The organism is Flavobacterium psychraquaticum (assembly GCF_034497725.1).
Lineage (GTDB): Bacteria > Bacteroidota > Bacteroidia > Flavobacteriales > Flavobacteriaceae > Flavobacterium > Flavobacterium psychraquaticum.
In genome coordinates, this window is record NZ_JAXKVR010000030.1 from 115344 (window position 1) to 173014 (window position 57671).

The following is a 57671-nucleotide window of genomic DNA, read 5'->3' on the forward strand; positions in this document are numbered from 1 at the left end:
AAAATTAGTCTTCTAAATTTCAATAAATAGTATTACTTTTGATAAAAATATTATAATTATGACCTATTTGAAGTTAATTCAGTATATGTATTTAATTTTTGCTGCATTTTTTTTCTATAATGCTGCAACGCAATACACAAATAATGAATCTTATTGGCTTAGCTTGCTAATTGGAGCAGTTGCGATAGGTATGTTCTTTTTCAGAAGACATTTCTATAACAAATACCAAAATAAGAACTAGCTCTAAATGGAAATTGCCATAATTGTAATTTGCTTACTACTCTCTGCTTTTTTTTCGGGAATGGAAATTGCCTATGTTTCTTCAAACAAAGTGTTTCTTTCTATTGAAAAAAGACAACAAACTTTCTCCGCTTCAATTTTAAATAAACTTACTGAAAAACCATCCCAATTCATCACAGCGATGTTGGTGGGAAATAACATTGTCTTAGTGATTTATGGTATTTATTCTGGCGATTTGATAATGAAGTGGCTAGAGAATTATTTTGTTTTATCTGCATTTGTAAATTTATTATTGCAAACCTTATTGTCAACAGCAATAATCGTTTTAACAGCAGAATTTCTCCCGAAAGTATTCTTTCAGATTTACGCTAATTCAGCCATCAAACTATTTGCACTACCTGCTTACATTTTTCAACAATTACTATTTTGGCCAACCAAATTCATCATTTGGATTTCGGATATCATCTTAAAAAAATTCTTTAAAACAGAGGGCGATCAAGTACAAGAATACTTCAGCAAAATTGAACTTGGCAACTATATTACGGAACAAATGAATAATGTTTCTAATGATAATGAAATCGACACTGAAATTCAGTTTTTTCAAAACGCATTAGAATTTTCAGACTTGAAAGCAAGAGACATTATGACCCCGCGAACGGAACTAAGTGGTGTTGAAATTTCAGATAGCGTAACAGAATTAAAAGAGCTTTTTATTAAAACCGGGTATTCAAAGTTAATGGTTTACCAAGATTCAATTGATGATGTTTTAGGATATGTTCATTCCTTCGAATTATTTAAAAAACCACAAGACGTTAAAAGCATAATGATTCAGGTCGAATATATTCCTGAAACCATTTACATTAAAGATGCATTAGATTTATTAACAAAAAAGAGAAAAAGCATTGCTGTTGTATTGGATGAATATGGTGGAACTTCAGGAATTATAACAATTGAAGATATTATTGAGGAACTTTTTGGCGAAATCGAAGACGAACACGATTTAGGAGAAAAATTAATCGATGAAAAAATTGATGAAAACAGTTATTTATTTTCTGGTAGATTAGATGTGGAGTTTTTAAATGAAAAGTATAATTTCCAAATTCCCGAATCCGATTCTTATTCTACATTGGGTGGCTATATCGTAAATCACACCAAAGAAATTCCGCATAATGACGAGAAAATAAGTATTGATAATTTCGAAATAAAGGTGCATTCTGCTAGTAATAAAAAGGTAGAATTGGTCCGTTTCTCAATAAATGAAGAAAAAAGATAAATTTCTTTCAAAATTACTCTAAAATAATACCCTTACTGTTTTATTATTAAATAGATAATTGTATTTTCGCCTTCTGAATAAAAAAATTAAAAACAAATAAAATGGCAGTTTTATCTAAAATTAGACAACGCACTGGATTACTTATAGTTGTTATCGGGTTTTGTTTATTAGCATTCCTAGTTGGAGACGCTTTTCAAAGTGGGACATTTGATTCTGGATCAAATGATATTGGATCTGTAAATGGAACTGATATTCAAACGCAGGAATTTCTTCAAAAAGTTTCAATGTCTGAAAAACAAGGACAAGGAATTAGCAATACACAAGCAATTAACAACACTTGGGAACAAGAAGTTAGAAGCATTATTCTTTCTGAAGAGTTTAAAAAATTAGGTTTACAAATTGGCGATGAGCAATTCATTAACATTGTAAAACAAAACCCTAACCTAGCTCAAAATCCACAATTTTTAAATGCAGCGGGTCAGTTTGACGAAAACAAATTCAAAGAATCTTTGAAATCAATAAAAAATGCACCAAACCAAGAACAGTGGATGCAATGGAAAGCTTTTGAAAAGAGTTTAGAAACATATACTTTAGAACAAATGTATAACACTATGATTAAAGCAGGTGTTTATACAACAAAAGCTGAAGGGAAAACTGCTTACAAACTTGAAAATGATAAAGTAGATTTTGACTATGTAATGGTTCCTTTTTCTTCTATTAACGACGATTTAGTTAAAGTAACAGACGCTGAAATGATTGATTTCATGAAGAAAAGTCCAAAAAAATACAAATCAGAAAACACTACATCTGTGGACTTTGTAATTTTTGAAAACAAGCCTTCAAAAGAGGATGAAGCAGCAATGTCTTCAAAAATAAATGAACTTAGAACCAAAATTGATTCAGTTTCTAATGCATCAATTGCAAAATTTGTGAACGATAATTCGGACATCAAATTTGATTCAATTTATTTAGCTAAAAAAGATCTTCCTTTAGAATTCCAAGAACAATTATTCAATCTTCCTACAGGAGGTGTTTTTGGACCTTACGTTTCTAATGGATCACAAAATATTTCTAAAATGATGGGCAGAAAAGCAAATGCAAGTGCAAAAGCAAGTCACATATTAATTGCCTATGCCGGCGCACCTCAATCTGCTGCTACAAGAACTAAAGAAGAAGCGCAAGCTTTAGCAAATACATTATTAGCACAAGCAAAAGCTAATCCGGAAGGATTCCCAATGTTAGCAATGGCCAATTCTGATGATCCAGGTTCTAAAAGTAATGGCGGCGAATATGACAACATTACACCAGGTCAAATGGTACCAACATTTAATGACTTCGTATTCAACAACGGAGTTGGATCTATTGGCGTAGTTGAAACAGATTTTGGTTTCCACGTAATTAAAGTGACTGGTAAATATGATGCAGTGCTTTTAGGTACAGTAGTACAAAAAATTCAACCATCAGACGTAACTGTAGATGCTACTTATAGCAAAGCAAGTCAATTTGAATCAAATGCTTTAGAAAATAAAGACTTTGATGCTTTGGCTAAAAAAGAAGGCTTAGAAGTTGCTAATGCACCAAGTTTAAAAGCAACTGATGAATTTGTTCCTGGTATTGGCGCTCAACGAGAAATAGTGAGATGGGCATTCAGTAAAGGCACAGATGTAAATGCAATTAAACGTTTTGAAACTTCTCAAGGCTTTATTATTGCTAAATTAAAAAGCAGAAACGAAACAGGTTTGTTGCCAATTGAAGCTGCAAAACAAGCTGTTGAACCTATCTTAAAAAACAAAAAGAAAGCTGAATTAATTAAGAAGAAAATGAGTGGCACTACTTTAGAAGCAGTTGCAAAAGCTTCAGGTGCTTCGGTGATTCCTGCAATAGGCATATCTTTAAAAGCTCCATTAATTGCAAACGTAGGTAATGAACCGAAAGTAGTAGGAAAAGCATTTAATTTAGCAGCTGGAAAATCTTCTGATATTATTGAAGGAAATTCTGGAATGTTTGTTATCAAACCTAAATCAGTAACTAAAGCAATAGACTTACCGAGTTACGCAACTTACGTTGGGCAAGAAACCGCTCAAAATCAAGGATATTCAGTTTCTAAAGCATACAGCGCATTGAAAGACAAAGCAGAAATTAAAGATAATAGAGGAAGTTTCTAATATCATTTATATAATTCGCAAAAAAAGGGATAGCTAACGCTATCCCTTTTTTTTGTGAACTTTAGATTATGTATAATTTAATATATCATATAATTAAGTCAAATTTTGGTTGGTTTTATTTAAATCAAAAACCTTAAAGGGAATTTTTAAAGTAATCAATGAAAAGTAGTATAAATTTTCGATGTTTAAAAGCGTCAATGAAATTCCAATCTCTTAACCGAAGTAAGAAACTTAACATTACGAAATTAACCTTGCATCCAAAACAATATTGCTATTAGCGCAACACAGCGCTTTTAATAACGATTAAAAAAATTATTTAACATCAGCGCTGTGTGTGCAAAAACACAGCTTTAGATCAATAAAAAAAGCCTCTCAAATCATGAAAGGCTTTTAGTATAAAGATAAACGGATGTATTAAGCCTCGAAAGGAACTATAGATACATACGATTTGTTCTCAGATTTTTTCTGGAATTTTACAACTCCGTCAACTTTAGCATGTAAAGTATGATCTTTCCCCATGTAAACATTTTCACCTGGGTTGTGCTTTGAACCTCTTTGTCTAACAATGATGTTTCCAGCAATAGCAGCTTGACCACCATAAATCTTAACGCCTAAACGTTTCGATTCTGATTCTCTACCATTCTTCGAACTACCGACACCTTTTTTGTGAGCCATGATGTTTTGGTTTTTATAAGTTAATAATTAATTAAACAGCTTTTCCACCGTTTAATTCATCTTGTAATTTTTTTAATTCATCCATTTTACCATCAGCAGCTAATTGAGCTTGTTGTGCCCAAGTACCTGGATCTAAATGTTGTACTTTTGAAGCAGATGCATCTAAAATAGCTTTTACTTCGTCCGCAGATGATGCAGCCAATTTTGCATAAGTATCAATACCTGCAGCTACTAATGCTTCAGCAGCTTTTGGTCCAATACCTTCTACAATTGTCAAATCATCAGCTTTTTTTGAAGCTTTTACTTTAGGAGCTGCTTCCTTTTTAGGAGCTGCTTCTTTTTTAGTTGTTCCACTAGCCAAAATTCCCTCAATTAAAATTTGAGTAAATGATTGTCTGTGACCATTTTTCTTTTTGTAACCTTTTCTTCTTTTCTTTTTGAAGACAATTACTTTATCACCTTTTAAGTGCTTTAACACTTTGGCTTCTACAGAAGCTCCTTCTACAGCTGGGGCGCCTAAAGTTATGCTTCCGTTATCATCTAATAAAAGAACTTTGTCGAATGAAACATTCGATCCTTCTTCAGAATCTAAACGGTGAACATAAACCTTTTGGTCTTTGCTTACTTTGAATTGTTGCCCTGCTATCACTACGATTGCGTACATAACAATGAATTTAGTTAAAATTTTTAAGGTTGCAAATATACAATAATTTATTAATCAAACAACTATAGCTCAAATAAATATCTACTAAAAAGAAAAAAGAACATAAAACCTCTACTATATGTAACATTTTTCCGAAATTGCGTCAAACACTATAAATATCAACAAATTAATAACGTATGAAAAAATCTTTAATGGCTTTAGGAATAGTACTAATGCTAGGCGGAACTGCTTCAGCTCAGAAAGTAACATTCGAAGAATTTGATTTAGACAACGGACTTCACGTTGTACTTCATCAAGATAATTCAGCTCCAGTTGTAATTACATCAGTTATGTATCACGTAGGAGCAAAAAACGAAAACCCGGAAAGAACAGGTTTTGCTCACTTTTTCGAACACCTTTTATTTGAGGGAACAAAAAATATTGAGCGTGGTGAATGGTTTAAATTGGTAACTGCAAATGGCGGAAACAACAATGCAAATACTAGTGACGATAGAACCTATTATTACGAAGTTTTCCCTTCAAATAATTTAGAATTGGCAATTTGGATGGAATCGGAGCGTTTAATGCACCCGGTAATTAACCAAATTGGTGTGGACACACAGAATGAAGTTGTTAAAGAAGAAAAAAGACTTCGTGTAGATAATCAACCTTATGGCAACTTAATTCAAGCAGTTAAAGAAAACATGTTTAAGGTGCATCCTTATCGTTGGTCTCCAATTGGATCGATGGACCACTTAGACGCTGCAACTTTAGAGGAATTTCAAGCTTTCAACAAAAAATTCTATGTGCCTAACAACGCAGTTTTAGTAATTGCTGGACAATTTGATAACGCGCAAGCAAAAGAATGGGTTAAAAAATATTTTAGCGCAATTCCAAAAGGAGCCCCGATAAATCGTCAAAAATTTGAAGAAGCTCCTATCACAAAAGAATTCAGAGCTTCTTATCAAGACCCGAATATCCAAATTCCAATGGTTGTTTCTGCTTATAGAACACCTTCAATGAAATCTCGTGACGCTAGAGTTTTAGATATGATTTCTTCTTACTTATCGGATGGGAAAAGTTCAAAATTATACAAAAAATTAGTTGACGACAAAAAAATGGCATTGCAAATTGGTGCTTTCAACTTTAGTCAAGAGGATTACGGAATGTACTTAATTTTTGGTTTACCAATGGGAGAAAATTCTACTGAATCTATAACAAAAGAAATTGATGAAGAGATTGTAAAAATGCAAAGTGAATTAATTTCTGAAAATGATTATCAAAAATTACAAAATAAATTTGAAAACAACTATGTAAGCGGAAATGCTTCTGTAGAAGGAATTGCTGAAAATTTAGCTTCTTATTATATGTTGTATGGTGACATCAATTTGATTAACACAGAAATCGAAATTTATCGCTCTATTACCAGAGAAGAAATTAGAGACGTTGCAAAAAAATATCTAAACTCTAACCAAAGAATGATTTTAGATTATGTTCCTGCTAAAGACAAAGTTCAAAACTAAGATCGAAAGAATATGAAAAAATTTATATATATCGCAGCCAGTTTATTTTTAACAATAACTATGCAAGCTCAAGACAGACCGCAGCCAAAAGCAGGCCCATCTCCTACCATCAACATTAACAAACCACAAACTTTTACACTTAAAAATGGTTTGAAAGTTTTAGTGGTAGAAAATCACAAATTACCTAGAGTATCATTCACTTTAACATTAGACAATCCGCCCTATGCTGAAGGTGCAAAAAAAGGAGTGGCTAACATTTTAAGTTCTATGATTGGGAATGGAACAAAAAAAACCACAAAAGATGCTTTCAACGAAGAAATTGATTTCTTAGGAGCTAACATTAATTTTTGGGATTCAGGAGCTTCAGCAAATGGATTATCTAGATATTCTAAACGATTATTAGAATTAATGGCCGAAGGAAGTTTAGACCCAATATTCGTTCAAGAAGAATTTGAAAAAGAAAAAGCAAAATTAATTGAAGGCTTAAAGTCGGAAGAAAAAAGCGTTTCAGCTATCGCACGAAGAGTTGAGAACGCATTAACTTACGGAAAAGAACACTATAAAGGAGAATTCACAACGGAGGAAACTTTAAACAACGTAACTTTAAATGACGTAATTGTAAATTATAACACTTATTTCGCTCCTTCTAACGCTTATTTGGTAATTGTTGGAGACGTTAAATTTAAAGAAATTAAAAAAGAAGTTGAAAAACTTTTTGGAGGTTGGAGAAAAGCAACTGCGCCACAATTAACGTATTCTGACCCGAAAGACGTTCAATACAGCCAAATTAACTTTATTGATGCTTCAAACGCAGTACAATCTGAAATTGCTCTAGTAAACTTGTCAAACTTAAAAATGACTGATAAAGAGTACTTTGCAGCAATTTTAGCAAACCAAATTTTAGGTGGTGGTGGTGAAGGACGATTATTTTTAAACCTACGTGAAAAAAATGCTTGGACTTATGGTGCTTATTCATCAATTGGATCAGGAAAATACATTAACAAATTCCGTTCAGGCGCTTCTGTAAGAAATGCAGTTACTGATAGCGCTGTTGTTGAAGTATTCAATGAGTTGAAAAAAATGAGAAATGAATTAGTTTCTCCTGAAGACTTAAAAAATGCTAAAGCAAAATATGTAGGTAACTTTGTGATGCAAATTGAAAAACCATCTACAATTGCTGGTTATGCATTAAGCAAACAAACACAAGGATTACCAGATGATTTTTATGAAAATTACATTAAAAACATCAACGCAGTAACAGCTGAAGATATAAAAAATGCAGCTAATAAATTTTTCTTAGCAGACAAAACTAGAGTAGTAATTGTAGGAAAAGCAGCTGATGTTTTACCTGGATTAGAGGCGATGAGTAAAAAAGAAAAAATGCCTATTTTCTATTTTGATAAATATGGCAATCCTACTGAGAAACCAGAAGTTAAGAAACCAATTCCTGCAGGAGTTACAGCTCAAACCGTTTTAAACAATTATATCCAAGCAATTGGTGGCGAAAAAGCAGTTAAAAATGTAAAAACTTTAGCAGTTTATTCAACAGGAACAGTTCAAGGAACACAATTAGAATTGGTTATGAAATCTGCTCCTAAGAAATTAGGTGTTGAAATGAAAGCTATGGGAATGGTAATGTCTAAGCAAGTAGTTAATGAAAAAGAAGCTTACGCTATGCAACAAGGTCAAAGAAAAGACTTTACTGGTGAAGAACTTGAAGATATGAAAGCAGAAGCTACTACTTTTAAAGAACTTGCTTTGTTAAACAATAAAGGATTAACTTTAACAGGTATTGAAAGCATTAATGGTGCCGATGCTTATGTTATTAAAAACGGTAAATCTACTTTATACTATGATGTAAAAACAGGTTTTAAAGTCGCTGAAGCAAAAGAATTAGAACAAGGAGGTCAAAAAATGACACAAACTACTTATTATCAAGATTACAAAGATGTAAAAGGATTGAAATTCCCATACAAAACCATTATGAATGTTGGTATTGAAATTGAATTAACGACTACTGAAGTTAAAATTAACGAAGGTGTTACCGATGCAGATTTTAAATAATCGATTCTAACAATAAGTATAAGCGCTCAAGAAATTGGGCGCTTTTTTTATTTCTTACTGGAGAAATAAACCCCGACTAAAACTATTAAAGCACCAACTCCTTGTATAATTGATAAGGATTCATTCATAAAAAGATATCCCAACATAATAGCAACAACAGGAATTATGTAAGTGACTGACGAGGCAAAAACCGGTGAAGAAACTTGAATTAATTTAAAAAACAAAATATTCGAAAATCCAGTCCCCACAATCCCAAGAACAACAATATAACTTAAAGATGTTTGCACTTTTTGCTCGTGAATAATGTCAAAAAAACCTGTCAAATATAAGATCACTAAAGCTGGAATAAACATTACTATGAAATTCCCAGTACTGATAGTCAAAGGTTTCAAATCAGAGAGATACTTCTTGATAAGATTGACGTTGACTCCATAAAAAATTGAAGCAATAACGATTAGAATTGCGTAGTAATAATTTTCTGTGGTATTCTCTCCTCCACCAAACAAAACTAAAAGCGCACAACCGATAAAACCAATAAAAACACCAAAAAATTGTCTTCGCTGAACATCCATTCCAAAGAATAACAATCCCGCTAACAAGGTATTTAAAGGTGTGAGTGAATTTAAAATCGCACTAACAGATCCATCAATTTTTGACAAAGCGGTTGCAAATAAATAAACAGGAATAAATGTACCACAAACAGAAGTCAATGCAATATATTTCCATTTATGCATTGGAATTTTAGGAATTTGCTTAAACCCTACAACAATCAAAAATAGACCAGCAAATAAGATGCGTAAACTTCCCAGTTGAATTGAACTCACTCCTTGCAAACCAAATTGCATTAGAATGAAAGAACTCCCCCAAACACAACCTAAAAAGCCTAATAAATACCATTTTGTAGCATTGTTTTCCATAGCAATAATTTTCAGCTACAAAATTCAAGCTTTATTTTCATAAAAGCACTAAGATTATTCGTAATTTTGTAAGTCTTTAAAAACGAGATAATTTAAAATTTATTAATAGTATGAAAAACATCAAAAACTTAGCTTTTGTTGCTCTAATTACAATTTTAGCAGTAAGCTGCAAAGAGGAAGCAAATACAGAAGTTAAAGACGTTCCAACAGTGAAAACAGAAATTTTAGCTGAAAATCTAGAAACAGTAAATATGTCAATCGAGGGAATGACCTGCGAAGTGGGCTGTGCAAAATTAATTGAAGGTAAATTAATTGGAGCAACCGGCGTGACTGAGGCAAAAGTAGATTTTGAAACTAAAGTTGCAACCGTAACCTTTGACAAAACCCAACAAAACATAGCATCATTAACTAAAGTAGTTGAAAAAACAGGTGGTGGTGAATTGTATAAAGTAGTTGATCCAAACTAATAAAGTAACAACAAACAAAAAGCTCTGATAACTCAGAGCTTTTTTCGTTAGAAAAAGTCACCTTCTTCCTATATTTTATAAAATAACAGTTAGTTTTTATTCACTTGAATTGTGTTAAACAACTCAACTGCCTTACCGTCAGTTAACAAAGAAATGAAATGACAAATATGCAATAGCCTTTCATACAAATTCTTTTTCTGAACTTGAAAACGTTCTGGTAAAAGTTTTAACAAAAGCTCATCGTAATTCGTTGCAATTCCATTTTCTTTTCGATTTGTTGCCGAACAAAAATTATCTAACAAACTATTTAGCACTTTGTAACCCATTACTTCTTTGTGAAGCACTTCCTTACTTTGATATACGTTTTTAATGCTGATTTGGATGATATCATTCATTTGAGCATTAAATTGGCTTTTATCCATCAATGAAAATGGAAATTCTCCAGCTAAAATAGCTTTTTCATTTTCCATAAAAACAGTAACGGCATCATTGATTAAACTTCCAATCGCTAAAGCTCGTAAATAACTGATCCGATCTTCTTTTGTAGTTAATTCATTATATTTTTTAACATCAATACCATTTTTCACTAATTTAATTAGATATTCTAAAGCGTGCTCTTCTGCGATCCAACCTAAATTAATTCCGTCTTCGAAATCAATTATGGTGTAGCAAATATCATCTGCAGCTTCTACTAAAAAAGTTAGGGGATGACGCTCAAAACCAATATCGTTACCCGATTTATTTGGAATTAAACCCAATTCATTGGCAACTTCAACAAAAGCAGCTTTATCTTGTTGAAAGAAGCCGTATTTTTTATCGCAAATTTTAGACGTCGGTTTTTTAGGCAAACTCTCTTTTGGATATTTCATAAAAGCACCTAAAGTAGCGTATGAAATTCTCAAGCCGCCTTCAATTCCAGTTCGTGAAGTTGATAAAACTGAAAAACCATTGGCATTTCCTTCAAAATCGATTAAATCTTGCCATTCTTTATCGGTTAACTGGTCTTTGTATTGGAGACCGTTTCCGGTTTTAAAATATTCACCGATCGCTTTCTCACCCGAATGTCCGAAGGGCGGATTTCCGATGTCGTGTGATAAAGCAGCCGCAGCCACAATAGCACCAAAATCATTCGCTTGATAACCGTGAACCTCTTTTAAATGCGGATATTTCTCAATAATTTGTTTTCCTACCAAACGACCGAGAGAACGACCAACAACAGAAACTTCCAAACTATGCGTTAAACGATTGTGTACAAAATCAGTTTTTGAAAGTGGAATTACCTGCGTTTTATCTTGCAAACTTCTAAAAGCCGAAGAAAATATAATGCGGTCATAATCGACTTCAAAACCCAGTCGGGTGTCGTCTTGTTCTTTTCGTAAACGTTTACTTGTATCACCTTGTCTTTTTAACGACAAAAGTTGTTCCCATTGCATCATTAGATTTCAGATTGAAGATTGCGGATATTAGATTTTAGAAAAATAATTTCTCAATTTATTCTTTTTCGTTCGCCAAGAAGAAATTTCGCGATTTTTGTGGGTATTTATTATAACTTCTATCGCTTGGATTAGCGATAACTGTTTTGATATTAATTTCATCACCAATTTTGAAACTTCTTTCTGTATATTGGAAATCTAACAAGTATTGGCCACAGAAATAATTTCCATCGGCATCTTTTTCAATAAGTCCTGTATAGACTCCTTTTTGTTCTTTTGACATAATCTTTGTAATTTTCTTCAAATGTACGAAATGGAACGCAATTTTTAAATAAAAGAAAACAGCCATCTGGTGATGGCTGTTTTAAAAAATTATGATTTCCCATTCTTACATCATAAAATGCAAGTAGTGTAATATCTTCGTCTATAAATTTATAGTATAAAATTGTTTTTTTTATTTATTACAGCTTTTCTGGTTTCATTACTTTTTTGAAAAACAGGAAACAATTCTGGATTTATTTCTATGTTATGAACTGTCTCCAGAACTTTAAAGTACTATTTTTCAGCGACTAATCTACCGAAATCATTCTCAATATAATTGACAATATCGAGTAATGAAATTTCAGAAAATCCTGTCCAAACAACCTTCATTATTTAGCAAACTTTTCTGTAAATCGTTTTTTTACTTGTTCGTGCGAATTAACATTCCCTTTCAAAGCATCATCTAATCCTTTTTTAATTAATTGATTTTCAAAATCCAAAATTTCGCTTTTTGCTTTTAAATCAAGAATTTTTTCGTCATTCAAGCTTTTAATCCATTGAAGAATATTTTGTTTTTCTAATGCAATAGCCATAAGGACAATCTTTTAAGTGAATAATAAATTTACGAAAAATATTTAAAACAAAAACAGCCACCGTGATGATGACTGTTTTAATAATTTAATCTATTTTAAAATTATGACCCACACATATCACAATCATCATCCGGAGATGCATTTCGTGCTGTTTCGATCATTAATCTATATTCTTCTGATGACATTTCAGCTACTTCTTCTAAAACTGCAATAGCTTCGGGTTGTTTCGCTTCTACCTGTTGTTTAATTTCGGTAATTGGTTCCGCTATTTTATCATTGTTTAGCGTGAACTTAATAGCATCAACGGCAGACTTCGTTCTTAAATAATACATTCCCGTTTTCAAACCTGATTTCCAAGCATAGAAATGCATCGACGTTAATTTTGCAAAGTTAGCATCTTGCATAAACAAATTCAACGATTGCGATTGGTCAATAAAATAACCTCTTTGACGTGACATATCGATAATATCTTTCATCGACATTTCCCAAACTGTTTTGTATAATTCTTTTAAATCTTGCGGAATTCTTTCGATATTTTGCACCGAACCGTTATGACGCATAATTTCTTGCTTCAACGTTTCATTCCACAAGCCTCTGTCTACTAAATCGTGTAATAAATGTTTGTTTACTACAATGAATTCACCTGATAATACTCTTCTGGTATAAATATTAGAAGTATAAGGTTCGAAAGCTTCGTTATTTCCTAAAATTTGAGAGGTTGAAGCGGTTGGCATTGGTGCAACTAACAACGAGTTTCTCACTCCATTTGCCATTACTTCTTTTCTTAAACTTGCCCAATCCCAACGACCCGAAAGTTCTTCATCTTTTATATTCCAAAGATTGTGTTGAAATTCTCCTTTAGAAATTGGCGAACCTTCAAATGTTGAATAAGGTCCTTCTTCTTTAGCTAATTCCATTGAAGCAGTAACGGCTGCAAAATAAAGGGTTTCAAAAATTTCTTGATTCGCTTTCTTCGCTTCGTCACTTGTAAAAGGCAAACGCATCATAATAAAGGCATCGGCTAAACCTTGCACACCTAATCCTACCGGACGATGACGCATATTTGAATTTTCTGCTTCAATTACTGGATAGTAATTTCTATCGATAACTTTGTTTAAGTTACGCGTTACACGTTTCGTTACGTCATATAACAATTGGTGGTTGAATGTTCCGTTTTCAATAAACATTGGTAAAGAAATAGACGCTAAGTTACATACCGCCACTTCATCTGGAGAAGTATACTCCATAATTTCCGTACACAAGTTAGACGAACGAATTGTTCCTAAATTCTTTTGATTTGATTTACGATTTGCTGCATCTTTATACAACATATAAGGAGTTCCCGTTTCAATTTGAGATTCTAATATTTTTTCCCAAAGCTCTCTTGCACGGATGGTTTTTCTTCCTTTTCCTTGTGCTTCGTAGGAGGTATAAAGTGCTTCGAATTCGTCTCCATAAATTTCATCTAAACCAGGACACTCGTTTGGACACATTAAAGTCCAAGTCGTATCTGCTTCCACACGTTTCATAAATAAATCAGAAGTCCACATAGCGAAGAATAAATCTCTCGCACGCATTTCTTCTTTTCCCGTATTCTTTTTCAAATCTAAAAATTCAAAAATATCAGCATGCCAAGTTTCTAGGTAAATAGCAAAACTTCCTTTGCGTTTTCCTCCACCTTGATCTACATAACGAGCTGTATCGTTAAAAACACGTAACATTGGTACAATTCCGTTTGAAGTTCCGTTGGTTCCACGAATATAAGAACCCGTGGCACGCACATTGTGAATAGCTAAACCTACTCCACCAGCCGATTGGGAAATTTTTGCTGTTTGTTTTAACGTATCATAAATTCCGTCAATACTATCATCTTTCATTGTTAACAAGAAACAAGAAGACATTTGTGGTTTTGGTGTTCCAGCATTAAACAAAGTTGGTGTAGCGTGTGTAAAAAACTTTTTAGACATTAAGTCATACGTTTCAATTACAGAATCTAAATCATTTAAGTGAATTCCGACAGAAACACGCATTAACATGTGTTGTGGACGCTCTACGATTTTACCATTGATTTTTAATAAATAAGAACGTTCTAATGTTTTAAATCCGAAATAATCGTAGTTAAAATCGCGTGTATATATAATGTGAGAATCTAAAAATTCAGCATTTTGTTGAATTACCTGATGTACTTCTTCAGACAACAACGGAGCTTCTTGATTGGTTCTTGGGTTTACATAGTGATACATTTCATTCATCGTTTCCGAGAATGATTTGTTGGTGTTTTTATGCAAGTTAGAAATTGCAATACGAGCGGCAAGCTGAGCATAATCAGGATGAGAAATTGTCATAGACGCTGCGGTTTCAGCTGCTAAATTATCTAATTCAGAAGTGGTTACTCCGTCGTATAATCCTTCAATTACACGCATTGCCACTTTTACAGCATCGACCATGTCATTTAATCCATAACATAGTTTTTTAATTCTATCTGTGATTTTGTCGAACATTACTGGCTCCTTATGGCCATCTCTTTTTACTACGTACATAGGTTTTTTGGTTTTTTGAAATAGAAAATCCCTTTTCTAATTTCAGGTTATTTGTAATATGTTCCATCGGAAGTGATAAAACACGAATTTAGTCGGCTTAAAGAAGGACTAGTTCTTACTTAATAATTTTATATTCTAGAAATCAGCGTCGAAAGTAATTTTACCAGCATCGCCCTCAGAATTCAAAACTCCTGCTTTTTGGTATTCTGCCACACGTTTTTCGAAGAAGTTCGTTTTTCCTTGCAACGAAATCATGTCCATAAAATCAAATGGATTTGAAGAATTATAAACTCTTTCGCATCCTAATTCTACTAACAATCTATCCGTAACAAATTCTAAATATTCCGTCATTAATTTCGAATTCATTCCAATTAAACTTACTGGAAGTGATTCCGTAATAAATCTTCTTTCAATATCTAATGCATCCACAAGAATTTCTTTTATTCTTTCTTTTGGCACTTTATTAATGATGTGATGTTCATGTAAATGAACTGCGAAATCACAATGCATTCCTTCATCACGAGAAATTAATTCGTTTGAAAACGTTAATCCAGGCATTAATCCACGTTTTTTTAACCAGAAAATCGAACAAAATGAACCTGAGAAGAATATTCCTTCCACAGCTGCAAAAGCAATTAAACGTTCTGCAAAAGAATCTGATTCAATCCATTTTAATGCCCAATCAGCTTTTTCTTTGATAGCAGGAAAAACTTCAATCGCATGAAATAATTGATCTTTTTCAGTTTCATCTTTCACATACGTATCAATTAACAACGAATACGTTTCGCTGTGAATGTTTTCCATCATAATTTGGAATCCGTAGAAAAACTTAGCTTCAGGATATTGCACTTCGTTTACAAAATTCTCTGCTAAATTCTCATTTACAATACCATCTGATGCTGCAAAAAATGCTAAAATATGCTTAATGAAATATTTTTCATCTTCGCTTAATTTATTGTTCCAATCATTTAAATCGGTATGTAAATCTATTTCTTCAGCTGTCCAAATACAAGCTTCCTGCTTTTTATACCATTCCCAAATATCTTGGTGTTTGATAGGGAAAATTACGAATCGATCTTTATTAGGCTGTAAAATTGGTTCCACTAATGACATAGTTATCTGATTTTAATTGTGTTATTGATTGGTTAATCTTGCTGATTTGAGGTTTACAAAGTTTGTCATTTGAAACGACAAATGAAAGCCAAACTTATTCACAATTGATGCAAGTTTTTAACAATGATGATTTTGTGCGTAAATTAATATAGGTTTTTAACGCACTGATTATTAAGTTGTTGAAAAACCAACAACCTTGTAAAATTTGTCGCGAACAAGCGAAAAGTCAACTGCTCACAAAGTATTTTTGAATACTGAAAAAAGGATTATTTTTTCATTTCTTGAGCCACTTTATCCAACTCATCAAACCATTGTTGTCCGAATTTTCTAACTAGTGCTTCTTTTACGAATTGATAAACAGGAACTCCTAATTCTGCACCTAAAGCACAAGCATCAGAACAAATATGCCATTTATGATAATTAACGGCCGAGAAATCTGAGTATTCTTTAACGCGAATAGGGTATAAATGACAAGAGACTGGTTTTTTCCAAGTTACAATTCCTTCGTTGTAAGCTTGTTCAATTCCGCAAAGTGCAGTTTTTCCATCGAAAATCACATAAGCACAGTCTTTGCCTTCGATAAGTGGCGTTTCTAATTCACCAAACTCAGAAACTATATGAGTTCCTTGTTCCTCAATCGCTTTAATACCTTCAGGACGAAGATAAGACTTGATTTTCGGATAAATTTCAGCTAAAATCTTAGTTTCTTCTTCATCTAAAGGCGCACCTGCATCGCCATCTACGCAACAAGCACCAAGGCAAGCCGAAAGATTGCAAACAAATTCCTTTTCTAAAATTTCTTCCGAAACTATGGTTTTATTTAACTGAAACATGGCGTATTTATTTTAAAATGCAAAGATAGGCTTTAGATATTAGAAGTAATACTTTAGCAATTGTTAAATTTTGATTTCAACCTAAAAATGCTTTTCAGAAGAAAGAATGCTATTTGAAGTCGCAATTGAAAAAGTAAGTCATCTAAGTTTTAAAATTGATATTGTAATTGATATTGTAATTGATATTGTAATTGATATTGTAATTGATATTGTAATTGATATTGTAATTGATATTGTAATTGATATTGTAATTGATATTGTAATTGATTTGATAAGGTATCGTTAAATTACAAGCGCAAATAAAACAATATGATTATATTTGCAGCATATTTAAAATAACTATGGATTTTGTAGTCAACTGGAAAGACGTTTTTACAATAGGAATGATACTTTTTGCCGTAATCGATATTGTTGGAAGCATTCCAATTATTGTCGATTTACGCAGTAAAATTGGCCATATTCAGTCAGAAAAAGCTACAATAGTTGCTGCTATTATTATGGTTGCGTTTCTGTTTGTAGGTGAAGAAATCCTAAAACTGATTGGAATTGACGCCAATTCATTTGCTGTCGCTGGAGCTTTTGTATTATTCTTTTTAGCTTTAGAAATGATTTTAGGCATTCGATTATACAAAGAAGACAATCCAAGCACGGCTTCAATTGTTCCTATTGCGTTCCCCCTAATTGCTGGAGCAGGAACAATGACTACGATTTTATCTTTGCGAGCCGCGTATAATAAAATTGATATTATTATTGCCATCATAATTAATGTTATTGTTGTTTATGGCGTATTAAAATCGTCAGGTAAAATTGAACGTTTATTAGGGAATAACGGATTAGGTGTAATTCGTAAAATATTTGGTGTGATTTTATTAGCGATCGCAGTAAAATTATTTGCTGCGAATGTTAAGGGGTTGTTTTAATAGTTTCTATCAATAAGTTTTAAAATAAATTAAAAATGAAAATATTCACTTATGTGGCGATTGCCATTGCTTTAGCTTTAATTGTTTTTAACATTTTTCAAGTTAATCCTTCTAGTCCATTTGAAGGACAAAGCACTATTGCTTTAATTGGAATTGTAGCTGGTTTATGTGCTATCTTATTACTTGTTTTGTTGATGATGTCTAAAAAAATGGTCGATAAAACACACGAATAATTATGTTTGACGTTTTAATAATTGGCGCTGGTGTATCAGGAGTATCTTGTGCATTAGTTTTGGGTTCTGCTCACAACAAACCTTATGCTGCCGATAAGAACATTGCAATTATAGCACACCAAAAAGCATCTTCTCTGCAAAATGCTGTTTTTAACAACGCCTATGGAATCCCCGCAGGAAAATTAGGGAGTGAAATATTAGCTGAAAGTTTAGCGCAATTATATGCTTTGTATCCGCACGTTTCCCAGATTGAAGGTGAAAAAGTACTTTCTATTACCGGTGAAGCTGGAAATTTTACTGTTGTCACCAATAAATCAAACTATCAATCCAAAACGATAGTAATTACAATTGGTCCTAACAATCCATTTTTAATTGAAGGTTTAGAAACTTTTGTGGAACCTCATCAGAAAACGCCTCCTGCAAAAAACAGAATTCAACTAAAAAATAATGATCATTTGGTTGCTGAAGGAATTTATGTTGCAGGAGTTTTGGCCGGACATAGAAGTCAATTAGCAATTGCTGCTGGAAGTGGAGCTGCAGTCGCCACTGATATTTTAAGTTTATGGAATGATGGAAATCACACAATGGTGCACGATTCTATTAAAAAATAATTTTATTTCTTTAGTGCTTTCTTAATCATTTCATCTTCTTTTAAAACCAATTTAAAATAAGACGTTTCGTCAAACAATTGCCTAACGAACTCAGCGTAAATATAATAGCTAATCATTTCCTTTTGACTTCCTAAGTTGAAAAACAAGCCACTTTTAGAAAGATAATTTTTAAAATTCGTATAATATCGATCGCTTGATTTTATTTCTTTTTCTAAATTTTCCAATGAAATGTTTTCAAACTTTTTACGGTTTTGATCCAATTGTTCAAAGACAAAATAATTAACTAAGCCCGATTGCATTAACAAAGTCGTTCCTTCTTCGCCATGTTTCCCTTCAAAAGGCACAAAAACATCAGGAATAATTCCGCCACCGCCATATACAATTCGCCCGTTTTTAGTTTTAAATTTCAAACTATCAGCAATTTTCGCTTTATCTTTTTCGTATAATTCACCGCTCTCAAAACGTTTTTCGAATTCGTTGAAATAATTCTGACCTTTATCCTCATAAGGTTTTTGAATCGAACGTCCGGAAGGCGTGTAATATCTTGCAACGGTTAACCGAATTGCAGAGCCATCACCCAAAGGCATTTCTCTTTGAACCAATCCTTTTCCAAATGAACGCCTTCCTATAATTGTTCCACGATCGTTATCTTGAATTGCTCCCGCTAATATTTCACTTGCCGAAGCCGAATTTTCATTAATTAGAATCGTTACTTTTCCATTTTCAAAAATTCCTTTATCGGTGGCTAAAGTGTTTTGGATTGTCTCTTTTTTATTTTTCGTCTTTACGATTAACTCATTTTTCTTCAAGAATTCATCAGCAATTGCCACAGCTGATTCTAAATAACCACCACCATTATCGCGTAAATCTAGAATTACTTCTTTTGCTCCTTCTGCTTTCAATTGGGTTAACCCTTTTAAAAATTCATCATAAGTAGTTTCTGCAAAACGATTAATTTTGATATAACCAACAGTTGCATCAACCATAATTGCAATGTCAACACTTTTGATTGGAATAATATCGCGTTTTAGATTCACTGCAAATTTTCTGTTTTCCGATTTTCTATAAATAGTTAGTTTCACATTAGAACCTTCTTCACCTTTAAGAATTGAAAACAGGCTATCCGTTTCTAATTTTTTATTGTAAAGTTGTAATTTATCTGCAAATAAAATTCTATCGCCTGCTTTAATTCCTGCTTTTTCGGAAGGTCCGAAAGGAATTGGTTTAATTACCGCTAAAGAATCGTTATACATATAAAAATTAATCCCAATTCCTACGAAATCACCACGCATACTTTGTTCAATTCCAGCGATCTCTTTCTTTGGAATATAAACTGAATGTGGATCTAGTTGACTTAAAATTCCGTTGACCGTTAAATCTACAATGGAATCCGTATTAATTGTATCTACGTAATCTTTCTCGATTAAATCAATCAGTTTATTGAGTTTATTTTTGTTAGTGTTTTTAGAAGAAAATACACCGTCTGAAGGAGCATTCAACTTACTTCCCAAAAGAATTCCTATCGCAACAGCAACAGCAAGAACCACCGGAAAATATACTTTATTCATTTTCATTTTATCCCAAATCTTCAATTAATTCTACCTCAACACCTGCTTTTCTTAGAAAATCAACGCCCGAAGTGTCTTTATATTCTTGATGATAAACTACTCTTTTTATACCTGATTGATGAATTAATTTACTGCAATCTTTGCAAGGCGAAAGCGTAATGTATAATGTGGCTTCTTCGCAAGATTGTGTCGATCGAGCTACTTTTAAAATCGCATTCGCTTCGGCGTGAAGCACATACCATTTTGTGATATTTTCTTCATCTTCGCAACAATTTTCAAATCCAGATGGCGTTCCATTGTATCCATCGGAAATAATCATTTTATTTTTAACAATAATTGCACCGACTTTTTTTCTGTGACAATAAGACAAATTACCCCATTCTTTGGCAATTCGCAAATAGGCTTTGTCGTATTTTTCTTTTTTTTCTGGCTTCATTATCTGCTCCATATTTCACTTTCAATTAGCATTGGCAAAACTACACCAATTGTAAAAGCCGACAATACCAATGCCCAATCTCTTTTTGAAAATCTAAAAAAAGTTTGAACAATATAGGATAAAATCAGAACTACAAACACAACAATTAGCTGAGCCGCTTCAATTCCGAGTGCAAATTCTAGCAGTGGTATTAATTTATCCGAAGCATTTCCGGGTAAAATTGTCTTGAAATAATTAGAAAATCCAAGTCCGTGAATAATTCCAAAAAACAGTGTAATAACCGCTACAAAAGTGATACTTTCATTCTTTGAGGATTTTCCAGCCGTAAATAAATAAAAAACGGCAGTGATCAAAATCGTAATTGGAATTAGAAACTCAACCAAAACGGCATCAATTCGAACTACTCCATAAACAGACAAGATTAAAGCTATTGTATGACCAAGTGTAAACAAAGACACTAAAATTAAAACCTTTTTCCAATCTTTAAAAGCGAAAGGAATTACCAAAGCCATTAAAAACAGGACATGGTCGTAGGCATTTATGTCTAAAACGTGCTTAAGACCGATATTAAAATACAATAAAAACTCTGACATAGTAATACATTAATTAGGGATTCAAACTTACAATTTATTTTTTGAAGTTGGTAATCACTTTAAGAAAAGCTTATTGAAATATTTCTTAAAAATGGATTTTTTATGTAGTTTTGTAGAAACAAAAACAAACAACATGTCATTTTCAGATTTATTCGATAGCGGCTTTAGAAATAGAAACAAAGGCCATTTTTCAGCAATTGTAAGAGTTGCCTTATCCGACGGAATTATTACTCCTGAAGAACAAGAGTTCTTAGACAAATTAGCTATTAAATTAGAAATTTCTCAGGCTGAATATGAGGAAATTTTAGAAAACCCTTTAAAATATCCAATTAATCCTCCATTAATGCACACGCAGCGTATTGAGCGTTTGTATGATTTAGCGAGAATGGTTTATGCGGATCACATTTTAGGCACAAAACAACACGCATTACTTTCAAGATTCGCTTTAGCGTTAGGCTTTACAGCCGGAAACGTTACTTATATTGTTGACAAAGCTTTAAAATTAGTAGAATTGAATGCAGATTTAGACACGTTTACTTACGAAATGCAACATATGAACAGATAATTTTATCTGTTTTTAAAAACAAAAAAATCCCAAATTCTAAATGATTTTGGGATTTTTTGTTGCTTTGGATTTAGCCTATTTTGACTTCTCCATAAACTCTTCTGCTTTTTCTACCATATTTTTACTTCCTGTGAAAAAAGGAACTCTTTGGTGCAATTCTGTGGGTTGAATTTCCATAATTCTATTAAATCCATCAGAAGCCTTTCCTCCTGCTTGTTCTGCAATAAAAGCTAAAGGATTGCATTCATACAATAAACGTAATTTTCCGTTTGGCGCTTTTGCACTTGTTGGATAAATATAAATGCCGCCTTTGATCATATTTCGGTGGAAATCGGAAACTAAACTTCCAATATACCTTGAAGTATAGGGTCTGTCACCTTCATCTGCCTGACAATATTTTAAATAATTTTTTACACCTTGTGGAAAGTGGGTATAGTTTCCTTCGTTAATCGAATAGATATTTCCATCTTCCGAATATTTCATATCTGGATGTGATAAATAGAAGGTTCCAATCGCTGGATTCAGTGTAAATCCGTTTACTCCGTGACCTGTTGTATAAACTAACATCGTCGAAGTGCCATAAATCACATAACCAGCCGCTACTTGATTCACTCCCGGCTGTAAGAAATCTTCACTTGTTACAGGAGTTCCTACTGGTGAAACTCTTCTAAAAACAGAAAAAATAGTACCTACAGAAACATTTACATCAATATTTGAAGAACCGTCTAAAGGATCCATTAAAACCACATATTTATTATTGTGTGCATTATCTGAACCTGCCACCGTAATAAAATCATCGTTTTCTTCTGAACCAATTCCGCAAACAATTTCGCGATTAATTAAGGTTTGAATAAAAACTTCATTGGCAAAAACGTCTAATTTTTGTTGGTCTTCTCCTTGAATATTTTGAATTCCAGCGGCACCAACGATATCTACTAATCCGGCTTTATTCACTTTATAACTAACTACTTTTGCAGCCAATCGAATGGAGTTGATAATGCGTGATAATTCTCCTGTTGAATACTGAAACGAATTTTGATGTTCAATAATAAATTCGCCTAGTGTGGTATTTCTTTGTTCCATTACGAAAATGATGTAGTTGTGTTTAAGTTACAAATATCGGCAATTTTGTGAAATACTAACGAAAAAACAAAATCCTTTTAGAAAAATGACATTTATTTATGACCTTTGAACAAATTAAAAAAATAAAGAAGTAGCATAAAAATTGAAACAACTGTTTTAAGATAGCACTACTTTTGTAAAAACATACGTTATGATTATCAGAAATGCGACAAAAAACGACATGCCTTCAGTTTTAGAATTGATTAAGGAATTGGCTGTTTTCGAAAAAGAGCCGGAAGCTGTAGTAGTTACTGCGGAAGATTTAGTGCGAGATGGTTTTTCTGAAAATCCGTTGTTTGAATGTTTCGTTGCGGAAGAAAACAATGAAATTATAGGAATGGCTTTATATTATTATCGATTTTCGACCTGGAAAGGAAAAACCATCCATTTAGAAGACTTAATTGTTAAGGAAGACAAACGCGGCACCGGAGCTGGTTTCGCTTTATACTCCGAAATCATCAAGAAAGGAAAAGCCGAAAACGTGCGAAGAATTGAGTGGAATGTTTTAGATTGGAACACGCCAGCAATAGATTTCTACGAAAAATCGGGAGCCAATGTTTTAAAAGATTGGTGTGTGGTTCAAATGGATGAAAATGGGATAAATAAATTTTTAGCACTATAATAATTTATTAGAAACACAGCTTTGTAAAGGTTTTATAATGTGTGTTGAAAACAATTAATTTAAAATGAAAATATTCAAATTTGGAGGTGCGTCAGTCAAAGATGCTGATGGCGTAAAAAATGTATTACACGTTTTAAACACCGTGGGTTATGATGATGTTTTGATTGTGATTTCGGCAATGGGAAAAACCACGAATGCTTTAGAAGTAGTGATTAAAAATTATTTTGAGAAATCTAAAGAATTGCAATCGTCGCTTCAGGAAGTTCGAAAATACCACAACCAAATTCTATTGGATTTGTTTGAAGAGGAAGAGCATCAAGCCTTTTTTGATGTGAATAAGCATTTTGATGATTTAGAAAACTTCATTCGCACTAATAAATCACCCAATTATAGCTTTGTGTATGACCAAATTGTGAGTATTGGCGAACTGGCTTCTACAACGATTGTGAGTCATTATTTTAATTATAAAGGTTTACAAAACAATTGGGTCGATGTTCGCCCTTTAATTAAAACGGACAATAATTATCGTGATGCTCAAGTGGATTGGGAAACTACACAAAAATTAATCTCGAAAAGCATCAAAAAGAAAACCTTAAATATTACACAAGGATTCCTAGGTTCGGATGAAAATAATTTCACTACGACTTTAGGACGCGAAGGATCTGATTATAGTGCGGCGATTTTTGCTTATTCCTTAGGTGCACAAAGCGTTACGATTTGGAAAGATGTTCCCGGTGTTTTAAATGCTGATCCAAGATATTTTGAAAATGCGATTTTATTGAACCAAATTTCCTATCGCGAAGCAATCGAGCTGGCTTTTTATGGTGCTTCGGTAATTCATCCGAAAACGTTGCAACCGTTACAAAAAAAGGAAATTCCGTTGTATGTGAAATCATTCTTGAATCCGACTTTAGCTGGAACGAGTGTTTCAAAAGGAGCTGATTTAGAGCCGAAAACTCCTTGTTTCATCGTGAAGAAAAACCAACTATTATTGTCGTTATCATCGATTGATTTCGATTTTATAATGGAAAATCACATTAGTGAAATCTTTGCTTTGTTTGCAAAACACAAAATAAAAGTGAATTTGATTCAAAATACTGCCATTAGTTTTTCGGTATGTATTGAAGATAAATATGGCAATTTTGAAGAGTTGACCAAAATATTAGCTAAGAAATTCAAAGTAACTTTCAACGAGAATGTTTCTTTATATACAATTAGACATTTCGACGAAAATGCTTCTAAAGTAGTAGAAACGAATAAAACAATTTTGTTGCGTCAGATTTCGAGAGAAACGATGCAAGTGATTACAAAAGAGTAATTTTTTACCACGAATTCACATTTTGAAAAATCGGTGAATCCGTGGCAATAAGAAATAACTTAATTTTTCCCAACAATAAATACTACTTTTGAAGATTGTGAGTTATAGTATTTATGCATAAAATTGTTTTTTTAGCGGGTTTTCTAGTTTGTTTTTTGGGCAGTTTTGCTCAGGAAACTTCGCAATCCTATCCGACTAAGAAAATTGCGTTTTCAAAAGACACGATTTCAATTGAAAAATTCAGTTTAAATGATTCTTTTTTCGAAATTAAAGATGCGAGAGGAATTATAATTGATTCGAGTTTTTATAAAATTGATTTCCAAAAAGGAACATTAGTTTTCTTAAAAAATGTCGACACTTCAGATTCGTTAGTCGTTCGTTATTCGAAATTTCCTGATTTTCTGACCAAAACCTATTCCATTTATGATGATGATAAAGTCGTGGCGAATGAAGCTGGAAAATTAATTGTTTTCAGAAAAGACAAGAACACTAAATTCAAACCTTTTGACGGATTGAATACTTCCGGAAGTATTACAAGAGGAATTACGGTGGGAAATAATCAAAATACGGTTGTAAATTCCAATTTAGATCTTCAAATTACGGGTAAAATTTCGGACAAAGTTAGTTTGCGTGCTTCGATTCAGGATAGTAATATTCCACTACAAGAAGGTGGCTATTCCCAGAAGTTAGATGAATTTGATCAGATATTTATCGAATTATTTTCGGACAATTGGAATATTCGTGCCGGAGATTTATTTTTAGAAAATAGGAAATCGGCATTCTTAAATTTTAATAAAAAAGTACAAGGACTTTCGACCCGTTTTAGTTTTGGAACTCCCGATAAAAAAACAGAAGTCGTTGCGGCTGGAGCTTTAGTTCGAGGACAATATGCAAAAAGTAGTTTCGTGGGCCAAGAAGGAAATCAAGGTCCGTATAAATTACGAGGGAATAATGGCGAATTATATGTTTTAGTGATTTCCGGTTCGGAACGCGTTTATGTCAACGGAATTTTGAAAACTCGCGGTGAAAACAGCGATTATGTCATCGATTATAATGCGGGAGAAATTATTTTCACTTCGTTATTTCCGATTACTTCCGAAATGCGAATCAACATCGAATACCAATATTCCGATAGAAATTTCACCCGATTTATCACGTATGGCGGGATTTCGCACGAGCGAGAAAAGTGGCAAATTGGCGGTTATGTATATTCAGAAAGTGATGTGAAAAATCAGCCTTTGCAACAAAATTTATCTTCGGACCAAATTGCTATTTTGCAAAATGCTGGTGACGATTTATCGCAAATGAATGGACCTTCCGCTTATTTAGATGGTTATTCGGAAAATAAAATTCTGTATAAAAAAGTCATCATTGGAACTGCCGAAGTGTTTGAATATTCGAACAATCCGACAGATGAATTATACAATGTGCGATTTTCATTAGTCGGGAATAATCTCGGAAATTATATTTTAGCGAACAATCAAGCTGTTGGAAAAATTTATGAATATGTGGCACCGATTTCGGGAATTCCACAAGGAAATTATGAACCGATTGTACGATTAATTGCACCAACGAAAATTCAAATGGCAACTATTTTAGGAAAATACAATCCGAGTGAAAAAACAATTGTAGATTTTGAATTGGCTTTGAGCAATAACGATCAGAACTTATATTCGAATTTAGACGACAATAACAATAAAGGTTTTGCTGGAAAATTTAATGGGAAACAACGTCTTTTTACTGGAAAAACTAAGATTGATGCTTTTGCGTATTATCAACTCGTACAAGAAAATTTCAAGACGATTGAGCGATTATATAACATTGAATTTAATAGAGATTGGAACATTACTTCGCTTTTAGAAGGCAATCAGAGCTTTTTAACTTCGGGATTGGATTTTAATTTCGACAATAAAGGAAAAGCGGTTTATCAATTGGAAAATTTGAGTTTTGGCAATTCATTTTCGGGAAATAAACACACTTTATCCGGAAGATATGCAACTAAAAACTGGATGATTTGGAGCAATTCAAGTGTGATGAAAAGCGATTCGGAACTCGCAAATTCCTCCTTTGCACGAAGTCAAAACCGTTCTTCTTATAAATTTGATAAAAATTGGGTTGGAGCGACAATCAACTTAGAAGATAATGCTGAAAAACTGAAATCCACCAATACTTTTTCGGCTTTAAGCCAACGTTTTATTGAATATGGAGCTTTTATAGGTCGAGGCGATTCTACGAAAGTTTATGTAGAATTGGGTTTTTTACAACGCCAAAACGATAGTTTACAATTTAATAAAATTGAACGCGTTAATCATTCGAATTCCTATTATTTGAAATCCCAATTGATTAAATCCGAAAAAAGAAATTTGAGCGTTTATCTGAATTATCGCACCTTGAAATATGAAGATAATTCTAAAAAAGACGAACCTTCGTTGAATTCGAGAATTTTATATTCGGACCAATTTTTTGATCAATTACTTCAAACTACGACGGCTTACGAAACGAGTTCGGGAACAATTGCCCAACAAGAATTTACGTATTTGCAAGTCGAACCAGGCCAAGGTGTTTATATGTGGAATGATTATAATGCCAATGGAATTCAGGAATTGCAAGAATTTGAAGTGGCACCTTATTCTGATTTAGCGATTTATGTTCGCGTATTTTTACCCAATCAGGTTTTCATTCGGACGCATCAAAATAAATTCTCGCAATCGCTAAATTTAAACTTCAATCAATGGCAAAATGAGAGCGGATTGAAGCAATTTGCATCGCACTTTTATAATCAAACTTCCTTTTTAATTGATCGAAAAATTTTGAGAAATGCGGATAACTTCAACCTGAATCCGTTTTCAAAAGAGGAAGAAGAATTGGCAGGATTAAATATGAATTTCAGAAACAGTTTCTTCTATAATCGAGGCAAGCAAAAACATTCGACAACTTATTCGTATTTATTAAATGAAAGTCAAAATTTACTTTCTGTGGGAAGTCTTTCGGCAAAAAACAAATCGTATCAATTGCAATACCAACATTTGGTGCAGAAAAGTTGGTTGTTTACTTTTTCGGGAAATCGTTCCATTAGTGAATCGGTATCGGAAAATTACCCAAGTCGAAATTTTGAAATTAACACTTATCGTGTAGAACCAAAAGTCGGTTATCTTTTTTCTAGAAATGCGAGTTGGGACATTTTTTATGAATACCAACAAAAAGAAAATAAAATTGGAGCATTTGAAACTTTAAATCAAACCCGATTGGGAACTTCATTTACTTTTAATAGTGAAAAAGGTTTTAGTATGAATGGTGAATTTTCTTTGTACAACAATTCCTTCAATGGCGACACTTTATCAGCAGTTGCTTTTCAAATGTTAGAAGGTCTACAACCGGGCAAAAATCAGACTTGGCGTTTACTATTACAGAAAAACTTAACCCAGTTTTTAGACGTCAACATCAACTACCAAGGTCGCAATAGCGAAACCAGTAAAACTATTCATACTGGTAATGTGCAATTAAGAGCATATTTTTAGTAAATATTTAGATTAATTATATATTTCTATATATTTTTACAATCTTATATAAAAATCCCAAGATGCCGAATAGAATTTTATTATTTACGCTTTGTATATTTTCAAGTTTTGCCTTTTCACAATTGAGTAATAAACACTGGTTACCACCTTTGCACTCAAGAAGTAGTGCTGATATTGAAGATCAATATATTTATCTATCTACCGCAGAAACAACACCTTTCAATGTTACTGTCACTGATGGTAGTGGTCAAATAATTGCTGGTTCACCTTTTTCACTTTCTGCTACAACTCCAGTTGTTATATACATCGGCGATGGAGAAAATACAAAAATGTTTTTAAACATCAATGACGTTAATACCAAATTATCTGACAAAGGACTTATACTAGAAGGCAACAAGGATTTTTATGCTAGTTTTAGAATGAGATCTCGAAATCATTCAGAAACATTAATTTCTAAAGGAAGACCAGGCATAGGAACTAGTTTTAGATTAGGTTGTATGTTAAATGAAACTCAAGACTATAGAAAATCGTTTGTTGCAAGTGTGATGGCTACCGAAAATAACACGGTTTTTACACTTTCAGATTATAATCCTGATGTAGTCTTTGTTTCGGGCTCGGGAGATTTCTCTACACCAAATCAAACTTTTTCGTTAGACAAAGGTGAAAGTGTTATTTTTAGCGGTTACAGCGATAATCCGACTAATATTGATGGAATTATCGGCGCTCTAATTACATCCAATAAGCCAGTTGCTGTAAATTCAGGAAATGCGTTGGGTGGAATTGATAATAACAGAGCTGATTTTGCTTTAGATCAAATTGTATCGGCCTCTCAAATTGGAACTGAGTATATTTTTATTGAAGGAAATGGATTAAGTTCAATGGAATTACCATTAATAGTTGCAAATGAAAATGGGACAGAAATATTTATCAATGGCAGTACTGTTCCAATAATAACCTTGAATGCTGGTGGATATTTTTTACTAGACAACGCAAATTATCAGGGATCCATTAATAGAAATATGTATGTTAAAACTAATAAACCAGTTTTCGCCTATCAGTTATTAGGCGGCGGAAATGATACGGCAACAGCAGGATTAAACTTTATTCCGCCCTTAAGTTGCTTTTTTCAAAATTCTGTTAATATTCCTGCTGTTAATAGAATCGGAGCTACAACTTATATTGCGGATCTTATGGTTTTAACTTATACAAGCGCCACATTAACCGTAAATGGAAATGCAATTCCAACAACCCAAGCACAAACTGTTTTAGGAAATACTGACTGGGTAACCTACAGAGTTTCTAATATATCTGGAAATGCTAACATTACATCAACCGGTCCTTTGGCCGTGGGTGTATTTGGTTATGGTCAAGGGAGTGGCACAGGTATAGCGTCTGGTTACGCAGGTTATTATTCAGGGTTTGGAAGCACACCACAAGACACTGACATTATAGTTTGTACAAACACTAGCTTAAATTTATTTGACAATATAAATGGAAATCCAGAACCTGGAGGAACTTGGACTGTTCCGGCCGGTGGAGCGCCTTTGAATGGAAATACTTTTGATCCTAGTATTAATTTAGTTGGTGAGTATGAATACTCTTTTACTAAAGATTGCAATAGTTCACCAACACCAATTAAAGTAAAAGTAACTGTTTCCACTCAACAAGTTGGAAATCCAGGAACTAGCAATACTACAAATATTTGTATTAATTCAGCACCAATTGATTTATTTACTCTATTAGGTTCAAATGCCGAAGTAGGAGGAACATGGTCTCCAGCATTAGCCTCAGGAAGCGGATTATTCAATCCTGCTGTTGATATCGCAGGAGTTTACACCTACACAATTCCTGAAATTGATGTATGTCAATCTATAGCTGCTTCGATAACAGTAATTGTCAATCCTGAGCCAACAATTATAAACATATCAGATTTTAAACTTTGTGATGACAACAGTGACGGAGACGATACAAATGGCATCGTAACTTTCAATTTGACCACAAAAACGATTGAGATTTTAAATGGGCAAACAGGAATAAATGTTACTTATCATACTTCTCCTACAGATGCTACAAACGGTGTGGGAAGTATTACTTCTATTACAACAAGTGATAGAACAATTTATGTACGCTTACAAAATAATATTACCAACTGTTTCGCTACTACTTCTTTTGAATTAAAAGTACTTGCACTTCCTGTTGTTAACACTTCAATCACACTAAAACAGTGTGACACCGATACTGATGCAATAACCGATTTCAATTTGACGGAAGCAAATAGTATCATTTCATCTGAAACAACAAATACTTATACTTATCACACAACACAAGTAGGTGCGCAAAACAACACAAGTATAATAACCAACGAATTAAGCTACACAGCGCCAAATGGTTCTCAAGTTTGGGCAAGAATAGTCAACACAGAAGGATGTTCAAGAACGGCTCTTGTAAATTTAGTTGTATCTACTACTACCATTCCTTCTAACTATAAATTTACTATCGAAGCTTGTGACGATTATTTAAGTATTTCAGATCCTGCAAATGATGGATTTGCCTATTTTAATTTAGATAATCCAGTTGTCGTTCAAAATGCTGTTCAAAACTTACTTTCGTTCTTCTCAGCTACACAACCTTTAATTGTAACATTTTACGAAAATGAAAGCGATGCTTTAGCAGAATTAAATGCAATTATAGATATTACAAACTATAGAAATACAACCCCTAATTCTCAAATTATTTGGGCTCGAATTGATAGTGATTTAAATAATGAATGTTTTGGAGTTGGTCCCTTTATTCAACTAACCGTAAACCCGCTTCCAACTGTTAGTCTAGGCCCAGATTTTGTAATATGCGTTGATCCTATCACCGGTTTAGGCTCACAAGTTGTAGATGCAACACCAACTGCTACAGGAAATTATTCTTATGAATGGACACCAACAAATCCAGCAGGTAACGTCCCTACATTTGAGATAACAACTGGCGGAACTTTCTCTGTTATTGTAACTAATTTAACTACCAACTGTTCCGTTGCCGAAAGCATAACAACAACTTTTTCATCTGAACCAGCAACTTTTGAGGCTAATTTGATAACTCCCGCTTTTGCAGCTGGCTTATCTACTATTGAAGCGATAGCTACCGGTGGTTTTGGAACTTATGAATATAGTGTCAATACGATTGATTGGCAATCTAGCCCGTTGTTTACAAATTTAGAGAACGGAAGTTATATCGTCTATGTGAGAGACATTCAAGGTTGTGGAATATTGTTCTCAGAAGAAATACAAACGATTACTTATCCGAATTATTTCACGCCAAATGGTGATGGATATAACGATTATTGGAATATAACTTTACCGATAACGTACGAAGGGAAAATAAAAATTTATGATCGATACGGTAAATTTTTGAAACAATTAAGTTCGGAAGAACAGGGTTGGGATGGAACATATCGAGGAAATATGCTACCTTCGACCGATTATTGGTTCATCGTTGAATATATCGAAAACGACCAACAAAAAGAATTTAAGTCGCATTTTAGTTTAAAGAGATAATGACAACATTAGGTTTCATAGATACAGAAATTAGAGAATCCGTTGCTACAATAACGTTTTCACATCCAGCTAGTAATTCATTTCCTAGCACATTATTACAGAATTTGACAGATGAATTTACTGCAGTAGATAAGAATAATGCAATTTCACTAATTATCTTAAAAAGTGAAGGAACAAGCGCATTTTGCGCTGGTGCTTCTTTTGACGAATTATTGTCAATAGCTAATTTAGAAGAAGGAAGGAAGTTTTTTTCTGGTTTTGCCAATGTAATCAATGCGATGCGTAAGTGTTCAAAACCAATTATTGGTCGAATTCACGGAAAAGCGGTAGGTGGAGGCGTTGGCTTGGCAGCTGCTTGTGATTATACTTTTGCAACTTCAAATAGCGCTATCAAATTATCTGAAATTGCTATAGGAATTGGTCCATTTGTCATAGAACCAGCAGTAAGCAGAAAAATGGGGAAGCCGGCATTTACTGAAATGACTTTGACGCCTGCCGAATGGAAAACACCTCAGTGGGCAAAAGAAAATCATCTTTTTTCAGAAGTTTTTGATTCTATTGAAGAATTAGATAACCATTTGGAAAAATTTATTATCTCACTAGCAAGCTACAATCCGGAAGCTTTGATGGAGATGAAAAAGGTGTTCTGGGAAGGAACAACACATTGGGATACTTTACTTTACGAAAGAGCGGCTATTTCAGGAAGATTAGTCTTATCGGACTTTACAAAAGAAGCATTACAAAAATTTAAAAAATGAGAAGTTTAATCGTAACTTTACAGGCAGTAAATATTGAAGAAAAGATAAAAAATGATCCGGACGGAACTTATCAAATAGGTGTGCTAATTGGATCTTTTATCCCTTTTTTGGCGTTGGCTGGACTGGCCTATTTTCTATATTACAGAGCAAAGAAAAACGGGAGTTTCGATAAATAAAATTAAAATTATGTCAAAAATTAGAATTACAAAGCAATTTAACTTCGAAACAGGCCATGCTCTTTACGGTTATGACGGAAAGTGTAAGAATGTTCATGGACATAGTTACAAGTTATCGGTAACCGTAATTGGCGCTCCAATAACCGACAGTACCAATGTTAAATTTGGAATGGTAATTGACTTTACTGATTTAAAGAAAATTGTAAAAGAGCAAATTGTAGACGTTTTCGATCATGCGACGGTTTTTAACAAAAATACTCCTCACGTTGAATTGGCCCATGAACTTGATAAAAGAGGTCATCATGTAATATTAGTGGATTATCAACCAACTAGCGAAAATATGGTTATTGATTTTTCAAATAAAATTAAGAATTTATTACCCGCAGATATCAAATTGCATTCATTGCGACTTCAAGAAACAGAAACTTCGTTTGCCGAGTGGTTCGCAATTGATAACGAATAACAAGCTATTAAAAAAAATAAAAAACTCCCATTTTTTTAAATGGGAGTTTTTTATTTTACTCTTCTTGAGCCTCTTTCATTACGAAAGATTCCATAAATTTTGTAGTATAATTACCCGCTACATAATCTGGTTCTTCCATTAATTGTCTGTGAAACGGAATCGTTGTTTTAATTCCTTCAATTACGAATTCATCTAAAGCACGTTTCATTTTGCTAATCGCTTCTTCTCTCGTTTGAGCAGTCGTGATTAACTTAGCAATCATAGAATCATAATTAGGTGGAATTGTATAACCCGCATAAACATGCGTATCTAGTCGAACTCCATGTCCACCAGGCGCGTGTAAAACAGTAATTTTACCCGGCGAAGGTCTGAAGTCGTTATAAGGATCTTCGGCATTAATACGGCATTCAATAGAGTGTAATTGTGGATAATAGTTTTTTCCTGAAATTGGAACTCCAGCAGCTACCAATATTTGTTCGCGAATTAAATCGTGATCGACTACTTGTTCTGTGATTGGATGCTCTACTTGGATACGTGTGTTCATCTCCATAAAGTAGAAATTTCTGTGTTTATCTACCAAAAACTCAACAGTTCCCGCCCCTTCATATTTGATATATTCTGCTGCTTTTACGGCTGCATTACCCATTGCTTCACGCAATTCATCAGTCATAAATGGCGAAGGTGTTTCTTCCGTTAATTTTTGATGACGGCGTTGCACCGAACAATCTCTTTCAGACAAATGACAAGCTTTTCCATAGGAATCCCCTACTACTTGAATTTCAATATGACGAGGTTCTTCAATCAATTTTTCTAAATACATACCATCATTACCAAATGCTGCTGCGGACTCTTGACGAGCTCCTTCCCAAGCTTTTAGTAAATCTTCTTTTTTCCAAACGGCACGCATTCCTTTTCCGCCACCGCCAGCAGTTGCTTTAAGCATTACTGGATAGCCAAATTCCTCAGATAATTGTTCCGCTTGTTCGTACGATTCTAAAATTCCAACAGAACCCGGAACACACGGAACGCCTGCTTCAATCATCGTCGATTTTGCTGATGCCTTGTCTCCCATTCTATCAATCATTTCTGGAGAAGCTCCAATAAATTTGATTCCGTGTTCTTGACAAATTTTCGAAAACTTAGCATTTTCAGATAAAAATCCGTAACCTGGATGAATTGCATCTGCATTTGTAATTTCTGCAGCAGCAATAATATTAGACATTTTCAAGTAAGATAAATTACTTGGTGGTGGCCCAATACAAACTGCTTCATCTGCAAACTTAACATGTAAGCTATCTGCATCTGCTGTTGAATATACCGCCACGGTTTTGATGCCCATTTCTTTACAAGTTCTAATTACACGTAGTGCAATTTCCCCTCTATTGGCAATTAATATTTTTTTAAACATGTTTCTTTAATTAGATAATTAGACAATCTGTCAATTAGACCATTAGGAAGATAGAAAAAAGCTAGCTTCTAACCTCTAATTTCTAACTTATTAAGACGGATCAACTAAGAATAATGGTTGATCAAATTCAACTGGTGAAGAGTCATCAACTAATATTTTAACAATTTTACCTGAAACTTCAGATTCAATTTCGTTGAATAATTTCATTGCTTCGATTACGCACAAAACGTCGCCTTTACCAATAGTTGTTCCTACTTCTACAAACATAGGTTTGTCTGGAGCGGGTTTTCTATAGAAAGTACCAATAATTGGTGATTTTACAGTGATATATTTAGCATTCTCGTCTGATGCTGGTGCAATTACAGCGTCTGAAACCGCAAGTGCTTGTTGTGCTTGCATTTGAGGTGCTTGCATAGGCATTTGTTGAACATAAGTAGTTGTACTTTCAGTTCCTTCTGCAGTTGTCTTTATGGTGATTTTAAAATCGTCCATTTCCAATTTTACTTCTGTAGCTCCTGATTTTGCTACAAATTTGATTAGGTTTTGAATCTCTCTAATATCCATAATATAAAATTTATTTAGTTTGTTTATTTTATTTAGTATAGGCCCATTTCAAATAGATTGAACCCCACGTGAATCCTCCTCCGAAAGCAGCAAAAATAATATTATCACCTTTTTTCAATTGATCTTCAAAATCAGCTAATAATAATGGTAGTGTCGCAGAGGTAGTATTACCGTATTTTTGAATATTGATTAAGACTTTTGAATCATCTAATCCCATTCTATTAGACGTTGCGTCTATAATTCTTTTGTTGGCTTGGTGTGCAACTAACCAGTTCACATCATCGTGTGAAAGGTTATTGCGTTGCATAATTTTTTCACTTACATCTGCCATTCCTGAAACAGCATATTTAAATACACTTTTTCCGTCTTGGAATACATAATGTTGTTTGTTTCTAACGGTTTCTTCCGATGCAGGCAAAATAGAGCCACCGGCATCAATCTTTAGAAAATCTCGTCCAATTCCGTCACTTTTTAAAATTTCATCTTGCAGTCCTAATCCTTCAGTATTAGGCTCAAAAAGGACAGCTCCTGCACCATCTCCAAAGATAATACAAGTTGCTCTGTCCGTATAATCTATAATTGAAGACATTTTGTCTGCGCCGATTAATAATATTTTTTTATATTTCCCTGATGTAATATAAGCTGATGCCATCGACATTCCATATAAGAAGCCAGAACAAGCCGCTTGTATGTCAAATGCGAAAGCATTAGTAGCCCCTATTTCTGTGGCAACATAAACACCTGTCGAAGCAACAGGCATATCTGGTGTTGTCGAAGCCAAAATCACTAAGTCAATTTCTTTAGGATCTAAATTAGCTTTTTCTAATAAGTTTTGAGCTGCTTTAATTGCAAGAAAAGAAGTTCCTTTACCCTCTTCTTTTAATAATCTTCTTTCTTTAATCCCTGTACGAGAAGTAATCCACTCGTCATTTGTATCTACTAAAGTTTCTAATACTTTATTAGATAATACAAAATCAGGCACATAAGAACCTACGGCCGTAATTGCTGCTGTAATTTTATTCATCTTCGATTAATTTTTCTTATCCGAATCAACTGATTCAAAAAGTGTTTGAAATTACAAAAAAAATTCAAATGAATCCTATTCCTTGTTGTTAATTAAATTTAAGGAATGGGTTTTTAACAAAAAAACCCTCACAATGTGAGAGTTTTCTCTAAATTCTTTTAAAGCTATTAAGCTACTGCTTCTGCTTTGTCGATTACAACTTGACCACGGTAATACATTTTCCCTTCATGCCAATAAGCTCTGTGGTATAAATGTGCTTCACCAGTAATAGGACATGTTGCAATTTGCGCAACTGTCGCTTTGTAATGTGTTCTTCTTTTATCTCTTCTTGTAGACGACTGTCTTCTCTTAGGATGTGCCATTTTTCTATTTATTTATCCGTTAATAGTTTTTTTAAATTTTCCCATCTAGGGTCTATATCACCTTTATGTTCTTCTAATTTATTTTCTCCTGGAGCTAATGAATTCAATTTATCTACTACTTCTGAAAGAGAACCATCCTTTATTCCCGGATGAATTCTTCTAAATGGCATTGACACCACAATTGATTCATATATATATTGAGCCACATTAACTTCAAATTCGCCATGAGGTAATATGAGCAACTCATCATTCTCATCATTAAATTCATCTCCAAACTTAATTAAAAGTTTTAATTTTCCTTTAATTGGCAAATCAAACTCTTCTCCTGAAACATCGCAAGGCACATTTACGGTACCTTTATGCTTAATATTAAGCTCTAGCATTGTGCTTTTCTTCTCCAAAACAACCACAACTTTAATTGATGCATCTTTAAATTCATCATAATCAAAGTCCTTAAAGAACGTATTATCAAGCTGATAATCAAACTGATGCTTCCCTATTTTTAATCCCGCAAATGGAATTAAATATTCTTTTAAATTATTCATAACAGCAGTTTTACCTTTTCAAAAGGAGTGCAAAGATATAAAATATTTGTAAAATAAAACTAGTTGTAAACATTTTTTTGTTTATAACTGCTTATCTTTTGTTTTTAGCGGGTTTTTAGTAAGCTCTTGATAGTCATTTCGCTTGTTATAAATATCAATCGCTAAATAAACCGCCTCTTTAAATGATTCGTGATTTGCAATTCCCTTACCTGCAATTTCATAAGCAGTTCCGTGATCTGGCGATGTACGGATTTTATCTAAACCCGCCGTATAATTAACACCTGTGCCAAACGACAATGTTTTAAATGGAATTAGGCCTTGGTCGTGATAAGTTGCAATCACAGCGTCATATTTCTCATATTGCGATGATCCAAAAAATCCGTCGGCAGAAAAAGGACCAAAAACTAAATTCCCTGCTTCAAAAAGTTTTTTCAAGGCCGGTTTCATAATTTTCTCCTCTTCATCACCAATAACACCATTATCTCCTGAATGTGGATTTAATCCTAAAACAGCGATCTTTGGCTTTTCAATTTCAAAATCTTGCTTCAACGTTTTAACTACAGTTTGAATTTTGCTAAAAATTAATTTTTCAGTTAAATTTTTCGCTACTTCGTTTACCGGAACGTGATCTGTTAGCAATCCTACTCTTAAATCGTCGTGTACCATTAACATCAAAGCATCTCCTGTCAGTTCTTTGTTTAAATAATCGGTATGACCCGGAAATTTAAAATCATCTGACTGAATATTATATTTGTTGATAGGCGCCGTTACCAAAACATCTACAAAGCCATCTTTCAAAGCATTTGTTGCTGCTATAAATGACTTCACAGCATAACCTCCTACAACATCATCATTCTTACCAAATTCTAAATTTACACCTTCTCGCCAAACATTCAATACATTTATTTTACCAACCACTAATTGATCCAACTTATCGATTCCGTGAATAGCAGCTGCTAAATTAAATTCTTTCTTTAAAAAAGAAAGAATCTTAACATTGGCAAAAATTACTGGTGTGCATAATTCCAACATACGAATATCTTCGAATGTTTTTAGGATAACCTCGCTTCCAATACCATTTAAATCTCCCACTGAAATTCCTACAATTATATTTTCTGCTTTTTTAACCATAACAAATGTGATTTATTGCTTACTTTTGAAGTGCAAATTTAGTAAAATTAAATCAGTTATGTTTACCGGAATTATAGAAACCCTAGGAATTATAAAAGAAATTCAAAAAGATCAAGAAAATCTTCACTTAACGGTAGTTTCAGAGATTACAAATGAATTAAAGATTGACCAAAGCATTGCCCACAATGGAATTTGTTTGACTGTAGTAAAAATCGAGCAAAACGAATATACCATCACCGCAATTAAAGAAACAATTGACAAAACTTCAATCGGTTTCTGGAAAGCGGGAGATATTCTAAATTTAGAACGCGCTATGAAACTTGGCGATCGTTTAGATGGACATATTGTTCAGGGACATGTTGACCAAACCGGCGTTTGCACGAAGATTGAAGAAGCAAATGGTAGTTGGGTTTTCACCTTTGCATATGATAGCTCACTACAAAATATTACAATTGAAAAAGGCTCAATTACAATTAATGGCACAAGTTTAACCGTCGTTAATTCAAAATTAAACTCATTTAGTGTCGCTATTATACCTTACACCTACGAGCATACTAATTTTCATTCATTTAAAATTGGAACAGTAGTGAATTTAGAATTTGATGTCATTGGAAAATATATCGCAAGATTAAACGACTTGAGAAAGTAAAAAACAAAAGGCTCTTAAAAAGAGCCTTTTTTGTTTAAAATATATTTTTTGGAAAAATAAAATCCTACGAATAGTGCAAATAAAAATAAAATTACTAATCCTCCATCAATAGGCAGTCCGGGCGGTGGGGGTGGTCCCGGCGGCGGGGGAGTAACCTCTGCGGAAACCGAAGCCTGAGTACTGAAGATCATCAACGTTAGAAAAAAGACTTTATTCATAATTTAATGTAAATGGGGCAGTAATAATAATAAATCAAATTTGAAATGATCCACTACAGTTAATTAATCACATCTATTACACTTGATAATAAAATACGAAAATATAACTATTTTTACACTCCACAAGTTTTTTACACAAAAATCTTAAAAAAATCTTAAAAAAATTCTAACTGCAAGTGATAATAAAAGTAAAAGTGGTCCCACCTGGGCTCGAACCAGGGACCACCTGATTATGAGTCAGGTGCTCTAACCAACTGAGCTATAGGACCATATTGGTTTTTTTATTTCAACTTATCTCGATTCGAGTCTGAACCATTGATTTTATTGAGAGTGCAATATTACTACTAATTTTTATTAGCACCAAATTTATTTTACATTATTTAATTTCTTGACAAAGCTCTATTAAAACTCCGTTTGTCCCTTTTGGATGAAGAAACGCAACTATCTTATTGTCAGCCCCTTTTTTTGGAACTTCATTCAAAACCACAAATCCCTCTTGTTTTAATCGCAAAATTTCAGAAAAAATATCTTCTACATCAAAAGCGATATGATGGATACCTTCTCCTTTTTTTGCAATAAACTTAGCTATAGGACTATCTTCATTTGTTGCTTCTAAAAGCTCAATTTTATTAGGACCATTCATAAAGAAAGAAGTTTTCACACCTTCACTTACTACTTCTTCTTGTTTGTAAGGCGGTTGCCCCAATAGCTTTTCAAACAATAAATTAGAAGTTTCTAGACTATTTACTGCAATTCCTATGTGTTCAATTTTTCTCATTTAAATATTGAATTTGATTTTACTAAAGTAATAATTTCGAAAATTATTACTTTGATATAAGAATACAAAAATACATTTATTTTTAGCTTGAAAAAAATTCGTATTTTTGCAAGATGGAAACAAATAGACAAAAAAAAATAGGAGCACTTTTACAAAACGATTTGGTATCAATTTTACAAGGCGAAATCCGAAAAAATAACATTAACAACTTGATAATTTCGGTATCACAAGTAAACGTTACTTCTGATTTATCAATTGCAAAAGTACACTTGAGTATTTTTCCAACAGAAAAAGCAGGTGAAATTTTAGCCGCAATAAAAAGCAATGCTCCTTTAGTTAAACACGAATTAGCACAACGTGTCAAAAATCAATTGCGTAAAGTTCCGAATCTAATTTTTTATATTGATGACAGTTTAGACTATATTGAAAAAATAGATAAAGCACTAACTGGAGAAAACAATCCAATTGAAAATCCGGATTTGTTGGAAAAACGAAAGAAATCTTAATTTGAATCTTTCCTTATACATAGCCAAACGATATGCTATTAGTTTTAGCAAGAACAGAGCCATAAATATCATTACTGGCATTGCTTCTATGGGGATAATAGCCAGTACAATGGCATTATTTATATTTCTTTCTGTTTTTAGTGGTTTGAAAGAATTTACATTAAATTTTGCTAATGCTTCCGATCCTGATATGCGATTAGAAACGATTTCGGGAAAATTTTTCACCATCTCTCCTGAGCAAGAACAGCAACTAAAATCGAGCAAAAACATTACTTCCTACAGTAAAATTGTTGAAGAACGCGTCTATTTTTTATATAACGAAAAAGAAATAGTGGCACATATAAAAGGAGTTGATCAAAATTATACGCAAGTGAATAACTTCAATGAGCATTTATATGCCGGAGATTGGTTTGCGCCTAATTCCGAAAATGTTGTTATTGGTGCAGAGATAAGTCGGAAATTATCTTTAGGCTTATTCGACTTCAATAATGCATTAGAAGTTTATGCGCCAAAACCAGGAAAAGGGGATATTGACACCCCAGATGAAGCTTTTAATAAAGCCCTGTTGTTTCCTTCTGGGATTTATTCTATTAATGAAGAATTAGATGCAAAGTTCGTTTTTTGCGACATTGCATTAGCTCAAAATCTTTTAGGAATACAAGCTGACAATTTAACGAATATTGAGCTTAAAACAGCTGCTAGTAGCGATGAAACCGTACTTAGAAATGAATTGGAGGCGATATTTGGTAAGAATATAAAAGTAAAGAATAGAGCACAATTAAATGATTCCTTATATAAAATGCTACAATCTGAAAACTTGTTCATTTATCTTTTTAGTACGTTAGTTGTGATATTGACGCTGTTTTGCTTGGCAGGGGCAATAGTGATGATTATTATAGATAAAAAAGAGAACCTTAGAACACTTTTCAATATTGGAGTTACAAAAAATGCTATTCGTACTATATTTTTTACGCAAGGAATATTAATTACTTTCTTTGGGTTACTTATTGGTTTAATACTAGCTATTGGAATTATTCTACTACAACAGCACTTTTCATTAATCATGATCACTTCAACAATGCCATATCCGGTACTATTTGAATGGATTAATATTGGAATTGTAATTACAACTATAGCTATCTTAGGAATTATATCATCTTGGATTGCTTCTGGAACGGTTAAGAATACTTTTTAAATCACTTCCATTCTAAGGTTTCCATGATACGGCGCATGTCATCTTGGATATATTTTGCTGCTGGTAAAATGGAGTCGTAGTTAGGTTTAGCGTAAAAATAAACACTTCCTGTTACAAAGTTTTTTACACTATCTGTAACATAAAACTGTGCATTTGTAGCAGCATTACCTCCCACTTGATAGAACATCCCATAAACCTTTTTCTCCCCGTTTACGAAAGGCTGCTCAATTATATCATCTGCTTTAATGACGTGTTCATATGTTAATTTTTGTGCATCACGCAGCAAATTGTTCAGATCGTTATTTACCGATTTATGCGTCAAATAAATAGTAGCTTTCATTTTGGGATAATTAATCTCGAACGAACAATTAGCTGTTTTTATTTCACCTACCTGATTCACATCAAATTGATACGCACAATTAGGATCAAACTTTTTATATATCGGATTTGGATATTCTAAGGCAAGATGTCCTTTTGGCTTAGGAATCGCATCGTCTCCACACGAAAATAATCCAAAAACAACTGCAAGTAAACTACATTTTATAATTTTTTGCTTCATAATTAAGGTAACGTAACTTTAATCTGTTTTATTCTTCGTTTGTCTACATTTTCTATTGTAAAAATTATTCCGCTAAATGTAATTTTTTGTTTTTTCTTTGGAAAATTTCCAGATATTTCGAGCAAAAATCCTGCTAATGTTTCGGCTTCACCTTTAGAAGATTCAAAATTATCTTCCTCAATATCGATGATACGATAAAAGTCTTTTAAACTAGTTTTTCCTTCAAAAAGGTAATTATTAGCATCAATTTGAGAATAAGTTACATCATCATCATCAAATTCATCACTGATATCGCCAACAATTTCTTCCAAAACATCTTCTAAAGTTATAATTCCTGAAGTTCCTCCATATTCATCAACAACGACAGCTAAATGATTTTTCATCGCCTGAAAATCCTTCAAAAGATTATCTAATTTTTTATTTTCAGGTATAAAAAAGGGTTTTCGAATAAGACTTTGCCAATTAGAAATAGGTTCATCAATATAAGGAATCAAATCTTTTATAAACAGAACACCTTCGATTTGATCAATATTATCTCTATAAATAGGTATCCTCGAATATCCTTTTTCTACAATAATAGGCAAAATCACCAAGAAATCAGCTTCAATATTAATGGCGAAAACATCAATTCTAGGACTCATCACTTGTTTTACTTCAGTGCTTCCGAAAGTTACAATTCCTTCTAATATTTTCTGTTCTTCTACAGTAGTTTCAGACTGATGTGTTAATTCTAAAGCTTGCGACAATTGGTCCACCGAGAAATTTCCTTTCTGAACATTTAGTTTCTTCTCAATAAACAAAATAACATTTCGCATTGGAATACTTATTGGCGCTAATAATTTATCCAAAAACGAAATGGGAGTGACTACCATTTTTGTAAAAAGCACATTGTTTCTGTTGGCGTAAATTTTGGGTAAAACTTCACCAAATAATAAAATCAAAAAGGTTACCAAAATAACTTCCAAAACAAATTTGACCAAAGGAGAAGCAATACCGTCAAATAATCGACCGCTAAAAGAGGAAAAAAGAATAACAATAGCAATATTCACAAAATTATTTGCAACTAAAATGGTCGCTAACAACTTCTTTGGCGTTTGCAATAGTTTCTGAATAAGGTTTCCTTTATTAGAATCTTCACTCACAACATCATCTATGTTTTTTTGTGACAAGGAAAATAAGGCTACTTCAGAGCCAGATATAAATGCAGAAACAAGAAGTAATATAAATATTGAGGTAATTTCTATTACTAATTTAAAATCAATCGATTGAAATAAACTGGGATCAGGATCCAAAATTTAGTGGTATTAGTTAAAAAATTAATGCATTGAATCATCAGGAGCACTACCTAAGGGAAGTGATGATTTACTTAAATCTGTTTCTTTTTTAGTTGTTAAAAAAGTGAACTCAGTTACCTGAATTTCTGTTGTATATTTTGTGGCTCCGTCTTCTGCCTGCCATTGACGCGATTTAATTCGTCCTTCAATGTAAATTTTATCACCTTTCGATAAATATTTTTCACAAATTTCTGCTGCTTTATTTCGCACTACAATATTGTGCCATTCTGTAGAAGTAATTTTTTCGCCAGTTGTCTTATTAATATAAACTTCATTAGTAGCCAAAGGAAATCTACCGATGCAATTGCCTCCTTCGAAATAATGCATTTTAATTTCGTCTCCAAGATGTCCTATCAAAATGACTTTATTTAATGTACCGTTCATGGCTTGTAATTTATTGAGTTGTTCAAAAGTAATAATTTAATGCGAATTAAAATAATCTGAAAGCAAAAAATTATGAATTACTATCGGAAAAGGCAACTTCATTATTTCGGTAAGCGTTTTGGAATCAGGCAATTTAGCTTCAAACCGCAATAAATAAAATCGAATAAATAAATGCTGATGCGATAATTTATGATTGATTATTGACTCATTCAACACATATATTTCTCTAGATCTTTGCCCGAAGAAATCCATCGTTCCAAGTTGATTTTCCACTTCCTTCGATTCCATTAAGAAAGCCGTTTCCAAAAGTGGGAATTCATATAGATTTTCCCAAATTCCTTTACCTTCTCTTTTTTGTACTACATATTGATCCGCTTCATCTTGAAGAACCAGATAATTAAAATATTTATTAGTCACTTTGGTTTTCTTACTTTTTACAGGAAGCAGCCCCACTTTCTTATGTTGCAAAGCACCGCAAGAAGAAGAAAAAATACAGTTTTGGCAATCCGGATTTTTTGGAACGCATTGCAAAGCACCAAATTCCATTATCGCTTGATTAAATAGTGCCGGCTTCTCTTTTAACAAAACTTCTTGTACTAAACTCTGAAAGATTTTTTTTGATTTGAAATCAGAAATATCAGTATCCAGATTAAAATAGCGACTCAAAACGCGGTATACATTTCCATCTAAAACCGCGACCGGCTCGTTATACGAAAAGGAAGCGATTGCGGCAGCGGTATATTCTCCAACACCTTTTAATTTTAATAAATCACTGTAATTATTTGGAAAAATACCGTTTAGCTCATTAGCAATATATTTGGCAGTTTCGTGCAAATTTCTAGCTCTTGAATAATACCCTAAACCTTGCCATAATTTCAAAATCTGCTCTTCTTCTGCGTTCGCTAGGTCAAAAACCGTTGGAAAAGCCTGAGTAAAAGATAGAAAATAAGGCAATCCTTGCGCTACTCGCGTTTGTTGCAACATAATTTCCGAAAGCCAAATAAAGTAAGGATTTACGGTGTCTCGCCACGGTAAGTCACGCTTGTTTTGTAAATACCATTGAACTAAAGAGTTAGAAAAGTGCATATTTTTATATTGGTCAGCAAAAATAAATCTTTAGTATTTAAAATTTAATCAATTATGATTGATTTATTATTTTTTTAATTCTTATATTTGCACACTCAAAAAAATACACAATATATAAATACGAAAGAAAATGACGAAAGCAGATATCGTAGCGAAAATTTCAGAGAGATTAGGACTTGAAAAGGGAGATGTTCAAGCAACAGTTGAAACTTTCATGGAGGAAGTTAAAAACTCTTTAGAAACTGGAGATAATGTTTACTTAAGAGGTTTTGGAAGCTTTATCATCAAAACTAGAGCCGAGAAAACAGGTAGAAACATTTCAAAAAACACTACAATTAAAATTCCTGCACACAACATTCCAGCTTTTAAACCTGCGAAAGTATTTGTAGAAAGCATTAAAGAAAAGACAGAAGTTACAGTATAAAAATAAATTATTAATCTAAACACCAACACGTTATGCCAAGTGGTAAAAAAAGAAAAAGACATAAGGTAGCGACTCACAAGCGTAAGAAAAGAGCGAGAGCTAACCGTCATAAAAAGAAAAAGTAGTTTAATACTACTTTTTTCTTTTTTAAGAAAAAGTTCATTGAAATTAATCAACATCTGTTGGTTACCGGGAAAAAATCCTGTAAAAAATTAATGTTTAATCCATTTGTACGATTAGAAATTTAGAATTGGGAATTTAGAATTTAGAATTTTCTAACTTCAATTTTCTTACTTCTGACTTTAAGAGTATGGATAAAAAGATACCGCATGAACAAAGAATTAATTATTCGATCAGGTTCAGACGCTGTAGATTTTGCCTTATTAAAAGATGGAAAACTAATTGAATTACACAAAGAAGAAGAAAAACAAAGCAATTTTGCAGTTGGTGATATTTTTATTGCCAAGATTCGCAAACCAGTTGCTGGCCTAAATGCTGCTTTTGTAAACTTAGGCTACGAAAAAGATGCCTTTTTACATTATCATGATTTGGGTCCAAACCTTCCTTCAATGATGAAATTCATAAAACTTGTAAGCGCAGGTAAAATAAAAGATTATTCACTCAAAAATTTTCCTTTTGAGCCTGAAATTAACAAAGATGGTGCTATAACAGATATTCTGAGTCCCAATCAGTCAATTTTAGTTCAAGTAGTAAAAGAGCCTATTTCTACAAAAGGTCCCAGAATTAGTTCTGAGATTTCTTTAGCAGGAAGATATGTGGTTTTAGTTCCTTTTTCGGACCGAATTTCTGTTTCTCAAAAAATAGAATCCAAAGAAGAAAAAGACCGATTAAAACGACTGGTTCAATCTATACGACCAAAAGGATTCGGTGTTATTGTGCGAACAGTAGCCGAAGGCAAAAAAGTAGCCGAACTTGATAAAGATCTACAAACCCTAATAGAAAGATGGTCATCGATGAGCAGACGTTTACAAACAGCTCAACATCCATCAAAAGTATTAGGTGAGTTAAACAAGGCTTCATCAATATTAAGAGATGTATTTAACGATACATTTACTTGTATAAACGTAGATGATGAAGATTTGTATTTAGAAACGAAGGAGTATTTGCAAGAAATAGCTCCGGATAAAGTGTCTATCGTGAAACACTATCAATCAAAAGACTTACCTCTTTTTGAAAAATATCACATTGAACGACAAATAAAGACGTCTTTTGGAAAAACAGTATCGATGAGCAAAGGTGCTTATTTGATTATTGAACACACGGAAGCTTTACACGTTATAGACGTGAACAGTGGAAATCGTTCGAGCAAAGCAAATAATCAAGAAGATACTGCACTTGAAGTTAACATGATTGCCGCAGCAGAAATTGCCAGACAATTGCGACTAAGAGACATGGGCGGAATTATTGTAGTCGATTTTATTGATATGCAAAACCCAGAAAATCGTAAAGTTCTTTATGACTTCCTAAAAGAAGAAATGAGTGACGATAAAGCTAAGCATAAAATCTTGCCTCCTAGTAAATTTGGATTAATTCAAATAACTAGACAAAGAGTTAGACCAGAAGTCAATATTAAAACAAGAGAAGAAGACCCAAATAATGAACATGGGGAAATTGAAGCTCCAATACTAATTATTGACAAGATTGCGTCTGATCTTGAACGCATTGTAAAAGACCACAAGAAAGTTGTACTTAACGTACATCCATTTGTGGCAGCATACCTTACAAAAGGTTTTCCATCATTACGTTCGAAATGGTTTTTCGAACATAAGAAATGGGTGAAAATCATACCTCGTGACGCTTACACGTATCTAGAATATCATTTCTTCGACAAAGAAGTTAATGAAATTATAGTAAAATAATACTGGATTTATCCTGAAAAAGAAACCGCTACTCTTAATTGAATAGCGGTTTTTTTATTACTCAAATTCTACCTTTCGCACAATTTCATTTCCTAATTCATCAACTATCGTGACCAAATGAAAACCTGAATTTGCACTAATTGCTTTTTCGTGAAAGGTTTTTGTACTTCCTAAATACACATCATCTAAATACCAAAACAGTTCAGATTCTCTGTTGATGTGTGCGATTTTAAAGATTGCTGGTTGGAGTTTTCCTTCAAAATTTTTAGTTAAAATGATTTTAGTATTTGCTTTGGGATAGATGAAATCCATCACTTTATCAGATGAATTGGATTCACAATCATCCCGAAATGGTGGTAAAGTCAAATAATTTGGATTATTATTTTTATAATACCATTCCATAATTGGTGGCAACACAAACCAAGATTTAGCCACCATATTATCAACACTTTCACAGATTGAATTCACCCGAAACTCTTCGTTTTTATCCAAATGCACTAATTTATGGAACGAACAATTAGCAGTTTTCTTAGCCGTTTTCGGAATCCATTGTTTTATTGTCGGGCAATTTTCCTGTGCTAAATATCCTGAAATCCTACAAACATTCGCTTCTTCTAAATCATTATAAGGCGTTTCAAACCACTTTGATTTAGGTAATAGATGAAAAATATCGAATAAAATCGGTGCGGCACTTTCAACTCCAGTTAAAAATGGCCTTCCTTCACCGGTTGCATTTCCAACCCAAATTCCTACCACATATTCTTTGGTTACACCAATTGCCCAAGCATCTCTACTACCAAAACTTGTTCCTGTTTTCCATGCAATTTCTAAGGAAGAATCATAAAATCGCCAAGCTTCATCGCCTTGTGGTCGGTTCACTTCTTTCATTGCATTAAATGTTTGCCAAATGGCTCCAGCTCCAAATACATTTTTTTGCCGTGTTGCTTTTCCGAAATCCGACTTCACATTGAAATCGAGGTTTAGCTTGCCCATTTCTTTGGTTCGATACTCATTGTTGTTATTATAGAAATGGTTCAGCGTGCTCGACATATAGGCATAAGCGTTGCATAAATCCCACAGATTGGATTCGGCACCACCCAAAATTAACGACAATCCATAATTCGAAGGTTGTCTGTTGATGTTTTTCAAGTTTAATTTCTGCAATTGCTCATAAAACTTGTTTACAGAATATTCTTGAAGCATCAAAACCGAAGGAATATTCAAAGATCTTGACAATGCTCTACTCGCCGGAACCGCTCCATCATAAGTAAGATTATAATTTTGAGGTGAATAACCCGAAATTTGTGTCGGAATATCTGGAATTAATGTTTGTGGCAAAATTTCACCATCATCTAACATCGAAGCATATAAAAAAGGTTTTAAAATACTTCCCGTACTTCTCGGAGCCGTAATAATATCAACATCTTTTTGATGATTTTTATCTGTCGGGCTATTTCCAACATAAGCGATAACATTTCTAGTTTTAACCTCAACGACTAAAACGGAAATATTATAAACTTGGTTTTGCTTATATAAATTATAATATTGTCGGACAATTTCATTCGCTTGCTCTTGAATATGCGTATCAATTGTGGTTTTAATCTTTTCACCTCGATTCGTTTTGGCGATTTTTTCTAATAAATGTGGTGCAATTTGAGGCACATCAAAAGGCTTTTGAGGTAAATTTTCTTGCAACGACAATTCATAGGTTTCTTTATCAATTACCTTATTTGCATATAATTTCTTAAGTAAAAGGTTTCGTTTCTTTAATAATCTTTCTTGATTTTTTCCGGGATAAATTAAACTTGGAGCATTTGGTAAAACCGCTAAAGTTGCCGCTTCTGCCCAAGACAATTGGTTAGATTGCAAACCAAAGTAACGCCAAGAAGCCATTTCTAAACCCACAACATTACTTCCGAAAGGAGCGTGAGCTGCATATAATTGTAAAATTTTCTCTTTGGAATGTCTGAATTCTAAACGCGTAGCTAATATAATTTCAATTATTTTTTCGAAATAACTTCTGCTTTTTCCATTTCGATGCAATCTAATTACTTGCTGCGTTAAAGTACTGCCACCGCGAACTACTTTATTTGCTTTCCGATTTTGCAAAACAGCATTATACATTGAAACGGGATTAAATCCAAAATGTTTATAAAAATGCTGATCTTCAAACGCTAGAATACAAGCTTTAAATTTTACGGGAACACTATCGCTTTCTGGAAAACGCCATTGGCCATCTTTGGCAATTTTCGCACCTAATAATTGACCTTCATTACTTTCTATAACCGTTGCGTAATTGTTTTCAAATAATTGACGAGGTAATGAAAAGAAATAAACTACCATCAAAATAAGAATGATGGTAGTTTTAATTTTGTTGTTTTGAAAAAATCGAACTGGCTTTTTGAACCAGTTCGATTTGAAATCTAATCTTTTACTATTTTCACCCATTGTCCTTTGGTTCTTACTATGTAATTATCATCATACATAGCTTCACATTGAATACCAGGGAAATAATAATCTCCTAAATAAGTTGCATTCAACAATACTGTAAATGTTCTAGATTCATTAGGTCGAAGTCCAAAATAGAAATAACTTCTATCATCACGAATGTCGATATAATCTGCTTTGTTTTGAGCAAATTCACCAAAATCGGTATAACGCGAATTCATAATTTCAAATCCAGATGGAATTATTTGTGCTAAAGCAACATTTTCAAGTACATCATTAGAGTTATTTCTAATTGTAATTTGTGCTATTATTTCAGTTCCTTGCGTTACTTTATCCAATGAAATTGCATTTCCATTTCTAGTTTTAAAAGTGATATTTCCAGCTAAATTGTTTTGCATCACTTTTTCTTCGCCCACAGGCAAAATTCCCGTATTAATAACTCGGACATAAACCGTATTGTCTTTATTATTTTTAAGCGTAAGTGAATTTAAACCGTTTTTAACTACTAATTTTCTATCCGCAATCGACTTAGTTGAAGTTATAACTTCCGTCTTTCCGTTATTTGCATAAGAAACATTAATTCCTTTTCCACCATTTTTGATAGCAAATTTCGACATTGCATATAAACAGTAAGCAGTTGTTTGCGTACTCATATAATTTTTAGAAGACAATGAACTAGCAATTTTCGTAGCCAAGTTAAACGCTTTTTGATTATCACTAACCAATAAATACGTCTCTAAAAGCATCGCTCTGTTTCTATCTGCAGAACCATAATAGTAATAATTCGAATTAGAATCTTCAACCGAAGTTGCATTTAACAAAGCTAAAGCCGTTTTCTTTTGACCTGTAATTGCATAAGTGGCCGCTAATCTTATTTTTGATTCATTTGAAATTCCCGAAGTTTCTCTCAAACGATTCATTGATCCCATATCAGCAACACCAGCTAAAGCCAGAGTATATAAACGATAAGCTTGTGCGAAATCATTATTATATTGTTGGTAATAACGCCATTTTTTTGCTTCAGCTTGTTGGTAGGAAATCCATTTTTGCTTGAAAGAAATTGGTAAAACATACCCTTTTTTCTCTGCTTCCAAAAGGAAATGACCCGCATAAGAAGTTCCCCAATCATCTGCATTACTATTTCCTGGCCAGTAAGAAACACCGCCATTTGCCAATTGATAACTGCCTAATTTTTGAATTCCGGCATTTATGTTCTTTTGCATCGCATCTTTTCTGGTGTTGTCGATTTCCATCACATCAGCTAGATATAATTGAGGAAAAACGCCCGAAGTAATTTGCTCTACACAACCGTGCGGATATTGAATTAAATATTGAATTCGCGAATTAAAGTCAATTGTAGGGAAAGAAGAAACTTCAACCCTAGCCGTATTACTTCCGTTTACACCGAATGTGTTCCCGTCGATTGTTTGACTTGAATTTGGTTCCACAACCACATCAACAAAATCAGTGGTTACCGGATTTGGATTTGTCACATCGATTTCAACTTCATAGGTCGCTTTTTCTTTTCCTGAAGTAGCGATGATTTCGATTTTTCCAATTCCTAGGACATTCCCAACTTCTAAATCGAAATAAGCCATTTTTTCATCTGGCGAACTAAACGTTAGATTTTGCTTCAATGGAGAAATTACACGAATTGCATTATTCGTTTTTATTTGAATGGTAACATTTTTAACGTGATTTTCCATTGCGAAAACCGTAATTGGCAACGTAACTTTTTCATTTGGAGAAATTTTTCTCGGAACCGAAGCCAATACCATTAATGGCGTTCTTACAGGCGTAGTTTTTTCTGCACTTCCGTAAGCATTTGTTTTAGCATCTCCTGCCACAACCATTGTTCGCACTGAACCAATATAATTTGGTATTTTAATCGTATGTGCTTTTGTTTCTCCTTTTTTCAGTTTGAAAGGTCCTAAATAAATTACTACAGGTTTAAATCTGTTGGCTTTTTTAGCATTTCCGGCACCTAAATCTTCATCTCCTCCAATACTGAAGATTTGATTGATTTTTCCACCATAAGCTCCAATTACTTCATCATAAATATCCCAAGTTTTAACTCCCAGAGCTTGTCTTGCGTAGAATTTATCCCAAGCATTTGGTGTTTTGAATCGTGTTAAATCTAACAAGCCATCATCAACAATTGCAATGGTGTAAGTCATCTCTCTACCTTCTTTCTCACTAACTTTAATTGTAGTTTTCATTTCTGGTTTTAAAACACCCGCCATTGCAATTTGAGGTTGAAGCACCGTATTTTTATCGACAACTTCTATTGGTAGAATTCCGTACATCCTAATTGGCGTATCATTTAGGCTTGAAGCGTGAGGTTTCAATAATGAAATATTGATGTACACATTTGGAGCCATCGCAGCGGTAACTGGAATTTCAACTTTAGTTTCACCACTTTTAGTCATTGCCCAAAAAGAGGAAATTACTTTTGATCCGTTTTCAATCGAAATTAAAGCACGCCCTTCTTCACTTGAAGGAAATGAAATAATTGCCGTTTCATCTACTGCATATTTTGTTTTATCGGAAGTAAATACCAACATATTTGCTGTTGAAGCATTTCCAGATTTGGTTTTTCCAGACCATATTGGCCAATCTATAATTTCGGTTTTACTTGTTGCGTGTCCGCCATCATTATCGATAACGCGAATTAAGTATCTTCCCCAATCATTTTCCGAAACTTCAAATTGAAAAGTTGCTTTTCCAGAAGCATTTGTGCTGACATTAAAATTCTTATATGCCGTAGTAAATTCAGACGAATTAAATCGTGATAAATCGTCATCTGAACTATTCCACCACCAACGCCAGTCTACTTTATAAACTTGAACATCTAAATTTCTTACTGCTTTTGGACTTCCATTTTCATCAACGGTAACGATATCAAAACGATTCATTTTTTCCGTTTCCAGCATTCCGTATTTATTAGGTTCTGGACTTTTTATTCCCACATAAGTTTTGAAAGGTGAATAAGAAGCGGTTACCACATCCGTACTGAAATCACCACCCGTTTCATAAGCTTTGGTTTGGAAAACAACTTTTAATTTCCCTGGTGCTTGATTCGTAACTTTAGGTTGAATAACCACTCTACTTCTTCCGCTTTCATCTACTTTTCCAGAGAAAACATTTACTTCTTCACTTGAAAACTTACGAACTTCGTCGTCAAAATCATAATTTGAAAAACCTTTAAAAGTTGTCACTTGCGGCATAAACTTCGCTTGCATTTCTACCTTTAAGTTTTTTGCAATGGCTCCGTGCAACCAAGCTACATCAATTGTTCCAACATTTGGTTTGTTCCCTGATAAAACACCATCTGCAAAACTGTTTTTTATTTTTAAACGATTTGGTTTAATGGTTTCAATCTTGATACTTTTATAAAAATGAACGCCACCAATTGAGATTTTTGCTTCCCAATTTCCCGTAATATCGGTCGCTTTTGTAGCGATTTTAAATTTATAATGATTGTTTTCATTATATTTCTGAACAGCCGAATAAGCTACTTTTCCTTGTGGATTCGATAATTTAAATTTAATAGGATGTGTTTTTTCCAACTTACTGTCATTGTCATTCAACATAAAAGCCAAATGCAACGTATCGCCCGGACGCCAAACACCTCTTTCACCATAAATATAGCCTTTCAGTCCTTTTTGAAGCGCTTCTCCACTCACATCGAAGTTACTCACCGATAGTGATTGGCCCTCATCTAGTTTAATGTAAGTAGTATTATGATCTCTACTAACTATTGCAAAATAAGCATATTTATCTAGATCAGCGATTGCAAAACCTTCTCCATCTGTCTTAATGGTTGTTAGTTTTTGTTGCTGAAAATTATACACATCGATTGTAGCTCCAGAAATTGGATCAGTTGTTACAATATCATTAACTATAAAAGTATAAGAACCATTTTCTCCTCTTTTTACAATTACACCCAAATCAGTTGCTATTACGTTAGTTGCAATAGCTTTGTTGTAGTAATAAGAATTATCGCAAGGATTTTCTCGTTCTTCCCAATTGTAATCTTCGTAATAGTAATAATCATCATAATAGGAATTATTGCTACGAACTTCATCTTTATCGACATCTTCTTCCTCTTCTGCGTCAGCCGTTTTTGTAGCACATTTATAAAGCGAATATTTCTTTTTATAAGTTAATTCTACTCTATAAATTGAACCCGGATCTACTGCAATTATTTTAGATAAATCTATAGCATAAGTATTCCACGAACCATAATCAATTAAATTATTTGTCTTTAATGTTATCGTTTGTTTTGCAATTGGAAGGGCAACATTTCTAAGATTTTGATTCCCGTTTAATTCATTGTATTGTAAAAACTGAAGAATGTTATTTTTATATATTTGATATATTTTTACATCAACAGCACTTAATCCAACCGCTTCAAAATTAATTTTTAAATTATTAGAGCTTGGCAATATGGTTCCACTTTTAACAAACCTAACTTCTGGCAGCACTTGATCGAAGATAATTCTTTCAGAAAAATCATATTTCATTTTATTGCCTTCTTCATTTTGAATTCCTTGAAAAACTTCTACTAACAAATCTCCCGTTAAAGATTCATTGAAATATACTTTCAAAAGATTCCCTGCTGTTGCAAATTTTAAATTAGTAGCGGTTTCAATTTGAACTAAACCATCCAAATCTTGTCCTTTTTTGATTGGATCTGAAAAATTCAACAATAAAACCTGTGCATTATCTTCTTGAAGTTTGGCAGAAATTACCTTGAAATTATTTTTTCCCGGAATTTCAAAAGCAAGCGTTCCCTCTTGGTCAATATCCAAGGAAGCACCACTCCATGAAATAGTAATTTCACTATCTTCAGCTTTGCGTTGAATACTATCTATTATAAATTTATATTCTTTACTAGTACTTAGTTCCTTATTGAATTTAATTTTTACCTCTTTCCCTTTTTGCTCAACTTTAATTAGTTTAATCACAGATTCTAAATCGATATCGTCACTAAAAGAAATTGAAGCATTTAAGTATTGATATTCTTTACTATAGGATTGTAAATCTTGTGTTTTAATTAAAAAATCTTGCTTTATTGTTTTTATCGTAAAGTTGAATTTTTTTAATGTTTTAGGCACATCTTTTACTTCATCTAAATGAAAAGTTATTTGATATTCAGTATCTTGTTTTAATTTTTCTGATGGAATAAAAGCAACCGTATTTGCAGAAAGTGCAACAACTTTACCGCTAACGCTGGGGCTAATTGAGAATAAATCACTATCAAGTTCTTGATTTACTTTCCATTCTTTATTATCAAAAGCCAAAACCACTCTAATATCAGTTTTAGTAGAAACTAATCCTGAACTAAAATTGTGAATATAGTCTTTGTACAAGTTAAAATCTGAATTGAAGTTTTCTGTTTTTTTCCCACAAGAGAATCCAACAATTAGCAACAATAGTAGCTGTAAATAGTTCTTTAGTTTCATTCTATCTGATTTGTGTAATTTTTTTTTAAAGATATAAAATAATTTTAAACCAAATCTTACAAAACATCATCTTCTTGCTTTAAAAAATTTTCGCATTAACTCTGCACATTCATTTTCTAGCACACCAGAAACCACAACTGTTTTTGGATGTAGTTGTGTCCCCATCTTCAGATAACCTCTGTTTTCATCAGTCGCACCATAAACTATTTTAGTAATTTGACTCCAATATAAAGCACCGGCACACATTTGACAAGGTTCTAATGTGACGTATAAAGTGCAGTCTTTTAAATATTTTCCACCTAAATAATTTGCTGCACTCGTTATGGCTTGCATTTCGGCGTGAGCTGTAACGTCATTAAGCAACTCTGTTAGGTTATGAGTTCGAGCAATTACTTTGTTTGCCACAACAATTATAGCTCCAACAGGAATTTCACCCTTCTCAAAAGCCATTTCAGCTTCTTGAAGTGCTTTCTTCATAAAATAAACATCGGTAAAAATATTCTCCATAAACACAAAAATACGATAACCAATTCTTACTTTTGTACAATGAAGGAAAATTTGCTTTCAAAAATTAACAAACCGACCGATTTACGACAACTTACTGTAGATCAATTACCCCAATTAGCTAAAGAATTGCGGGAGTTTATTATTGATATAATCTCCAAGAAAGAAGGACATTTGGGTGCAAGTTTAGGTGTTATTGAATTAACAATTTCACTTCATTATGTTTTCAATACACCTGAAGATTTATTGGTTTGGGATGTGGGGCATCAAGCTTATGGACATAAAATTCTTACCGAGAGACGTGAATTTTTTCACACGAATAGAGAATTAAATGGAATTTCGGGATTTCCAAAGCGAAGTGAAAGCGTTTATGATACTTTTGGCGTTGGACATTCATCCACTTCGATTTCGGCTGCATTAGGAATGGCTTTGGCTTCTCAATTAAAAGGTGATTTTGACAAACAACATATTGCAGTAATTGGCGATGCGTCCATTGCGAGCGGAATGGCTTTTGAAGGATTGAATCACGCTGGGGTTACTGATGCGAATTTATTGGTGATTTTAAATGATAACGCTATCGGAATTGATCCAAGCATTGGTGCTTTGAAAAACTATTTAACCGCGGTTAAAGAAGGAAAAAATCCGAAGCAAAACAATATGATTAAATCCTTAAATTTTGATTACTCAGGTCCAATTGATGGGCACGATTTACCAAAATTACTTTCAGAATTAGAACGATTAAAAAAAATAAAAGGTCCGAAGTTTTTACACGTAATCACAACCAAAGGAAAAGGCTTGCAATTAGCCGAAAACGATCAAGTAAAATATCACGCACCTGGAAAATTTGATGCTAAAACAGGCGAAATTCATTTGAAAGATGAATCGCATTTGCCTCCAAAATTTCAAGATGTTTTTGGCCATACTTTAGTAGAATTGGCTAATCAGAATGAAAAAATTATTGGAATTACGCCGGCAATGCCTTCTGGAAGTTCTATGAAATATATGATGGAAGCTTTTCCAAAAAGAGCATTTGATGTTGGAATTGCTGAACAACACGCCGTTACTTTAGCCGCTGGAATGGCAACTCAAGGTATGGTTGTATTTTGTAATATTTATTCCACATTCATACAAAGAGCCTACGACCAAGTGATTCATGATGTTGCTTTACAAAATTTACCAGTGATTTTTTGTATTGACCGAGCTGGTTTAGTAGGCGAAGATGGCGCAACGCATCACGGTGTTTTTGATATTTCGTTTTTAAATTGCATTCCTAATTTAATTATCGCTGCACCAAAAGATGCATTGGAATTACGAAATATGATGTATACCGCTTCAAAAGGACTAAATCATCCGATTGCCATTCGTTATCCGAGAGGAAGAGGTGAAATTGTTGAGTGGCAAAAACCTTTCGAGAAAATAGAGATCGGACAAATAAAAAAACTTCAAATAGGAAGTAAAATTGTGATTTTTTCGACAGGAACAATTGGAACTAATGTAACTAAAGCTTTGGCTGAAATCGTTAATTCCAATTTATTTTCACACTTTCACTTTCCATTCATCAAACCACTAAATGACAGCAAGATAGTGGAGCTATTAAATGCACATCATCAAGTAATCACCATTGAGGACGGTGCTATAAAAGGTGGTTTTGGCGAACAAATAAACACAATTATCACTAATAACAACTTGAACAAAACGTCAATTAATTTAGGAATACCTGATTATTTTATAGAACAAGGTACAGTTTTTGAGCAGCAACAAATTTGCAAAATTGACGTAGAAAGTTTAATTCAATTATTTAATAAAACACAGCATGATTAAAAAGGTATCCCTACTTGGAATTTTATTTCTAGTCTTTCAAACCAATTATTCTCAAATCATTAGAACACAACTCCCTGATACTATTTCAAATTGGACAAAAGAGAATAAAGTAGGATTAGATATTTCTCAAATTACATTTGTTAATTGGAATGCTGGAGGTAATAACTCTGTTTCTGGGCTCGTAAAAACACAATT

The 57671-nt window shown here is 33.2% G+C and carries 52 protein-coding genes and 1 tRNA gene (2 of these 53 cut by a window edge); 25 read left to right on the plus strand and 28 right to left on the minus strand.

Going from position 1 to position 57671, the window contains the following annotated elements; genetic code table 11:
* From lptC to T1L09_RS10275, 3 genes are all read left to right on the plus strand, one after another.
* Positions 1-8 carry the 3' end of an LPS export ABC transporter periplasmic protein LptC gene (gene lptC, locus T1L09_RS10265; protein ID WP_322550873.1) on the plus strand. It extends 550 nt beyond the left edge of the window, so 8 of the gene's 558 nt are visible here — the last part of the coding sequence; the start codon falls outside the window, past its left edge; it ends in the stop codon at positions 6-8.
* A 239-nt stretch (positions 9-247) separates the two neighbouring features.
* Positions 248-1513 (plus strand): hemolysin family protein, encoded by a 1266-nt coding sequence (locus T1L09_RS10270; protein WP_322550874.1) that lies wholly within the window; start codon positions 248-250, stop codon positions 1511-1513.
* A 101-nt stretch (positions 1514-1614) separates the two neighbouring features.
* Positions 1615-3678 (plus strand): peptidylprolyl isomerase, encoded by a 2064-nt coding sequence (locus tag T1L09_RS10275; RefSeq protein ID WP_322550875.1) that lies wholly within the window; start codon positions 1615-1617, stop codon positions 3676-3678.
* A gap of 414 nt (positions 3679-4092) precedes the next feature.
* Here T1L09_RS10275 and rpmA read toward each other — a convergent pair whose 3' ends face one another.
* On the minus strand, positions 4093-4353 hold the full coding sequence (rpmA, locus tag T1L09_RS10280) for a 50S ribosomal protein L27 (RefSeq protein ID WP_322550876.1): 261 nt from the start codon (positions 4351-4353) through the stop codon (positions 4093-4095).
* 31 nt (positions 4354-4384) lie between these two features.
* Complete coding sequence (gene rplU / locus T1L09_RS10285) at positions 4385-5017, minus strand: 50S ribosomal protein L21 (protein WP_322550877.1); 633 nt, start codon at positions 5015-5017, stop codon at positions 4385-4387.
* Between the two features lie 176 nt (positions 5018-5193).
* Here rplU and T1L09_RS10290 point away from each other — a divergent pair, with 176 nt between their 5' ends.
* Entirely contained in the window at positions 5194-6519 is a 1326-nt protein-coding gene (locus tag T1L09_RS10290; protein ID WP_322550878.1) for a M16 family metallopeptidase, read from the plus strand.
* 12 nt (positions 6520-6531) lie between these two features.
* Positions 6532-8583, plus strand: coding sequence for a M16 family metallopeptidase (locus T1L09_RS10295; protein WP_322550879.1), 2052 nt, complete (start codon positions 6532-6534; stop codon positions 8581-8583).
* Between the two features lie 47 nt (positions 8584-8630).
* On the opposite strand, the gene T1L09_RS10300 is transcribed toward T1L09_RS10295, so the two are convergent.
* The gene (locus tag T1L09_RS10300) at positions 8631-9500 is read right to left on the minus strand and encodes a DMT family transporter (protein WP_322550880.1); all 870 of its coding nucleotides are present in this window, start codon (positions 9498-9500) and stop codon (positions 8631-8633) included.
* 110 nt (positions 9501-9610) lie between these two features.
* On the opposite strand from T1L09_RS10300, the gene T1L09_RS10305 reads away from it, so the two are divergent.
* A complete protein-coding gene (locus T1L09_RS10305; RefSeq protein ID WP_322550881.1) occupies positions 9611-9967 on the plus strand; it encodes a heavy-metal-associated domain-containing protein in 357 nt (118 codons plus the stop codon).
* An 89-nt stretch (positions 9968-10056) separates the two neighbouring features.
* On the opposite strand, the gene dgt is transcribed toward T1L09_RS10305, so the two are convergent.
* The 6 genes from dgt to T1L09_RS10335 form a co-directional block, all read right to left on the minus strand.
* Complete coding sequence (gene dgt, locus T1L09_RS10310; protein ID WP_322551556.1) at positions 10057-11400, minus strand: dGTP triphosphohydrolase; 1344 nt, start codon at positions 11398-11400, stop codon at positions 10057-10059.
* A gap of 58 nt (positions 11401-11458) precedes the next feature.
* Positions 11459-11683 (minus strand): hypothetical protein, encoded by a 225-nt coding sequence (locus tag T1L09_RS10315; protein WP_322550882.1) that lies wholly within the window; start codon positions 11681-11683, stop codon positions 11459-11461.
* Between the two features lie 367 nt (positions 11684-12050).
* Positions 12051-12254, minus strand: a complete 204-nt coding sequence (locus tag T1L09_RS10320) for a hypothetical protein (RefSeq protein ID WP_322550883.1) — start codon at positions 12252-12254, stop codon at positions 12051-12053.
* Between the two features lie 101 nt (positions 12255-12355).
* On the minus strand, positions 12356-14794 hold the full coding sequence (locus T1L09_RS10325) for a ribonucleoside-diphosphate reductase subunit alpha (RefSeq protein ID WP_322550884.1): 2439 nt from the start codon (positions 14792-14794) through the stop codon (positions 12356-12358).
* Positions 14795-14929: 135 nt separating this feature from the next.
* Positions 14930-15907 (minus strand): ribonucleotide-diphosphate reductase subunit beta, encoded by a 978-nt coding sequence (locus tag T1L09_RS10330; RefSeq protein ID WP_322550885.1) that lies wholly within the window; start codon positions 15905-15907, stop codon positions 14930-14932.
* Between the two features lie 266 nt (positions 15908-16173).
* Positions 16174-16740 carry a DUF3109 family protein gene (locus T1L09_RS10335; protein ID WP_322550886.1) on the minus strand — a complete coding sequence of 189 codons (567 nt, stop codon included), beginning with the start codon at positions 16738-16740 and terminating at the stop codon, positions 16174-16176.
* Between the two features lie 106 nt (positions 16741-16846).
* Between T1L09_RS10335 and T1L09_RS10340 the strand changes: the two genes are divergently transcribed.
* The 4 genes from T1L09_RS10340 to T1L09_RS10355 are packed head-to-tail and all read left to right on the plus strand — an operon-like array spanning position 16847 to position 18504.
* Positions 16847-17026 (plus strand): hypothetical protein, encoded by a 180-nt coding sequence (locus tag T1L09_RS10340; protein WP_322550887.1) that lies wholly within the window; start codon positions 16847-16849, stop codon positions 17024-17026.
* 55 nt (positions 17027-17081) lie between these two features.
* The gene (locus tag T1L09_RS10345; RefSeq protein ID WP_322550888.1) at positions 17082-17660 is read left to right on the plus strand and encodes a MarC family protein; all 579 of its coding nucleotides are present in this window, start codon (positions 17082-17084) and stop codon (positions 17658-17660) included.
* A gap of 35 nt (positions 17661-17695) precedes the next feature.
* A complete protein-coding gene (locus T1L09_RS10350) occupies positions 17696-17893 on the plus strand; it encodes a hypothetical protein (protein ID WP_322550889.1) in 198 nt (65 codons plus the stop codon).
* Positions 17894-17895: 2 nt separating this feature from the next.
* Positions 17896-18504 (plus strand): FAD-dependent oxidoreductase, encoded by a 609-nt coding sequence (locus T1L09_RS10355; protein ID WP_322550890.1) that lies wholly within the window; start codon positions 17896-17898, stop codon positions 18502-18504.
* A 2-nt stretch (positions 18505-18506) separates the two neighbouring features.
* Here the strand turns inward: T1L09_RS10355 and T1L09_RS10360 are convergent, their stop codons facing one another.
* From T1L09_RS10360 to T1L09_RS10370, 3 genes are read right to left on the minus strand one after another with little or no spacing between them, the layout of a single operon-like run.
* Positions 18507-20078, minus strand: coding sequence for a S41 family peptidase (locus T1L09_RS10360; RefSeq protein ID WP_322550891.1), 1572 nt, complete (start codon positions 20076-20078; stop codon positions 18507-18509).
* Between the two features lies 1 nt (position 20079).
* Entirely contained in the window at positions 20080-20508 is a 429-nt protein-coding gene (locus T1L09_RS10365; protein ID WP_322550892.1) for a deoxycytidylate deaminase, read from the minus strand.
* The gene (locus tag T1L09_RS10370) at positions 20508-21101 is read right to left on the minus strand and encodes a HupE/UreJ family protein (protein WP_322550893.1); all 594 of its coding nucleotides are present in this window, start codon (positions 21099-21101) and stop codon (positions 20508-20510) included. The genes T1L09_RS10365 and T1L09_RS10370 overlap by 1 nt, the downstream gene beginning before the upstream one ends.
* A gap of 133 nt (positions 21102-21234) precedes the next feature.
* On the opposite strand from T1L09_RS10370, the gene T1L09_RS10375 reads away from it, so the two are divergent.
* On the plus strand, positions 21235-21666 hold the full coding sequence (locus T1L09_RS10375; protein ID WP_322551557.1) for a tellurite resistance TerB family protein: 432 nt from the start codon (positions 21235-21237) through the stop codon (positions 21664-21666).
* A 75-nt stretch (positions 21667-21741) separates the two neighbouring features.
* Here the strand turns inward: T1L09_RS10375 and fbp are convergent, their stop codons facing one another.
* On the minus strand, positions 21742-22749 hold the full coding sequence (gene fbp, locus T1L09_RS10380) for a class 1 fructose-bisphosphatase (RefSeq protein ID WP_322550894.1): 1008 nt from the start codon (positions 22747-22749) through the stop codon (positions 21742-21744).
* A gap of 190 nt (positions 22750-22939) precedes the next feature.
* On the opposite strand from fbp, the gene T1L09_RS10385 reads away from it, so the two are divergent.
* The 7 genes from T1L09_RS10385 (at position 22940) to T1L09_RS10415 (ending at position 33188) form a co-directional block, all read left to right on the plus strand.
* On the plus strand, positions 22940-23410 hold the full coding sequence (locus T1L09_RS10385) for a GNAT family N-acetyltransferase (protein WP_322550895.1): 471 nt from the start codon (positions 22940-22942) through the stop codon (positions 23408-23410).
* 64 nt (positions 23411-23474) lie between these two features.
* Complete coding sequence (locus T1L09_RS10390; protein WP_322550896.1) at positions 23475-24728, plus strand: aspartate kinase; 1254 nt, start codon at positions 23475-23477, stop codon at positions 24726-24728.
* A 113-nt stretch (positions 24729-24841) separates the two neighbouring features.
* On the plus strand, positions 24842-28246 hold the full coding sequence (locus T1L09_RS10395; protein ID WP_322550897.1) for a hypothetical protein: 3405 nt from the start codon (positions 24842-24844) through the stop codon (positions 28244-28246).
* Between the two features lie 62 nt (positions 28247-28308).
* A complete protein-coding gene (locus T1L09_RS10400; protein WP_322550898.1) occupies positions 28309-31791 on the plus strand; it encodes a T9SS type B sorting domain-containing protein in 3483 nt (1160 codons plus the stop codon).
* Complete coding sequence (locus tag T1L09_RS10405; RefSeq protein WP_322550899.1) at positions 31791-32549, plus strand: enoyl-CoA hydratase/isomerase family protein; 759 nt, start codon at positions 31791-31793, stop codon at positions 32547-32549. The genes T1L09_RS10400 and T1L09_RS10405 overlap by 1 nt, the downstream gene beginning before the upstream one ends.
* Positions 32546-32725 (plus strand): hypothetical protein, encoded by a 180-nt coding sequence (locus T1L09_RS10410; RefSeq protein WP_322550900.1) that lies wholly within the window; start codon positions 32546-32548, stop codon positions 32723-32725. Before T1L09_RS10405 ends, T1L09_RS10410 begins: the two co-directional genes overlap by 4 nt.
* Before the next feature lie 10 nt (positions 32726-32735).
* Positions 32736-33188 carry a 6-pyruvoyl trahydropterin synthase family protein gene (locus T1L09_RS10415; RefSeq protein WP_322550901.1) on the plus strand — a complete coding sequence of 151 codons (453 nt, stop codon included), beginning with the start codon at positions 32736-32738 and terminating at the stop codon, positions 33186-33188.
* Between the two features lie 55 nt (positions 33189-33243).
* Here T1L09_RS10415 and accC read toward each other — a convergent pair whose 3' ends face one another.
* The 6 genes from accC to pdxA form a co-directional block, all read right to left on the minus strand.
* On the minus strand, positions 33244-34596 hold the full coding sequence (accC, locus tag T1L09_RS10420; protein ID WP_322550902.1) for an acetyl-CoA carboxylase biotin carboxylase subunit: 1353 nt from the start codon (positions 34594-34596) through the stop codon (positions 33244-33246).
* Positions 34597-34686: 90 nt separating this feature from the next.
* Positions 34687-35160, minus strand: coding sequence for an acetyl-CoA carboxylase biotin carboxyl carrier protein (gene accB / locus T1L09_RS10425; protein WP_322550903.1), 474 nt, complete (start codon positions 35158-35160; stop codon positions 34687-34689).
* 28 nt (positions 35161-35188) lie between these two features.
* Positions 35189-36184, minus strand: coding sequence for a beta-ketoacyl-ACP synthase III (locus T1L09_RS10430; RefSeq protein ID WP_322550904.1), 996 nt, complete (start codon positions 36182-36184; stop codon positions 35189-35191).
* Positions 36185-36351: 167 nt separating this feature from the next.
* Positions 36352-36546 (minus strand): 50S ribosomal protein L32, encoded by a 195-nt coding sequence (rpmF, locus tag T1L09_RS10435; RefSeq protein WP_166236963.1) that lies wholly within the window; start codon positions 36544-36546, stop codon positions 36352-36354.
* Between the two features lie 8 nt (positions 36547-36554).
* Entirely contained in the window at positions 36555-37091 is a 537-nt protein-coding gene (locus T1L09_RS10440; RefSeq protein ID WP_322550905.1) for a YceD family protein, read from the minus strand.
* 81 nt (positions 37092-37172) lie between these two features.
* A complete protein-coding gene (gene pdxA, locus T1L09_RS10445) occupies positions 37173-38222 on the minus strand; it encodes a 4-hydroxythreonine-4-phosphate dehydrogenase PdxA (RefSeq protein WP_322550906.1) in 1050 nt (349 codons plus the stop codon).
* A 58-nt stretch (positions 38223-38280) separates the two neighbouring features.
* On the opposite strand from pdxA, the gene T1L09_RS10450 reads away from it, so the two are divergent.
* On the plus strand, positions 38281-38871 hold the full coding sequence (locus tag T1L09_RS10450; protein ID WP_322550907.1) for a riboflavin synthase: 591 nt from the start codon (positions 38281-38283) through the stop codon (positions 38869-38871).
* 413 nt (positions 38872-39284) lie between these two features.
* Here the strand turns inward: T1L09_RS10450 and T1L09_RS10455 are convergent.
* Together T1L09_RS10455 and mce are read right to left on the minus strand one after the other, a co-directional pair.
* A tRNA-Ile gene (locus tag T1L09_RS10455) sits at positions 39285-39358 on the minus strand.
* A 107-nt stretch (positions 39359-39465) separates the two neighbouring features.
* Positions 39466-39867, minus strand: a complete 402-nt coding sequence (mce, locus tag T1L09_RS10460) for a methylmalonyl-CoA epimerase (protein WP_322550908.1) — start codon at positions 39865-39867, stop codon at positions 39466-39468.
* Between the two features lie 113 nt (positions 39868-39980).
* Between mce and rbfA the strand changes: the two genes are divergently transcribed.
* Complete coding sequence (gene rbfA / locus T1L09_RS10465) at positions 39981-40373, plus strand: 30S ribosome-binding factor RbfA (RefSeq protein WP_322550909.1); 393 nt, start codon at positions 39981-39983, stop codon at positions 40371-40373.
* Position 40374: 1 nt separating this feature from the next.
* Entirely contained in the window at positions 40375-41568 is a 1194-nt protein-coding gene (locus T1L09_RS10470; protein WP_340368622.1) for an ABC transporter permease, read from the plus strand.
* Between the two features lies 1 nt (position 41569).
* Here the strand turns inward: T1L09_RS10470 and gldD are convergent, their stop codons facing one another.
* From gldD to mutY, 4 genes are read right to left on the minus strand one after another with little or no spacing between them, the layout of a single operon-like run.
* Entirely contained in the window at positions 41570-42127 is a 558-nt protein-coding gene (gldD, locus tag T1L09_RS10475) for a gliding motility lipoprotein GldD (protein WP_322550911.1), read from the minus strand.
* A 2-nt stretch (positions 42128-42129) separates the two neighbouring features.
* Positions 42130-43419 (minus strand): gliding motility-associated protein GldE, encoded by a 1290-nt coding sequence (gene gldE / locus T1L09_RS10480; RefSeq protein ID WP_322550912.1) that lies wholly within the window; start codon positions 43417-43419, stop codon positions 42130-42132.
* 24 nt (positions 43420-43443) lie between these two features.
* On the minus strand, positions 43444-43845 hold the full coding sequence (locus T1L09_RS10485; RefSeq protein WP_322550913.1) for a single-stranded DNA-binding protein: 402 nt from the start codon (positions 43843-43845) through the stop codon (positions 43444-43446).
* Positions 43846-43881: 36 nt separating this feature from the next.
* Positions 43882-44931 carry an A/G-specific adenine glycosylase gene (gene mutY, locus T1L09_RS10490; RefSeq protein ID WP_322550914.1) on the minus strand — a complete coding sequence of 350 codons (1050 nt, stop codon included), beginning with the start codon at positions 44929-44931 and terminating at the stop codon, positions 43882-43884.
* Between the two features lie 130 nt (positions 44932-45061).
* Between mutY and T1L09_RS10495 the strand changes: the two genes are divergently transcribed.
* Positions 45062-45355 (plus strand): HU family DNA-binding protein, encoded by a 294-nt coding sequence (locus tag T1L09_RS10495; protein WP_322550915.1) that lies wholly within the window; start codon positions 45062-45064, stop codon positions 45353-45355.
* 329 nt (positions 45356-45684) lie between these two features.
* Positions 45685-47235, plus strand: coding sequence for a ribonuclease E/G (locus T1L09_RS10500; RefSeq protein WP_322550916.1), 1551 nt, complete (start codon positions 45685-45687; stop codon positions 47233-47235).
* Positions 47236-47292: 57 nt separating this feature from the next.
* Here T1L09_RS10500 and pbpC read toward each other — a convergent pair whose 3' ends face one another.
* The 3 genes from pbpC to T1L09_RS10515 form a co-directional block, all read right to left on the minus strand.
* The gene (gene pbpC / locus T1L09_RS10505) at positions 47293-49683 is read right to left on the minus strand and encodes a penicillin-binding protein 1C (RefSeq protein WP_422718518.1); all 2391 of its coding nucleotides are present in this window, start codon (positions 49681-49683) and stop codon (positions 47293-47295) included.
* A complete protein-coding gene (locus T1L09_RS10510) occupies positions 49659-55151 on the minus strand; it encodes an alpha-2-macroglobulin family protein (protein WP_322550917.1) in 5493 nt (1830 codons plus the stop codon). The genes pbpC and T1L09_RS10510 overlap by 25 nt, the downstream gene beginning before the upstream one ends.
* 66 nt (positions 55152-55217) lie before the next feature.
* Positions 55218-55658, minus strand: coding sequence for a nucleoside deaminase (locus T1L09_RS10515; protein WP_322550918.1), 441 nt, complete (start codon positions 55656-55658; stop codon positions 55218-55220).
* Between the two features lie 39 nt (positions 55659-55697).
* On the opposite strand from T1L09_RS10515, the gene T1L09_RS10520 reads away from it, so the two are divergent.
* On the plus strand, positions 55698-57476 hold the full coding sequence (locus tag T1L09_RS10520) for a 1-deoxy-D-xylulose-5-phosphate synthase (RefSeq protein WP_322550919.1): 1779 nt from the start codon (positions 55698-55700) through the stop codon (positions 57474-57476).
* A protein-coding gene (locus T1L09_RS10525; RefSeq protein WP_322550920.1) for a DUF3078 domain-containing protein crosses the window boundary here: on the plus strand, positions 57469-57671 show its beginning. 742 nt of this gene lie beyond the right edge of the window; 203 of the gene's 945 nt are visible here — the first part of the coding sequence; it begins with the start codon at positions 57469-57471; its stop codon lies off the right edge, out of view. The genes T1L09_RS10520 and T1L09_RS10525 overlap by 8 nt, the downstream gene beginning before the upstream one ends.

What these genes read in the sequence shown, in the direction of transcription:
- T1L09_RS10270 (WP_322550874.1), top strand. Translation starts at nt 248, where the DNA reads ATGGAAATTGCCATAATTGTAATTTGCTTACTACTCTCTGCTTTTTTT.
- T1L09_RS10275 (WP_322550875.1), top strand. Translation starts at nt 1,615, where the DNA reads ATGGCAGTTTTATCTAAAATTAGACAACGCACTGGATTACTTATAGTT.
- rpmA (WP_322550876.1), bottom strand. Translation starts at nt 4,353, where the DNA reads ATGGCTCACAAAAAAGGTGTCGGTAGTTCGAAGAATGGTAGAGAATCA.
- rplU (WP_322550877.1), bottom strand. Translation starts at nt 5,017, where the DNA reads ATGTACGCAATCGTAGTGATAGCAGGGCAACAATTCAAAGTAAGCAAA.
- T1L09_RS10290 (WP_322550878.1), top strand. Translation starts at nt 5,194, where the DNA reads ATGAAAAAATCTTTAATGGCTTTAGGAATAGTACTAATGCTAGGCGGA.
- T1L09_RS10295 (WP_322550879.1), top strand. Translation starts at nt 6,532, where the DNA reads ATGAAAAAATTTATATATATCGCAGCCAGTTTATTTTTAACAATAACT.
- T1L09_RS10300 (WP_322550880.1), bottom strand. Translation starts at nt 9,500, where the DNA reads ATGGAAAACAATGCTACAAAATGGTATTTATTAGGCTTTTTAGGTTGT.
- T1L09_RS10305 (WP_322550881.1), top strand. Translation starts at nt 9,611, where the DNA reads ATGAAAAACATCAAAAACTTAGCTTTTGTTGCTCTAATTACAATTTTA.
- dgt (WP_322551556.1), bottom strand. Translation starts at nt 11,400, where the DNA reads ATGCAATGGGAACAACTTTTGTCGTTAAAAAGACAAGGTGATACAAGT.
- T1L09_RS10315 (WP_322550882.1), bottom strand. Translation starts at nt 11,683, where the DNA reads ATGTCAAAAGAACAAAAAGGAGTCTATACAGGACTTATTGAAAAAGAT.
- T1L09_RS10320 (WP_322550883.1), bottom strand. Translation starts at nt 12,254, where the DNA reads ATGGCTATTGCATTAGAAAAACAAAATATTCTTCAATGGATTAAAAGC.
- T1L09_RS10325 (WP_322550884.1), bottom strand. Translation starts at nt 14,794, where the DNA reads ATGTACGTAGTAAAAAGAGATGGCCATAAGGAGCCAGTAATGTTCGAC.
- T1L09_RS10330 (WP_322550885.1), bottom strand. Translation starts at nt 15,907, where the DNA reads ATGTCATTAGTGGAACCAATTTTACAGCCTAATAAAGATCGATTCGTA.
- T1L09_RS10335 (WP_322550886.1), bottom strand. Translation starts at nt 16,740, where the DNA reads ATGTTTCAGTTAAATAAAACCATAGTTTCGGAAGAAATTTTAGAAAAG.
- T1L09_RS10340 (WP_322550887.1), top strand. Translation starts at nt 16,847, where the DNA reads ATGCTATTTGAAGTCGCAATTGAAAAAGTAAGTCATCTAAGTTTTAAA.
- T1L09_RS10345 (WP_322550888.1), top strand. Translation starts at nt 17,082, where the DNA reads ATGGATTTTGTAGTCAACTGGAAAGACGTTTTTACAATAGGAATGATA.
- T1L09_RS10350 (WP_322550889.1), top strand. Translation starts at nt 17,696, where the DNA reads ATGAAAATATTCACTTATGTGGCGATTGCCATTGCTTTAGCTTTAATT.
- T1L09_RS10355 (WP_322550890.1), top strand. Translation starts at nt 17,896, where the DNA reads ATGTTTGACGTTTTAATAATTGGCGCTGGTGTATCAGGAGTATCTTGT.
- T1L09_RS10360 (WP_322550891.1), bottom strand. Translation starts at nt 20,078, where the DNA reads ATGAAAATGAATAAAGTATATTTTCCGGTGGTTCTTGCTGTTGCTGTT.
- T1L09_RS10365 (WP_322550892.1), bottom strand. Translation starts at nt 20,508, where the DNA reads ATGAAGCCAGAAAAAAAAGAAAAATACGACAAAGCCTATTTGCGAATT.
- T1L09_RS10370 (WP_322550893.1), bottom strand. Translation starts at nt 21,101, where the DNA reads ATGTCAGAGTTTTTATTGTATTTTAATATCGGTCTTAAGCACGTTTTA.
- T1L09_RS10375 (WP_322551557.1), top strand. Translation starts at nt 21,235, where the DNA reads ATGTCATTTTCAGATTTATTCGATAGCGGCTTTAGAAATAGAAACAAA.
- fbp (WP_322550894.1), bottom strand. Translation starts at nt 22,749, where the DNA reads ATGGAACAAAGAAATACCACACTAGGCGAATTTATTATTGAACATCAA.
- T1L09_RS10385 (WP_322550895.1), top strand. Translation starts at nt 22,940, where the DNA reads ATGATTATCAGAAATGCGACAAAAAACGACATGCCTTCAGTTTTAGAA.
- T1L09_RS10390 (WP_322550896.1), top strand. Translation starts at nt 23,475, where the DNA reads ATGAAAATATTCAAATTTGGAGGTGCGTCAGTCAAAGATGCTGATGGC.
- T1L09_RS10395 (WP_322550897.1), top strand. Translation starts at nt 24,842, where the DNA reads ATGCATAAAATTGTTTTTTTAGCGGGTTTTCTAGTTTGTTTTTTGGGC.
- T1L09_RS10400 (WP_322550898.1), top strand. Translation starts at nt 28,309, where the DNA reads ATGCCGAATAGAATTTTATTATTTACGCTTTGTATATTTTCAAGTTTT.
- T1L09_RS10405 (WP_322550899.1), top strand. Translation starts at nt 31,791, where the DNA reads ATGACAACATTAGGTTTCATAGATACAGAAATTAGAGAATCCGTTGCT.
- T1L09_RS10410 (WP_322550900.1), top strand. Translation starts at nt 32,546, where the DNA reads ATGAGAAGTTTAATCGTAACTTTACAGGCAGTAAATATTGAAGAAAAG.
- T1L09_RS10415 (WP_322550901.1), top strand. Translation starts at nt 32,736, where the DNA reads ATGTCAAAAATTAGAATTACAAAGCAATTTAACTTCGAAACAGGCCAT.
- accC (WP_322550902.1), bottom strand. Translation starts at nt 34,596, where the DNA reads ATGTTTAAAAAAATATTAATTGCCAATAGAGGGGAAATTGCACTACGT.
- accB (WP_322550903.1), bottom strand. Translation starts at nt 35,160, where the DNA reads ATGGATATTAGAGAGATTCAAAACCTAATCAAATTTGTAGCAAAATCA.
- T1L09_RS10430 (WP_322550904.1), bottom strand. Translation starts at nt 36,184, where the DNA reads ATGAATAAAATTACAGCAGCAATTACGGCCGTAGGTTCTTATGTGCCT.
- rpmF (WP_166236963.1), bottom strand. Translation starts at nt 36,546, where the DNA reads ATGGCACATCCTAAGAGAAGACAGTCGTCTACAAGAAGAGATAAAAGA.
- T1L09_RS10440 (WP_322550905.1), bottom strand. Translation starts at nt 37,091, where the DNA reads ATGAATAATTTAAAAGAATATTTAATTCCATTTGCGGGATTAAAAATA.
- pdxA (WP_322550906.1), bottom strand. Translation starts at nt 38,222, where the DNA reads ATGGTTAAAAAAGCAGAAAATATAATTGTAGGAATTTCAGTGGGAGAT.
- T1L09_RS10450 (WP_322550907.1), top strand. Translation starts at nt 38,281, where the DNA reads ATGTTTACCGGAATTATAGAAACCCTAGGAATTATAAAAGAAATTCAA.
- mce (WP_322550908.1), bottom strand. Translation starts at nt 39,867, where the DNA reads ATGAGAAAAATTGAACACATAGGAATTGCAGTAAATAGTCTAGAAACT.
- rbfA (WP_322550909.1), top strand. Translation starts at nt 39,981, where the DNA reads ATGGAAACAAATAGACAAAAAAAAATAGGAGCACTTTTACAAAACGAT.
- gldD (WP_322550911.1), bottom strand. Translation starts at nt 42,127, where the DNA reads ATGAAGCAAAAAATTATAAAATGTAGTTTACTTGCAGTTGTTTTTGGA.
- T1L09_RS10485 (WP_322550913.1), bottom strand. Translation starts at nt 43,845, where the DNA reads ATGAACGGTACATTAAATAAAGTCATTTTGATAGGACATCTTGGAGAC.
- mutY (WP_322550914.1), bottom strand. Translation starts at nt 44,931, where the DNA reads ATGCACTTTTCTAACTCTTTAGTTCAATGGTATTTACAAAACAAGCGT.
- T1L09_RS10495 (WP_322550915.1), top strand. Translation starts at nt 45,062, where the DNA reads ATGACGAAAGCAGATATCGTAGCGAAAATTTCAGAGAGATTAGGACTT.
- T1L09_RS10500 (WP_322550916.1), top strand. Translation starts at nt 45,685, where the DNA reads ATGAACAAAGAATTAATTATTCGATCAGGTTCAGACGCTGTAGATTTT.
- pbpC (WP_422718518.1), bottom strand. Translation starts at nt 49,683, where the DNA reads ATGGGTGAAAATAGTAAAAGATTAGATTTCAAATCGAACTGGTTCAAA.
- T1L09_RS10510 (WP_322550917.1), bottom strand. Translation starts at nt 55,151, where the DNA reads ATGAAACTAAAGAACTATTTACAGCTACTATTGTTGCTAATTGTTGGA.
- T1L09_RS10515 (WP_322550918.1), bottom strand. Translation starts at nt 55,658, where the DNA reads ATGGAGAATATTTTTACCGATGTTTATTTTATGAAGAAAGCACTTCAA.
- T1L09_RS10520 (WP_322550919.1), top strand. Translation starts at nt 55,698, where the DNA reads ATGAAGGAAAATTTGCTTTCAAAAATTAACAAACCGACCGATTTACGA.